Source organism: Pseudonocardia sp. (genome assembly GCF_050246655.1).
GTDB lineage: Bacteria > Actinomycetota > Actinomycetes > Mycobacteriales > Pseudonocardiaceae > Pseudonocardia.
Genome location: NZ_JBFWVQ010000041.1, coordinates 1 through 48,405 on the forward strand (window position 1 = coordinate 1; position 48,405 = coordinate 48,405).

Below are 48,405 nucleotides of genomic sequence, written 5' to 3' on the forward strand. Positions count from 1 at the left end.
AGGGCGACATGATCTCGATCGACGGGACGACGGGCGAGGTGTTCCTCGGCGAGGTGCCCGTCGTCGCCTCGCCGGTCGTGGAGTACTTCGAGGGCAGGCTCGACCCGATGTCGTCCGAGGCGGACGACCTGGTGCGCGCGGTGCACCGGGTGATGGAGCACGCGGACTCCCAGCGCAGGCTCCGGGTCCGCGCGAACGCCGACACCGCCGAGGACGCCGCCCGTTCCCGGCGGTTCGGCGCGGAGGGCATCGGGCTGTGCCGCACCGAGCACATGTTCCTGGGTGAGCGGCGCCGTTACGTCGAGCAGCTCGTGCTCGCGGACACCGACGAGGAGCGCGAGGCGGCGCTGGCCGAGCTGCTGCCGCTGCAGCGCACGGACTTCACCGAGATCTTCGCCGCCAAGGACGGGCTGCCGGTGACGATCCGGCTGCTGGACCCGCCGCTGCACGAGTTCCTGCCCGATCTCACCGAACTCTCGGTGCGGGTGGCGGTCGCGAAGGAACGCGGCGAGCCGAGCCCCGAGGACGAGAAGCTGCTCGCGGCGGTGCAGCGGCTGCACGAGCAGAACCCCATGCTGGGGTTGCGCGGGGTGCGGCTCGGGATCGTGGTGCCGGGCCTGTTCGCGATGCAGGTCCGCGCGATCGCCCAGGCCGCGGCGGCGCTGCGCGCGCAGGGCGTGGACGTGCAGCCCGAGATCATGGTGCCGCTCGTCGGGGCAGTGCAGGAGCTGCAGGCGATCGTCGAGGAGATCGACGTCGTCCTCGCCGACGAGTCCGAGAAGGCGGGTGTCGAGCTGGACGCGCTGGTGGGGACGATGATCGAGTTGCCACGGGCGGCGCTCACGGCGGGGCAGATCGCGGAGGCCGCGGAGTTCTTCTCCTTCGGCACCAACGACCTGACCCAGACGACGTGGGGCTTCTCCCGCGACGACGTGGAGGGCTCGTTCTTCACCAACTACCTGCAGCGCGGCGTGTTCGGGGTGTCGCCGTTCGAGTCGCTCGACGTCGACGGGGTCGGGCGGCTCATCACGATCGCCGCCGAGGAGGGCCGGGCGACCCGCCCGGACCTCAAGCTCGGCATCTGCGGCGAGCACGGCGGCGACCCCGACTCGGTGCACTTCTTCCACCACGCGGGGCTGGACTACGTGTCGTGCTCGCCGTTCCGGGTGCCGGTGGCGCGGCTGGAGGCCGGGCGCGCGGCGCTGGGGGTGGGCGAGCCGGACTGACCGCGGTCACTGACCGTCGAGAACGACGTTGCGCTGATCAACAGGGCCGATCTGGCTGCACAACGTCGTTCTCGACGGGGTCGCCGGGCCGGTCAGTTCCCGCCGGGGTTCAGCGTGACCGTCTGCGGCGCGTACGACGCGCCGACCACGTCCACGCCCTCGGCCTTGAGCATCTCGACGGCCTTCGTGACGTAGTCGTTCGAGTACGCCTGCGCGTCCGGGTCCTTCGTGAGCACCGTCTGGCCGTCGGCGTTCACGGCGGTGCGCGCGACGCTCACGGTCTGCGCCCACAGGGCCGGGTCGATCGTGCCGGCACCGGCGGCGGGCGAGGGCCAGATCAGCTTGTTGACCTCGTTGACCTGCCACAGCTGGTGGCTCGCGCCGAGCTTCGAGCCCGCCCGCACGACGATGTCGCGGCAGGCCTCGACATTGTCGCGGCAGTACGCCCAGCCCTTGAGCGACGCGGCGATGAACCGGACCGTCTGGTCGGCGTAGGCGGGGTCGGAGAGCTTCTCGGTGTTGGCCCAGATGGCGTCCTGCAGCATCGCGGTGCCGTCGGTGTTCCAGTCCACGACGGAGAAGTCCGACGGCTGGTAGAGCTGCCCGGTCGCCGGGTTGGTCGCCTCCAGGACCTGCGCGTACTCGTTGTAGGACATCGCCTGCGCGGCGTCGATCTCGCCGGAGAGCAGCGCCTGCATGTCGAACTGCTGCTGCACCAGCGTGACGTCGGCGGGCGTGAGACCCGCCTTGGTCATGCCCGCGAACAGCTCGAACTCGTTGCCGAAGCCCCAGTTGCCGATCTTCTTGCCGGCGAACTGCGCCGGCGAGGTGATGCCCTTGTCGGCGAAGGACACCTGCCGGGTGCCGGAGCGCTGGAAGACCTGCGCGACGTCGGTGATCCCCGCGCCCTGCTCGCGCGACGCGAGTGCCTTGGGCACCCACGCGATCGCGTAGTCGGCCTGGCCCTGGGCCAGCACCGTCTGCGGGACGATGTCGACGCCACCCTCCTTGATGGTGACGTCGAGCCCCTTCTCGGAGTAGTAGCCCTGGTCGATCGCGGCGAAGTAGCCGGCGAACTGGCCCTGGGTGAACCACTGCAGCTGCAGCGTCACCTTCTGCGGCGCACCGGGGGCGGCCGACGTGGCGCCGCCGGAGGCCTGCTGGCCTGCGGGCGTGGTCGAGCAGGCAGCAAGGAGGGCGCCTGCCCCGATCGCCGCGGCGATCGCTCTACCGATCCGACAACTCATCAGCCACCTCCGGGGCGGTTGCGCGTCACGAGCCGCTCGGCGAGCAGCCCGGCGAGGAAGAACAACAGCCCCAGCACGATCGAGGCTGCGACGAATGCCCACGCGCGGGCGTAGGCGGTGTTGGCCGCGGCGGCGGTGATGCGGCTGCCGAGCCCGTTCTGCAGGCCGCCGAAGTACTCGGCGACGATCGCGGCGACGACGGCGGCGGGTGCGGCCAGCCGCAGCCCCGTCATGACGAAGGGGACGGCGCCGGGCAGCCGCACGAACCGCGTGTACTGGCGGCGGGTGGCGGCGAGCGACACCATCAACTCGTCGTGCACGGGCCGGACCTGACGCAGCCCGCGCGCCGTCGAGACGAACACCGGCACCACCACGACGACGGCCACGACGAGCCGGCGCGGGATCTCGGTGGTCGAGCCGAACATCGTGGTGAACACCGGGGCGAGCGCGACGATAGGGACCGCGCTCGCCGCGAGCACCACCGGGGTGACCAGGTCGGACACCACCCGGAAGCCCGCCGCGAGGATCGCGAGCAGCACCCCGGCGACGAACCCCACGACGAGCCCCACCAGGGCGTTCCCGCCGGTGACGGCGGCGGTCTGCAGGATCACCGGGAACTGGGCGACGATCTGCTCCGCGATCGCCGACGGAGTCGGCAGCAGGAACGTGGGCACGTCGCCGAACCGCACGACCAGCTCCCACACGACGAGCAGGCCGAGCCCGAACACGATCGGAGCGACGACCGCAGAGGCCCCCCGGGAGCGGCGCGCCGGCCCGGGCACCGCCCCGATCCCGCCCGCCGCGATCTCCACGGAGCCCGGGCTGCTCACCGGCCCGACCCGCCGTCCGTGCCGTCGGGTGCGCCCTCGGATCCACCGTCGGGTGCGCCGTCGGGTGCGCCCTCGGGTCCGACGTCGGGTGCGGCTCCCTTGCGCAGTGCCTCCCGCACGGCCGTCACCGCCTCGAAGAACGCCGGGGTCTCGCGGACGTCCTCGACCGTGTCGACGACCCTGTCCACAGCCCTGTCGACGGCCCTGTCCACGGCCCTCTCGACGGCCCTGTCCGGGTCCGCCCCCACGGCACGGGGCCGCCGCCCCTCGATGATCGCCGTGATCCGCCCCGGCCGCGGCGACATCACGACGACCCGGTCGGAGAGCACCACCGCCTCGGGGATGGAGTGGGTCACGAACAGCACCGCGGCGCCGGTCTCCCCGGCGATCCGCAGCAGCTCGGCCTGCATCCGCTCGCGCGTCATCTCGTCCAGCGCCCCGAACGGCTCGTCCATGAGCAGCAGGCCTGGCCGCGGCGCGAGCGCCCGCGCGATCGCGACCCGCTGCTGCATGCCCCCGGAGAGCCCGGCCGGGCGGGCGTCGGCGAAGTCGGCGAGCCCGACCATCGCGAGGAGCTCCTCCGCGCGCCTGCGCCGCTGCGCCTTGCCGACACCGTGGATCTGCAGCGGCAGCTCGACGTTCTGCGCGACCGTCCGCCAGTCCAGCAGCCCGGCCTGCTGGAAGGCGATGCCGTACTCCTGGTCCAGGCGGGCCTGCCGCGCGCTCCTGCCCGCGACCTCCACGACCCCGGCAGTGGGCTGCTCGAGGTCCGCGACCACCCGCAGGAGCGTCGACTTGCCGCAGCCCGACGGTCCGATCAGCGAGACGAACTCCCCCGGCGCGACCGAGAGGTCGATCCCGTCCAGCGCGTGGACCGCGCCGAAGCGCTTGTCGACCCCGTCGAGGTGGACCGCCGGGGCGCTCACGCCGTGCTCCCCCGGTAGCGGCGCAGCCCGACCTCGGCGATCCCGACGAGGCCTGCTGCCACGAGGCCCAGGGCGGCGGCGCCGAGGATCGCGGCGTACATCTGCGACGGATCGCCGGTGGCGGACTGCGCGTACTCGATGATCAGCCGGCCGATCCCGCCGCGGGTGCCGGTGGAGATCTCCGCGACGATCGCGCCGACGACCGCGGCGGCCGCCGCCAGGCGTACGGCCGGGAGCAGGTGCGGGACGGACGCCGGCAGGCGCAGCCGCAGGAGCGTCGTCCACCAGCCGGCCGCGAGGCTCTCGAACAGCTCGACGTCGGCAGGCTGCGGCGAGGTGAGACCGCGCAGCATCCCGACAGCGATCGGGAAGAACGCGAGGTAGGACGAGATCACCATGACGCTGGCCCACGGCTCCCACGCCCATCCCCCGATGGCGATCTTGCCGCCCCAGCCCACGACCAGCGGCGCGATCGCGATCAGCGGGACGGTCTGCGACGCGACCACGTAGGGCAGCATCGCCTTCTCGGCGACGGAGAACCGCACCATGACCAGGGCGAGCAGCACCCCGCCGATCCCGCCGAGCACGAGCCCACCCAGCGCGAGACCGAGGGTGAACAGCGCTCCGGAGGCGACCGCGGCACCGACCGTGCGCGGGTCCGCCGCGCCCGCGACCTCGGGCTGGAAGAGCTGGGCGAGCACCGTCCAGACGTGCGGCATCGCGGCGTCGTCCGTGCGCGGGAGGACCCGGACGCCGCCGACGGTCACGCCGCCGTCGGGGAGCACGAGCTTCGTGAGCTCCCACGCCGCGACGAGCAGGGCGAACGCGGCCACGGCCCATCCGACCGAGCGCAGGGTCGAGGGGCGCGTCGACGGGCGGGTCGAGCTCCGCCGCCGGCTCGTCCCCATCCGCTCCCCCTCTCCCGCCCGGTCCTTGCGCCGGGCGATCGACGATCCTGAGAGGCTGGCATGGCGGTGGCGTGTCCGACAGGTGTCCCGGGCGTCACCTTGCGCTGAGCGGGTCACGACTCGGCAACGGCGTCACGGCTCCGATACGCCCCGTACACCCCACGTGAGCGGCCCCGGGGTCCCGATCATCCGACCCCTTGCGCGGTACGGCCTCCCGAGACGAAGGTGGTCCGCTCGGACGTGAACGAAGGGGGTGGCGCATGACCGGCTCACCGGCGCGGACCGTGCGGGCCGCGATCCTGCAGGCGAAGTGGACCGGCGACACCGCGTCCATGATCGAGGTGCATGAGTCCCATGCCCGCGCGGCCGCGGAGCAGGGCGCACAGATCATGGGGTTCCAGGAGGTCTTCAACTCGCCGTACTTCTGCCAGGTGCAGGACGCCGAGCACTACGCCTGGGCCGAGCCCGTCCCGGACGGGCCGACCGTGCAGCGCATGCGCGCGCTCGCCCGCGAGACCGGCATGGTCCTGGTCGTCCCGGTCTTCGAGATCGAGAGCGCGGGCAACTACTACAACACGGCCGCGGTGATCGACGCGGACGGCACGGTGCTCGGCAAGTACCGCAAGCACCACATCCCGCAGGTCAAGGGCTTCTGGGAGAAGTTCTACTTCCGTCCGGGCAATCTCGGCTGGCCGGTGTTCGAGACGGCGGTGGGCACGATCGGCGTCTACATCTGCTACGACCGGCACTTCCCGGAGGGCTGGCGCGCGCTGGGCCTCGCGGGCGCGGAGATCGTGTTCAACCCGAGCGCGACGAGCCGCGGGCTCTCGTCCTACCTGTGGAAGCTGGAGCAGCCGGCCGCCGCCGTCGCGAACGAGTACTTCATCGCGGCGATCAACCGCGTCGGCGTGGAGGAGTACGGCGACGACGACTTCTACGGCACCAGCTACTTCGTCGATCCGCGCGGGCAGTTCGTCGGCGAGGTGGGCTCGGCCCACGACGAGGAGCTGATCGTCCGCGACCTGGATCTCGGGATGATCGAGGAGGTCCGCCAGCAGTGGGCCTTCTACCGGGACCGGCGCCCGGACGCGTACGGGCCACTGGTGGAGCGCTGATGAACCTCTACGAACGCACGCAGGCCGTCCTGCCGAGCTGGCTCGCGATCTACTACGACGAGCCGATCGAGCTCACCCACGGCACCGGCCGCCATGTGTGGGACGCCGACGGCAACCGCTACCTGGATTTCTTCGGCGGCATCCTCACCACGATGACCGAGCACGCGCTGCCCGCGGTCACCGAGGCAGTCGCGGCGCAGGCCGCGAAGATCATCCACTCGTCCACGCTGTACCTGAACCGGCCGATGGTGGACCTGTGCGAAGAAATCGCAGCGATCGCGGCGATACCGGACGCCAAGGTCTTCCTCACCACCAGCGGCACCGAGGCCAACGACGCGGCGCTGCTGCTCGCGAGCGCCCGCAACGGCGCGAACCAGGTGCTGGCGATGCGCAACAGCTACCACGGCCGCTCGTTCTCGACGGTCGGGATCACGGGCAACAGCGCCTGGTCGCCGACGTCGCTCTCGCCGTTCCAGACCTTCTACGTCCACGGTGGGCAGCGCTACCGCTCGCCGTTCGCGCACCTGCCGGACGACGAGTTCGTCGCCGCCTGCGTCGCGGACCTGCGCGACGTGCTCGACCAGACCGGCGGCCCGATCGCGGCGCTGATCGCCGAGCCGATCCAGGGCGTCGGCGGGTTCACCTCCGGGCCGGACGGGCTGCTCGGCGCGTTCGCGGAGGTGCTGCGGGAGCGCGACATCCTGTGGATCTCCGACGAGGTGCAGACGGGCTGGGGGCGCACCGGTGAGCACTTCTGGGGCTGGCAGGCCCACTGTGCCGATCATCCCGGCGTGACCCCCGACATCGTCACGTTCGCCAAGGGCGTCGGCAACGGGCTCTCGATGGGCGGGGTGATCGCGCCCGCGTCGATCATGGACAACCTGCCCGCCAACTCCATCTCGACCTTCGGCGGCAGCCCCATCACCTCGGCCGGGGCCCTGGCGAACCTGCGCCACCTGCGCGAGCACGACCTGCAGGGCAACGTCGCGAAGGTCGGGCCGATCCTCCTGGACGGGCTCAGGGCGCTCCGGGACGACGGCACCGCACCCGCGGTCGGCGACGTCCGGGGCAAGGGCCTGATGATCGGCGTCGAGCTCGTCGAGCCCGCGTCGGGAACGCCGGGACGCCCGGCGCCGAAGACCGCCAACGCCGCGCTGGAGGGCTGCCGCGAACGCCGGCTGCTCATCGGCAAGGGCGGCCTGCACGGCAACGTCCTGCGCATCGCCCCGCCGCTCTCGCTCACCACCGACGAGGCCCACGAGGGGCTCGCGGTCCTCTCCGACGTTCTCCGGGAGGTCTCATGACCAGGCTCGCCATCCGGGGCGGCACCGTCATCACCGCGGCGGACGAGGTCGTTGCCGACGTTCTCGTCGACGGCGAGCGGGTCGTCGCGGTCGCCACACCGGGCTCGGTCCCGTTCGCCGCGGACACCGAGATCGACGCGACGGGCCGCTACGTCATCCCCGGCGGCGTCGACGCGCACACGCACATGGAGCTCCCCTTCGGGGGCACGTTCGCCTCGGACACGTTCGAGACCGGCACCCGCGCCGCGGCCTGGGGCGGCACGACGACGATCATCGACTTCGGCGTCCAGCAGATGGGCGGCTCACTGCGCGCGGGGCTCGACGCCTGGCAGGAGAAGGCCGCCGGGCAGTGCGCGATCGACTACGGGTTCCACATGATCGTCGCCGACGTCAACGACGGCACGCTCAAGGAGATGGAGGCGCTGACCGGCGAGGGTGTCACGAGCTTCAAGATGTTCATGGCCTATCCGGGGGTCTTCTACTCCGACGACGGCCAGATCCTGCGCGCGATGCAGAAGGCGGGCGACACCGGCGCGCTGATCATGATGCACGCGGAGAACGGCATCGCGATCGACGTGCTCATCGCGCAGTCGCTCGCCCGCGGCCGGACGGACCCCCGCTACCACGGCGAGGTGCGCCACGCCCTCCTGGAGGCCGAGGCCACCCACCGCGCGATCCAGCTGGCCCGGGTGGCGGGCGCGCCGCTCTACATCGTGCACCTGTCCGCGCAGGAGGCCCTGGCGGAGGTCGCGAAGGCCCGCGAGATGGGCCTCAACGCGTTCGCCGAGACCTGCCCGCAGTATCTGTTCCTCACCGTCGAGGACCTGGCGAGGCCGGACTTCGAGGGCGCCAAGTACGTCTGCTCGACGCCGCTGCGCCCGCTCGAACACCAGGCGGCGCTGTGGCGGGGGCTGCGCAACGACGATCTCTCGGTGATCTCCACCGACCACTGCCCGTTCTGCTTCAAGGGACAGAAGGAGCTGGGGCTCGGCGACTTCTCCAAGATCCCCAACGGCCTGCCGGGCGTCGAGACCCGGATGGACCTGCTGCACCAGGCCGTCGTGGACGGGCACATCTCGCGCCGGCGCTGGATCGAGATCGCCTGCGCCACCCCGGCCCGGATGTTCGGGCTCTACCCGCGCAAGGGCACGATCGCGCCGGGTTCCGACGCCGACATCGTGATCTACGACCCGGCCGCCACCCAGGTGCACTCGGCGGCCACGCACCACATGAACGTCGACTACTCCTGCTACGAGGGGCGCACCACCACCGGCAAGGTGCGCACCGTGCTTTCCCGCGGGCGGATCGTCGTGGACGGCGACGGCTACCTCGGCTCGGCCGGGCACGGGCGGTACCTGACCCGTGACACGTGCCAGTACCTGCGGTGACCGGGAGCTGACCGACAGTGATCGACCAGTGATCGACATGGACATCGGGCTCGTCCTGCAGACCGACCCGCCCGCACAGACGGTCGTCGACCTCATGGTGCGCGCGGAGGAGCTGGGGTTCAGCCACGGCTGGACCTTCGACTCCCACGTCCTGTGGCAGGAGCCGTTCGTCATCTACAGCCGCATCCTGGAGCGGACGTCGCGGCTGGTCGTCGGCCCGATGGTGACCAACCCCGGCACCCGGGACTGGACGGTGCTCGCGTCGCTGTTCGCGACCCTGGACGACATGTTCGGGCCGCGGACGGTCTGCGGCATCGGGCGCGGGGACTCGGCGATGCGGGTGCAGGGCCGGCCGCCGACGACGCTCGCGCGGATGGAGTCCGCGATCGACGTCATCCGCGGGCTGACGGCGGGTCGCGCGGTCGACCTCGGGGGCACCGAGGTGCGGATCCCGTGGATCCGGGAGGGCACGCCGGCCGTCCCGATCTGGGTGGCGGGGTACGGGCCGAAGGCGCTCGCGCTGGCCGGGCGGTGCGCGGACGGGTTCGTGCTGCAGCTCGCCGACCCGTACCTGGTCGAGTGGACGGTCAAGACCGTCCGTGCCGCCGCGGCGGAGGCGGGCCGGGACCCCGACGCGATCACGATGTGCGTGGCCGCGCCCGCGTACGTCACGCAGGACCTGCCCCACGCCCGGGAGCAGACGCGCTGGTTCGGCGGCATGGTCGGCAACCACGTCGCCGATCTCGTCACGCGCTACGGCGAGTCCTCCGCCGCGGTACCCGCCGAGCTCACCGGCTACATCAGGGATCGCGAGGGCTACGACTACTCCCACCACGGCAAGGCCGGGAACCGCTCCACGGACTTCGTCCCGGACGAGGTCGTGGACCGGTTCTGCCTGCTCGGACCGCCCGCGGCGCAGCGGGACCGGCTCGCGGAGCTCGCGTCGCTCGGGGTGGACCAGTTCGCGATCTACGCGATGCACGACGGCCGGGAGGCGACGATCGAGGCGTACGGGGCGGAGATCATCGGCGAGGTCACCGGGCGGGCGTGATCACCGGTCACCCCGGCCCCCCGAACCGACGTGATCACTGGTCACCCCGGCCCCGCGAGTTCCGCATCTCACCGCCGCGAGTTGCGCATCTCATCAGGCCGGGATGCGGGTCCCGTCAGGTTCGGGTCAGCTCGCTGATCCGGGCTTCCGCCGCCGGATAGGCGGCGGTCAGGGTGGCGCGGTCGCCGAGGGTGAACATCGCCCAGTCGAACGGCGGCGCGACCGTCGTACTCACGAGCGTCCAGGCGCCGTCCGGGGACGAGCCCTGCCAGGTCCCGGCCGGGACGGCGACCTGCGGCCGCTGCCCAGCCTCGACGTCCGGGCCGAGCACGACCTCCTCGAGCCTGCCACCGGTCGCGCGAGCGTGCACTCCGTCATGTTCTGACCTGCCGGGGTGCACGCTCGGCGCGGGATCCGGGTGCAGGAGCAGGAGCAGGAGCGGGCTCCCGGCGTGCCAGTGGTAGAGCTCGGCCGACGTCAGCCGGTGCAGCGCGGAGAACTCCGGGGCCACGAGCAGGTAGTGGATCGCCGAGGAGTGGGCGTCGGCGAAGGTACGGCGGAAGCGGCCGCCTTCCCGGGGCAGTGGCTCCAGGCCGAGCAGGACGGCGAGACGTTCGGGGTCGGTCACCGGCCCACCCTGCCCGCAGCGAGCGACACCCCCGTCCGCGAGGTGTGGACGAGGGCCGCTCGTACCGATCGAGACGCAGCGGCGCCCGGCGGAGGGCGGCGGCGCGGTCAGAACGGCAGCGCCGCGCCGAAGAGCCCCGCGACCTCGTCGGCCCAGCCGAGGATCTCCAGCCCGGACGTCACGTTGCGCGGCGGCGTCATGAGCAGGGTGTCGCGGCGGACCAGCCGCGCCATGTCCACCCGCACCGGCGCCGGCCGCACGGACCCGTCCACGTGGTGGAACTCCACCCCGGCGCGCTCCATCACCGTGATCAGCTCCTGGGCCAGCAACCCGTAGCCGACGGTCGTCGGGTGCACGCCGTCGAGGGAGAACAGCCCGCCGGTGGCGCGCCGCCCGTCCGCGGTCGTGGTGAGGAACCGGACGTCCGGGGGCGGTTTCAGCGCGGCCAGCTCGGGCGGCAGCGCGTAGGGCGTCCACCATGCCGGGCGCGCGGCCGGGTCCTCCACGTAGCGGCGCACGGCGAGCCGATCCAGCAGCGTGGCGACGTCACAGACGTACCAGTCCAGGCCGTCGGTACGGGCGGCGGCGACGGTGGCGACGATGTCGTCGTTGTAGGCGTCGACCGCGGCGTCGACGTCGTGGGCCTCGGCCCCGGTGAGATGGCGGTGGCGGTGGGGGTCGAACTCGTCGTCGGCGATCCAGGGGCGGGCGTAGTGCTCGAAGTACCGCGAGCCCGCCGGCTTGACGCCGACGCCGCGGGCGAACGGGGCGATCGTCACGTGCGGCACGGTGCACCACACGACATGGCGCGCCCGCACCCGGCGCACCTGCGCCGCCACCAGCGCGAGCTCGGCGCGGAAGTGCTCCGGGCGCCACACCGTGTAGCCCGCCTTCCCCGTGAGGGAGTCGTGGCTCTCACCGCTCCACGCGACGCGCAGGTTGGTGACCGCACCGAGGGCGTTGTTCGACCCGAGGGCGACGACGAGCGTCTCCACGCCGTGGGACGCGTTCCCCTCCGCTCCCAGGGCGGCTGCCGTGTCGAACACCGTCCCCGCCCGTTGGACGGCCGTCGAGTTGGGCAGCACCCGCAGCGCGGCCCGTGCCCCGTGGTCCGAGACGAGCTGGTTGACGAGGTCGTCGCGCGGCGGCCGCACGGCGGCGAGCTCGGTGTCCGCGGTCCGCTCCAGCGCGTCGCGCAGATCCCAGCCGTAGACGGCGAGCAGGTGCCGCGGCGGCGCCACCACCGGGTGCCCGGAGCCGTGCCCGCGCTCCCAGTAGTCCTCGACCTCGTCCATGCACTGGCGCAGGGTGAACAGCGCCTGCGGGACCTCCCACCAGTCCACCCGCACGCCGTAGCGCTCGTCGAGGGTGCGCAGGAGGCGCTCGATGTTGAGCGGAATGCCGCCGACTCCGGGGTAGCTCGGCACGTGCAGGCCGTCCCAACCCAGCTCGTGGGCCACGATCGCGGGGTAGGAGAGCGTGGTCTGGAAGACGGCGCCGCTGGCGAACCCCTGGGTGACGGAGTCGCCGATCGCGACGAGGCGGTGCGGCGGGGAGCCGGTGCGGTCGACATCCACCGCGATGCCGAGGGTCGGGTCGGTGACGGGCTGGGTGGCCACGGCCGCCGATCGTGGCAGAAGCACCGGCCGCCGCGGTGGGCGGGGAACCGGGCGCGGGCCGAGGCGGGCCCCGCCCCTGGGGGGTGGGACGCGTGCACCGCCTCGGCCCGCTGGACGCGCGCGCCCGGAGGGGGTCCGGCGGGCACGTCCTGTCCTGACCTCGCCTTGGAGACCTGCGGCGTTACGCCGTAGATCCAGACGGAACGAGGGCGTCCACTTGCGACGGATCGGGATCTGGTCGCGGAGGGTACACCGGTGACGACAACGGGTACCAACGACCGCGACCGAACCGTGCACCGTGCGGCGGGTCACCGTGCGATCCGTGGCGCGGGTCGCGCGCCTCACCGGACGGACCGCACGTCCGAACTGGTCCGGGCCGCCGCGGTCCGGGGCCCGCACGCCCGGCCCCGGACCGGCGGAGCCGCCGCGTGCGGCCCGGGGGTGGCACGGCGCCCCCCGCGTGTGACGCAACTCTCGAACGGGTACCTGCCAGCCGTCCGCGTCCGTCCACCGTCAGATACCTCAGAGGCATCCGTGTTCTCCCAGCAGCTCGCCCCGCTCGGCAGCCTGACCCTCTCCGCGCTCGTGGGTCTCCTTCCGCTGGTCGCGATCTTCGTGACCCTGGGGGTGCTGCGCTGGAGGGCCCACTGGGCGGGGCTCGCCTCGCTCGGCGTCGCGATCGTCGTCGCGGTACTGGCGTTCGGGATGCCGATGCCGCTCGCGCTGCTCTCGGCCACCGAGGGCGCGTGGTTCGGCCTGTTCCCGATCATGTGGATCGTCTTCGCCGCGATCTGGCTCTACCAGCTCACGGTGGTGAGCGGCCGGTTCGAGGACCTGCGGGCGGCGTTCGGCCTCATCTCGGACGACCCGCGGGTGCAGGCGATCATCATCGCGTTCTGCTTCGGCGGCCTGCTGGAGGCGCTCGCCGGGTTCGGTGCCCCCGTGGCGATCACCGGCGTCATGCTCATGGCACTGGGGTTCTCCGCGATCCGGGCCGCCGTCGTCGTGCTGCTGGCCAACACCGCACCGGTCGCGTTCGGCGCCATCGCCACCCCGATCATCACAGCGGGGACACTGACGGGGATCCCGTACCAGGAGATCGGCGCGTACGTCGGGCGCCAGACCCCGCTGCTCGCGTTCCTCGTCCCGCTGCTGCTGGTGCTGCTCGTCGACGGGTGGCGCGGGGTGCGCCAGACCTGGCCGGTGGCGATCACGGTCGGGATCGTGTTCGCGGTCGCGCAGTTCGTCTCCGCCAACTACCTGTCCGTGGAGCTGACCGACATCGTCGCCGCGCTCGCCGGCCTCGCCGCGGCCGTCGTCGTGCTGAAGGTGTGGACCCCCAGCGGCGGCGAGGAGGCCCAGGAGCGACTGCGCGGCGAGCACGAGGCGGAGGTCCGGCGCTCGGCTCCGGCACCCCGGAACGGCCCGGACGGCCCAGACGGCCCGGACGGCGCGAAGCGCGCGGACGCCCCGATGGGCTCCGGCCGCACCGCGACCGGCACCCTCACCGAGCGCGAGCTCACCCGCGGGCGGCTCGTCATGGCGTTCCTGCCGTACCTGATCGTCATCGTCGTGTTCTCGCTGGCGAAGCTGGTCCCGCCGCTGTCGGCCGCGCTCACCGCGAGCGACGTGAAGATCCCGTGGCCCGGCCTGGACGGCAACGTCCTGTCGCCGTCGGGTGAGCCCATCTCGTCCACCGTCTACAACTTCCAGTGGCTCTCCTCCCCCGGCACCCTGCTCCTGATCTGCGGCTTCCTGGTGGCCCTCGTCTACCGCGTACCGCTCACGCGAGCGGTGCGGGAGCTGGGTGCGACGGCGTACCGGCTGCGGTTCGCGTTCTTCACCGTCGCGGCGGTGCTCGCGCTCGCCTACGTGATGAACCAGTCCGGCCAGACCACCACCATCGGCACCTGGATCGCCGGCACCGGCGCGGTGTTCGCGCTGTTCTCCCCGCTCCTCGGGTGGCTCGGCACCGCCGTCACGGGCTCGGACACCTCGGCCAACGCGCTCTTCGCGACCCTGCAGCAGACGGCCGCGGAGAAGGCGGGACTCGACCCGACGCTGCTCGTCGCCGCCAACACCTCCGGCGGCGTGGTCGGCAAGATGATCAGCCCGCAGAACCTGACGATCGCCGCCACCGCCGTCGGCCTGGCCGGCAGCGAGGGCGACCTCTTCCGCCGGACGATCGGCTGGAGCATCGGGTTGATCGTCGTGCTGTGCCTGCTCGTGTACCTGCAGTCGACGCCGGTCCTGGGGTGGATGCTGCCCTGACGGTGGCCTACCGGGTCGGCACCGGCTGGCTCAGCCGCAGGAACTCCCGGTAGCGCTCGTACTGGTCGAGCACGTCACCGATGATCTGGCCGGAGCTGTAGCCCATGATGTCGTAGCCCTGCCCGCCGCTGCTCAGATGCACCTCGAGCCGTCCGTAGTAGTCGTCGCCGCGGCGGGCCCGGCCCGCATAGGTGGGCACCGCCACGGCCTCGCGGTGCACCGCGTAGGTGAACGGCGGGGTGGCGCCGTCGGTCCCGGCGTCGTCTCCGTCGTCACCGCCGATCGTCAGCGTCACGCACGGCGCGCCGCTCTCCTCGTCGACCGACTCGACGACGGCGACCTCGCCCACGCCGATCTCGGCGCCGCCGGACCGGACCTCCTCCGCCACCTCCTCCAGGGCGGCCCGCACCGTCCCGCGCAGGTACTCGTCGGCCTGGGCGAGCGTCGGGAACGCGAGTGCCCGGCTCAGCCGCGCGCGCCAGGTGTTCGCGTTGTGGGCCTCGCTGCGGCTGGAGAGCGTCGCGGGAAGCGCCGCGAGCGCGCCGTCGGTGCGCGCCCCCTCCGTCCGCAGCGAGCGAAGCAGCCCGAACATCACCGCCACCATGACGAACGCGAACGGCAGGCCCATGATGACCGTCGCGCTCTGCAGCGCGGGGATGCCGCCCACCCCGAGCACCGCGACGGTCAGCGCACCGGTGGCCACCGCCCAGAACACCCGCGGGGCGCTCGCCGCGTCCTGGCGGGGGTCGGGCAGGCGCGAGGTCAGGTTCGCCATCACCAGCGCCGCGGAGTCCGCCGAGGTGATGTAGAACAGCAGCGCCGTCGCCGTCGCCAGGATCGCGACGGGCACGAACGCCGGGTACTGCTGCAGGAGCACGTAGAAGCCCCGCTCCGGCTCGTCGATCGTGGCCAGGCCGAACCCCTCGTCGCCGCCGCGGATGAGTTCGAGCGCGGCGTTGCCGTAGATCGTGATCCACATCAGGATGTAGGTGAACGGGATGATGAGCACCCCGGCGACGAACTGCCGCAGCGTCCGGCCCCGTGAGATCCGCGCGAGGAAGAGCCCCACGAACGACGCCCAGGCGATCCACCACGCCCAGAAGAAGAGCGTCCAGTCGCTCATCCAGGTCCCGGTGTCCTCGTAGGGGAACGTCTGCAGCACCATCTCCGGGAACAGCCTCAGGAAGTCGCCGATGTTGAGCACGAGGGCGTTGAGCAGGTACTCGGTCTTTCCGGCGACCAGCACCCAGATCGACAGGGCCACGGCCAGCAGGACGTTCAGCTCGGAGAGCAGCTTGATGCCCTTGTCGACGCCGGAGACCGCCGACAGCGTCGCCACCGTGACCCCGACGACGATCAGGGCGATCTGGGCGGCGGTACCCGTCGGGATGCCGAGGGTGACCTCGAGGCCGACGTTGATCATCACGACCCCGATGCCCAGCGAGGTCGCGACCCCGAAGATCGTGCCCAGCACGGCGGCCAGGTCCACCGCATCGCCCACCGGCCCCTCGATGCGCCGGCCCAGGAGCGGGTAGAGCGCGGACCGGATGGCCAGCGGCAGCCGCATGCGGTAGGCGAAGTAGCCCAGCGCCATCCCCATCAGCGCGTACATCGCCCAGCCGCTGATGCCGTAGTGGAACAGCGACCACGCGATCGCCTCCCGCGCCGCGTCGACCGTCTGCGGATCGCCGCTCGGTGGCGCCATGTAGTGGGTGACCGGCTCGGCGACGGCGAAGAACATCAGGTCCGTCCCGATGCCCGCGGCGAAGAGCATCGACGCCCAGGCCATCGTGCTGAACTCCGGGCGCGCGTGGTCCGGCCCGATCCGGATGTTGCCGTAGCGGGACAGCGCGATGCCGACGACGAAGACGAGAGCCGCGGCCGCGAGCAGGACGTAGAACCAGCCGAACCACCGCGACGTCCAGCCGACGACGACGCCCAGCACCCCCGAGGCCTGGTCGGGGAAGATCATGGCCCACAGCGCGACCAGCACCGTGCCCGCGGCCGACCCGACGAACACGACCTTGTTGAGCTTCGGCTTCGGCAGGCCGGTGACCGCGAAGTCGGAGGCGGGGCCGCTGTGCGGCTGTGTCATCGATGCACCCTTCGTCCGTCACCGGACGACATCGGCCGGTGGTGGCTCCTCACCCGGGGCCCGCGCCCGCCGCTGCTGCGGGGTGCGGATGACCATGGTGATTGCACCATAACGGCTACGCGGCGTGACCGATACGCTCGCGAGTTCCCCTGGCGGACGCCCGGCTGGCCGGATCATCGACACGATGTCGATGCGGCGAGCGCCCGAACCCGGCAGGATCACCTGCGTGCGCACGCTGCTCAACATCATCTGGCTGGTGCTGTCCGGGTTCTGGCTCGCGCTGGGTTACGCCGCCGCGGGCATCGTCGCGTTCATTCTGATCATCACGATCCCGTTCGGGATCGCGGCGTTCCGGATCGCCGGGTACGCCCTGTGGCCCTTCGGGCGCTCGGTCGTGCGCGAGCCGACCGCCGGGGTCGCGTCCCTGATCGGCAACGTCCTGTGGATCATCCTGTTCGGCTGGTGGCTCGCGCTGGCGCACCTGACGACGGGGATCGCGCTGTGCCTGACCATCATCGGGATCCCGCTCGGCCTCGCGAACTTCAAGCTCATCCCCGTGTCGCTGCTCCCGCTCGGCGCGCGCATCGTGGACAGCGACCAGGTCGCGCCCGGGGACCGCCTGTTCTCGTCCTGACCCGTCTCAATCCGGGACGGCCGCTCCCCCCACGCCCGGGGGAGGATGGGACGCGACGGGGAGGTCGGTCATGAGCCTGGATCGCGGCGTGGTCGCGGAGCTGGAAGCGATCGTCGGCGCCGAGCACGTGCGGACCGCCCCCGGTGACGTCGAGCCGTACACCCGCGACGCCACCCCGGTGTTCCGGGGCGTTCCGGAGGCGGTCGTGTTCCCGCGCACGGCCGAGGAGGTGGCGGCCGTCCTGCGGCTGGCGACCCGGCACCACATCCCGGTGACCCCGCGCGGGGCGGGCTCGAACCTGTGCGCCGCAACGGTCGCCGAGCACGGCGGCATCGTCCTCGTCCTCACCCGGATGGACACGATCCTGGAGATCTCCCCGGACGAGCTGCTCGCCCGGGTCGAGGCCGGGGTGTCGACGGCCGCGCTCGCGGAGGCGGCGGCGGCGCAGGGGCTGCTCTACGCCCCGGACCCGGGCAGCCGCACGGTCTCGACCGTCGGCGGCAACGTCGCCACCTGCGCGGGCGGGCTGCGCGGGCTCAAGTACGGCGTCACCCGCAACTACGTCCTCGGCGCCACGGCCGTGCTCCCCACCGGCGAGGTGATCCGCACGGGCGGGCGCCTGTGGAAGGACGTCGCGGGCTACGACCTCACCCGCCTGCTCACCGGCTCCGAGGGCACGCTCGGCGTGCTCACCGAGCTGACGGTGGCGCTGCTGCCGATGCCCGCAACCACCGGCACCGGCGTGGCGTACTTCGGCGGCCTCGCGGACGCAGGGCGCGCCGTTTCGGCGATCATCTCCGACGGCATCGTCCCGGCCACGCTGGAGTTCCTGGACGCCAAGTGCATCGGCGCGGTCGAGGAGTACGCGCACCTGGGCCTGCGCAGCGACGCAGGCGCCCTGCTGCTCTTCGGCGACGACGGTCCACCGGACGTCGTCGAACGCAACCTGGAGAGGATCGGCGAGCGCGCCAGCGCGACGGGCGCCCTGGAGGTCACCCTCGCCGAGAGCATCGCCCGCTCCGAGGCCCTGCTCGCCGCCCGCCGCTGCGCGCTGCCCGCACTCTCCCGCCTCGGCACGCTCACCGTGCTGGAGGACGCGACGGTCCCGCGGCCGCGGATCGCGGAGATGGTGGACCGCATCGACGAGATCGCCGAGCGCCACGACGTCCCGATGGCCACGTTCGGGCACGCCGGGGATGGCAACCTGCACCCCACGTCGGTGGTGGACCAGCGCGACGAGGCCGCGATCGGGCGCGTCCACAAGGCCTTCGGCGACATCTTCGCCGCCGCGATCCAGCTGGACGGCACCATCACCGGCGAGCACGGGGTGGGTGCGGCGAAGCGCGATTACCTCGAAGCCCGCCTGGGATCGGACCAGCTCGCACTCCTGCGCCGGATCAAGGCCGCGTTCGACCCGGCCGGGATCCTCAACCCGGGAAAGCTGGGCTCGTGACGGATCGGGAGATCTTCGACCACGACCTGCTGGACCGCTGCATCTCCTGCGGCTTCTGCCTGCCCGCCTGCCCCACCTACGCCCTCACCCGGGACGAGGCGTCGTCCCCGCGCGGGCGGATCACGCTCATGCGCGCGCTGGAGACCGGCACGCTCGACGCCGACGACGACCGGTTGCGCGCCGAGTCGTCGTTCTGCCTGGGCTGCCGGGCGTGCGAGCCGGTGTGCCCGGCGGGCGTGCAGTACGGGCAGCTCCTGGAGCAGTGGCGCGACCACCAGTGGCGCGGCAGGCGCCGTCCCCCGCTGGTGCAGGTGCTGCTGCGGGTCGCCGAGCGCACGCCGCTGCTGCGACTGATGGGGGCGGTCCGCCGCCCCGCGCGCACCCCGGCGTCCCCGGGGGGCCCGTCGCTCATGCTCGGCTGCTTCGAGCGCGCCCTCTACCCCGGGGTGAGCCGGTCGGTGCGGCGGGTGCTGCCGGACGTCGCGGTGCCCGCGGACCAGGGGTGCTGCGGGGCGCTGCACGCGCACAACGGCGAGTCGGCGCGGGGCCACGCCCTCGCGGAGCGGCTCGGCGAGGAGCTCCCCGGGGTGATCGTCACGACGGCCGGGGGCTGCGCCGCGCACCTCGCGTCGGTGCTGGGGACCGAGCGGGTGCAGGAGCTCTCGGACCACCTCGTGCGCAGGGGAGCCGTCCCCCGCGGCGAGGTCAGGGTGGACGGCCGCCGTGCCCGCGTCGCGATCCAGGACTCCTGCCACCTGCGCAACGGCCTCGGCGTCTCCGCCCAGCCGCGGGAGCTGATCGCGGCCGTTGCCGAGTTCGTCGCCGTCCCCGGGGACGGCGGCTGCTGCGGCTCCGCGGGCACCTACTCGCTGCTGCGGCCCCGCGACGCCCGCCGCGTCGTCACGCCCAAGCTGGACGCGCTGGAGGCGGCCGGGGTGGACTACGTCGTCGCGGTGAACCCGGGTTGCCTGCGCCAGCTCCAGGCCGGGCTCGCCCGGCGCGGCAGCGCGATCCGCGCGGTGCACCTGGCGGACCTGCTCGCCGCCGCGGCGGGCGGGAAGCGCCTGCCGCGGGGGGTGCCGCTCACCGCCCGCGCGGCGGGCCGGGCCCGGCGGCTGGTGGCCGGGACGGTCGCGGCGGCCGGTCGGAACCCGGATCGTCCCCACCGGCCGAGCCCGTGATCACCGTGGCCGCGAACGGCCCATGTGGGCAAGCCGCGAACGGCCCATTCGGGCAATAGGTCTTCCCGTACGGGCCGTTCGCTCGGGTGGGGGCGGCGGGTGACGCAGCGCCGGCGCCCCCGGACAGGTATGCGAACGGGTAGTTCGGCCGTCTCGCCACGACGGGTCCGTTGCGAGTCTCGATCGCGGGTTCGCCGCGGTGCCCGCACCTTCAACGACGAGACGGTTGGGACGACGACCATGCCGAACGAGACGCCGAACACACCGAACGACATCACCCGCTTCCGCGCAGCAGGCGTGCCCGCCGGGCCGCTGCCCGGCGCCGTCCGGGTCGACACCGAGGCCCTGAAGTGGACCGACTTCCCGGAGGGCAACGCCCGCTTCGTCCTGCTCAGCATCGACCCGACCAGCGGCGGTTGGACGGGCATCCTCAAGTTCCCGCCCGGGCAGAAGATCCAGATGCACCATCACGCCGGCGGCGTCGAGGTCTACAACATCAGCGGTGACTGGTCCTACACCGAGGGCGGGATGGGCCCCGGCTACTACATGTACGAGCCGGCGGGGGTCATCCACGAGCCGCAGATCGAGTCCGAGGTGACCATGTTCGTCGTCGTCCGCGGCTCGATCGTCTACTTCGACGACGACGGCAACTTCGAGAGCTTCATGGACGCGCACATGCTCTACACGCTGGTGAAGAACAACGGTGCCGCCGACCACCTCAAGCACTTCGACGCGCTGATGGTCGAGCGGCCGCTCGCCGCCGTGCAGCACACGTCCTAGATCCCCTCCGGCCACGCCCGGCCCGGGAGTGGCGTGACCCGGACGAGCGGGGCGAGCACCGACAGTGCCGCCCCGCTCGCCGCAGTGCATTCCCGCAGTGCCTTTCCCACTGCCTTCCGCAGTGCCACGAGGATCAACCCAGGAGGACTCCGTGACGACCGATACGCGCACGGAAGGAACCGGCGAACCGCCACCCACCTCGGCAGGCGGAGGTGGGGCCAGGGTCGGTGTCATCACCGCCCTGGTCACGTTCGGCGGTCTCGTCTTCGGCTACGACACCGGCATCATCTCCGGCGCGCTGCTGTTCATCCAGCCGGAGTTCGACCTGACGGCGCTCGCCCAGGGCGTCGTCGTGAGCTCGCTCTTCGCCGGCGCCATGGTCGGCGCCGCGTCGTCGGGCTACCTGACCGACCGGTGGGGCAGGCGCCCGATGATGGGCGTCGGCTCGGTGGTCTTCATCGCGTCGTCCCTGCTGGGGGCGGTCGCGGGCAGCGCGACCACGCTGACGGCCAGCCGCGTCGTGCTGGGCCTCGCGGTCGGCGTCATGTGCATGACGGTTCCGGTCTACCTCTCCGAGATCGCCCCGGCCCGCCGCCGCGGGGCGCTCGGCGTGCTGTTCCAGGTCGCGATCACCGCCGGGATCGTGCTGGCCTATGTGGTCACTACCTGCTCTCCGGCTCGGGCAACTGGCGGCTGATGATCGCGCTGGGCGCCGTGCCCGCCCTGATCCTCGGCATCGGCCTGTTCGGCATGCCGGAGAGCCCGCGCTGGCTGGTCGGGAGGGGCAGGGTCGACGACGCCCGGCGCGTGCTGCGGCAGCTGCGGCCCACCGCCGAGGCGGACGCGGAGCTGGAGTCGATCCGGGCGACGGTCTCCCTGCGCAGCCTCGGGCTGCGCGGCCTGTTCCAGCCCGCGCTGCGGCCCGCCCTCGTGATCGGCGTCGGACTGGCGCTCTTCGGCCAGTTCACCGGCGTGACGACGGTGGTCTACTTCGCGCCGACGACCTTCACCGCGGCCGGGTTCGAGACCGGAGCGGCGCTGGTCGGGACGTTCGGCATCGGCATCCTGCTCCTGCTCGCGACGATCCTCGGCGTGTTCCTGGTGGACCGGGTCGGCCGCAGGCCGCTGCTCCTGGTCGGCCTGCCGGGGATGGCGATCAGCCTCGCCGTGATCGGCGCGATGTACCTGCTGCCCGACCTCTCGGGTGCGCCGGCGCTGACGATCGTGCTGATGACCGCGACCTACATCATGTTCTTCGCGGTCAGCCTCGGCGTGGTCGCGTGGGTGGTGCCGCCGGAGATCTTCCCGCTGGCCGCCCGCGGCGCCGCGAACGGCATGTGCACGATGGTCCTGTGGGCGGGCAACTTCACGGTCACACTCACCTTCCTGCCCATGGTCGAGGCGTTCGGCGCCGCGGTGACGTTCGGGATCCTCGCTGCGATCACCGTGATCGCGTTCGTGTTCGTCGTGGCCCTCGTGCCGGAGACCAAGGGCAAGTCGCTGGAGCAGCTCGAACGCGACCTGGTGATGGACCGGTGAGCGGGATCGTGTTCGCGACGCGGGAGATCGGCTCACCGCCGGACTTCGTGTGGGATGTGCTGCGGCGCGTCGACGACATCGCCGCGTGGATCCCCGTGGTCGCCTCCGCGCGGCTGGACGGCGACATCCGCCGGGTCGACTTCCACGACGGCGGCGGGGCCACCGAGCGGATCGTGGAGATCGACGACGATCAGCGCCGCTACACCTACGAGTACCTCGACGGCGTGCTACCGCTGGCGTTCTACCGCTCGACGCTCGCGGTGTCGACCGGCGACGGCGGGTCGACGGTGACCTGGCACGCGGAGTTCCGGGGCCGCACCGAGGACGACGAGGCCGCCCTGCAGGAGCAGCTCGGCGAGATCTACGCCGAGTCCCTGGACCGGCTCGCGCAGACGTGCGAAGGCAGACCGCCGGGCTGACCGGCACGCCCCCTCCGGGCCCCGACGGCGGAGCCGGTCACGACGACCGGCCCGCCGCCGGGGCCTTCGGCGTGTCACGGGACATCCGATGGCCCAGTCCCGCGGATCCGTTCGGACGACCGGTTCGGCCGGGACGGCCGGGTATGTTCGCCGGATTGGTGGGCGCGCGGCCGTCGCGGCGGCGCGGGTGGCCGGGACAACGAGGACACACGATGGTCGATGCCGATCCCGCGGACACCGTCGACGCGCGCAGTGGCACTCCCCGGCTCCCCCTGGAGCTCACGAGCTTCGTCGGCAGGCGTGCCGAGCTCCTGGAGGCCAAGGGGATGCTGTCGTCGCGGCGGCTCGTCACCCTCACCGGGATCGGCGGCGTCGGCAAGACCAGGCTCGCCCTGCGCATCGCCGGTGACGCCCGGAACCGGGGCGGCCCGGTGTGGATGGTCGAGCTCGGCGAGCTGCGCGACGGATCGCTGATCGTCGAGGTGGTGGCCGCGGCGCTGGGGCTGCGCCACCGCGCCCGCTCGCCGTTGGCGGGCCTCGCCGACCACATCGCCGAACAGCAGGCGCTCGTGGTCCTCGACAACTGCGAGCAGGTGATCGACGCGGTCGCCGCCCTGTCCCGCTACCTGCTGCGCCATTGCCCCGGCCTGCGCATCCTCGCCACCAGCCGCGAGGCCCTCGGCGTCGGCGGCGAGGCGGTGCTGCGGGTGGCCCCGCTGGAGCCGCCCGACCCGGAATCCCGGCTACGGGAGCTGCGCCGCTGCGACGCGATGACGCTCTTCGTGGACCGGGCCGCGGGGGTCGTGCCGCGGTTCGAGCTCACCGAGACGAACGCCTCGACCGTCGCCCGGATCTGCGCCCGGCTCGACGGCCTCCCGCTGGCGCTGGAGCTCGCCGCGGCGACGCTGCGGGTGATGTCACCCGAGCAGCTCCTGCAGCGGCTGTCGGACCGGTTCCGCCTGCTCACCCGCGGTGAGCGCGACGCGCCGACCCGTCAGCGGACGCTGCGCCTGTGCGTGGACTGGAGCCACACGCTGTGCACCCCGGTGGAGCAGCGTGCATGGGCTCGGCTCTCGACGTTCCCCGGGTCCTTCGACCTGGACGCGGCCGAACACGTCTGCGGCGGGGACGTCCCGGCGCACGAGCTGATCGACACGCTCGCCTCGCTGGTCGACAAGTCGATCCTGGTCCGCGAGCAGGTCGGGACCGTGGTGCGGTTCCGCCTGCTGGAGACCCTGCGCGTCTACGGCCGTGAGCGCGCCCGGGAGGCAGGCACCGCCGACGCGCAGCGACAGCGGCACCGGGACTGGTACGAGCAGCTCACGCTGCAGGCCGAGGCCGAGTGGATCGGGCCGTGCCAGCTGGACTGGATCGAGCGACTGGAGCGGGACCAGCCGAACCTGCGCGAGGCGCTCGAGTACGGCATGGCCCGCCACGAGCCGGGTTCCGATGCCGTGGTGCGCCTGGCCGCCGCGCTCTACCCGTTCTGGCTCTCGCGCGGCCGTCTCGGCGAGGGCAGGCGCTGGCTCGATCGGGCCCTCGACGCGGAGCCCGGCACCTCCACGGCACTGCGCGCGCGGGCGCTGTACCGGACGTGCGCGCTCGCCGGTCTGCAGGGCGACCAGCGGGCCCGGGCCGCGCACGCGGAGGCCGCGCTCGCTCTCGCCGCGCAGACCACGGACGCGCGGACGCAGGCATTCGCCGCCTACGCCGACGGTCTGCACGCCCTCTTCAGTGGCGACCTCCCCCGCGCGTGCACCCGGCTGGAGAGCGCGCACGGCGTGCTCGCCGAGCACGAGGACCGGTTCGACCAGGTGGGCGCGTTGATCACCCTCGGCTGGGCCTACGAGCTGCGCGGCGCGAGCGCGCAGGCCCTGACCTGCCACGAGCAGGCACTGGAGATCACCCGGGCCCGCGACGAGCTGCTGTACCGCTCCCACGGGCTGTGGGGCGCGGCGGTCGCGGTGTGGCGGCTCGGAGACGGCGCGCGGGCGACGCAGCTCATCCACGAGGCCCTGCGGCTCGTGTCGCGCCGGCAGGACCCGTTCGTCGCCGCGGTGTGCCTGGAGGCGCTCGGGTGGATCGCCGGTGCGGAAGGCGATCCGCGCCGCGCCGCCGTCCTGCTGGGGGCCGCCGAGGGACTCGGCAAGGGGATGGGCAGCTCCGCCGTGGTGTTCCCCGACATGCTCGTGTTGCACCGGCAGTGCGAGCAGCGCGCGCGCCGGGAACTGGGCGAGCGCGCCTTCGCCGCGGCGCTGACCGCCGGGCGTGGGATGGACGTCGGCGGGTCGGTGGACTACGCCCTCGGCACGAAGCCGGTGCCACGCACCCGCGGCTCGGGGCCCGCCTCGACCGAGCTCACCGAGCGGGAGGGCGAGGTCGCGGCCCTTGTCGCCGAGGGCCTCACCAACAAAGCCATCGCGGCCCGCCTCGTGATCTCGCAGCGCACGGCCCAGGGGCACGTCGAACGGATCCTGATCAAGCTCGGCTTCACCAGGCGCACCCAGATCGCGACGTGGGTCGTGGAGAGCCGCCACGAGCGGACGTGATCACCCGGCCCGCGGCTACCCGCTCGTGCGCTGTGCCCGCTGCCGCATGACGGTGCTCGTGTAGATCCCCGCCGCCGCGGCGGTGAGCGCGAGCAGCAGGTAGCCGGGGGTGTAGTCGCCGACCGTGCCGTAGACCGCGCCCATCACCAGCGGCGGGAAGAACCCCCCGAGGCCGCCCGCGGCGCCGACCACCCCGGTGACAGCACCGACCCGCTGCGGCGGGACGAGCAGGGCGACGAACGCGAACACCGCACCGGTCCCCGCGCCGAGCGCAGCGGCCATGCCGAGGAACGCGATGGTGTCCACCGGGATCAGGGGTGGTTCGAACGCCGCCACCACGGCGAGCACGGTCAGCGCGCCGTAGGCGACCACGAGGACCCGCACCGGCCCCACCCGGTCGGAGAGCCACCCGCCGACCGGGCGCATCGCCACCGCGAGCAGGACGAACCCTGCCGTCCGCAGCGCCGCGTCGGATCGGTCGAGGCCGTAGGCGGTGACCAGGTAGGTGGGCAGGTAGACGCTGAACGCGACGAACCCGCCGAAGGCGACCGCGTAGAGCAGCGAGAGCTCCCAGGTCTCGCGCAGCCGCAGGGTCGCGGCGAGCCTGCCGAGCATCGTCCCGGAGGGGACCGGCCGGTCCGGACGGTCGCGCAGCATCAGGTACGCGAGCACCGCGTAGATCACGAGCACGACCGCAACGAGGTCGAACGGGAACGACGGCCCGAACGCCTGGCTGAGCTGGACGGTGGAGAACGACGAGATCGCGGTGCCGCCCATGCCGGCGCCGAAGATCCCGAGCGCGAGGCCGCGCCGCTGCGGCGGGTACCAGGCGTTGACGAACGGGACCCCGATCGCGAAGGTCGTGCCCCCGAGGCCGAGGAAGAAGCCGCCCACCAGGTAGTCGGCCAGCGAGTCGGCGACGTGGCCGAGGTAGAGCACCGGCAGCACGGTGAGCAGGGCGACCGCGGGGAACATCCGCCGGGCACCGAGCCGGTCGGTCAGCGCGCCGACCGGGATCCGGCCGAGCGACCCGACGATGACCGGCACGGCCACCAGCAGCGACTGCTCGAACGAGGTCAGGGCGAGCTGCTCGCGCAGGCTCGCCCCCAGCGGGGACAGGAGTGCCCACGCCCAGAACGTCACGGTGAACCCGACGGTGGCCAGCGCCAGCATCGCTCCCGGCGAGCCCTGCCGCGTGACAGCCGCGACCCCACCTTCCGAGCGCGTCCCCATCGGCGTCCCTCCTCGGATCGCGTCGAGGGTGACCGGCGGCTGGCGGGTGCGGATAGGGGCGATACGCCGCGCGGGCCCGGGACCTTCGGCCGTACATCCCCACCGGCGGGCGGCGGCATCATGACGCCCGTCACCTCTGGGAAGGGGACGGATGACCGACCTCGGCACATCCCCGCAGGCCGGCACCGACGGACCGGTCGCCGACGCGCTGCTTCGGACCGGCCGGTTCTTCACCCGGCGCAGCACCTCGCCGGACCTCAGATCGGTGCACCTGCGGGGCGGCCGCGAGGGCGACGTGTTCTACCGGGACCGGTGGAGCCACGACAAGGTCGTCCGCTCGACGCACGGGGTCAACTGCACGGGCTCGTGCTCGTGGAAGGTCTACGTCAAGGACGGGATCATCACCTGGGAGAGCCAGCAGACCGACTACCCGTCGGTGGGCGCGGACTCCCCGGAGTACGAGCCGCGCGGCTGCCCGCGCGGCGCCGCCTTCTCCTGGTACACCTACTCCCCCACCCGGGTGCGCTACCCGTACGCCCGCGGCGTGCTGCTGGACATGTACCGGGAGGCGAAGGCCCGCCTCGGCGACCCGGTGCTCGCCTGGGCGGAGATCACCGGCGACCCGGAGCGCCGCCGTCGCTACCAGCGCGCCCGCGGCAAGGGCGGGCACGTCCGCGTCGGCTGGGACGAGGCGGTGGAGATCGTCGCGGCCGCGCACGTGCACACCGCGAAGACCTACGGGCCGGACCGGATCGCCGGGTTCTCCCCGATCCCGGCGATGTCGATGGTCAGCCACGCCGTGGGCTCGCGGTTCATCGAGCTGGTCGGCGGATGCATGACGTCGTTCTACGACTGGTACGCCGACCTGCCCGTCGCCTCCCCGCAGGTCTTCGGCGACCAGACCGACGTGCCCGAGTCCGGCGACTGGTGGAACGCCACGTACCTGGTCATGTGGGGCTCGAACGTGCCGGTCACCCGCACCCCGGACGCGCACTGGATGGCCGAGGCGCGCTACAAGGGCCAGAAGGTCGTCGTCGTCTCCCCGGACTACGCCGACAACACGAAGTTCGCCGACACGTGGCTGCCCGCGCAACCCGGCACCGACGGGGCCCTCGCCATGGCGATGGGCCACGTGATCCTCACGGAGTTCTTCGTGCAGCGGCGGGTGCCGTTCTTCGTCGACTACGTGCAGCGCTTCACCGACCTGCCGTTCCTCGTGACGCTGACCGAGCGGGACGGTGCGCACGTCCCGGGCAAGTTCCTCACCGCGGCCGATCTCGGTGACGAGCACGCGGCGGGCGAGGGCGCGGCCTGGAAGACGGTGCTGATCGACGGGCGCACCGGCGAGCCGGTGGTGCCGGGCGGGTCGCTCGGGTTCCGCTACACGCCGTCGGGCGCGGGCCGGTGGAACCTCGACCTCGGCGACGTGGCCCCGCAGCTCACCCTGCTCGACCCGGAACACGGCGAGACGGCCGAGGTGCTGCTGCCCCGGTTCGACGCGCCGGACGGCGGCGGCGCGGTGCTGCGCCGCGGGGTGCCGGTGCGCCGCATCGGCGAGCGCCTCGTCACCACGGTGTTCGACCTGATGCTCGCCCAGTACGGGGTGCCCCGGCCGGGGCTGCCGGGCGAGTGGCCCACCGGCTACGACGACCCCGCGCAGCCCTGCACCCCCGCCTGGCAGGAGCCGATCACCTCGGTGCCGGCGGCGCAGATGATCCGCATCGCCAGGGAGCTGGCCCGCAACGCCGAGGAGTCGCAGGGCCGCAGCATGATCATCATGGGGGCGGGGATCTGCCAGTGGTTCCACGGCGACGCCACCTACCGCGCCGTGCTCGCGCTGCTGATGCTCACCGGCTCGATGGGCCGAAACGGTGGCGGCTGGGCGCACTACGTCGGCCAGGAGAAGTGCCGCCCCGTCACCGGTTGGGCGACCATGGCGATGGCCACCGACTGGTCACGCCCGCCGCGCCAGATGATCGGCACGGCGTACTGGTACACCCACACCGACCAGTGGCGCTACGACGGCTACCGCGCGGACGCGCTCGCCTCGCCGCTGGGCACCGGCCTGCTCTCCGGCATGCACACGATCGACACGATCGCGCTGTCCGCGCGGCTGGGCTGGATGCCGTCCTACCCGCAGTTCGACCGCAACCCGCTCGACCTCGCCGACGAGATCCCCGAGGGCGCAGACGGCCCAGCCGCGGGCTCGTACGTGGCGGGCGAGCTGGCGGCAGGGCGGTTGAAGTTCGCGATCGACGATCCGGACGCACCGGAGAACTGGCCGCGCTGCCTCACGCTGTGGCGGGCGAACCTGCTCGGCTCGTCGGCGAAGGGCGACGAGTACTTCCTGCGCCACCTGCTCGGCACGCACCACAACCTGCTGGCCGACGAGACCCCGCCGGACCGGCGCCCGCGCGACGTCGTCTGGCGCGACGGCGACCCGCCCGAGGGCAAGCTGGACCTGCTCGTGTCGCTGGACTTCCGGATGACCAGCTCGACGCTGCTCTCCGACGTCGTGCTCCCGGCCGCCACCTGGTACGAGAAGCACGACCTGAGCAGCACCGACATGCACCCGTTCGTGCACGCCTTCACCCCGGCCATCGACCCGCCGTTCGAGACGCGCACCGACTTCGACGCCTTCCACGCGATCGCCCGCCGTTTCTCCGAGCTCGCGCGCGTCCACCTCGGCGTGCGCCGCGACGTCGTCGCCGTCCCGCTGCAGCACGACACGCCCGGCGAGACCATGCAGCCGGGCGGGCGGGTGCTGGACTGGCGGGCCGGACAGGTCGAGGCGGTCCCGGGGCGCACGATGCCGTCGTTCGCGGTGGTGGAGCGCGACTATCCGGCGGTCGCGGACAGGATGGCGAGCATCGGGCCGCTGGTGGACCGGCTCGGCCTGACCACCAAGGCCGTCACCGTCCATCCCGACGAGGAGGTCGCCGACCTGGCCGGGCGCAACGGCGTGATGCTCGGCGGGGCGGGCGACGGGCGCCCGGCGATCGACACCGACGCCAAGATGGCCGAGGCCATCCTCGCGTTCTCCGGAACCACCAACGGCCGCCTCGCGGTGGAGGGCTTCCGCGAGCTGGAGCGGCGCACCGGGGTGCGGCTGGCCGATCTCGCCGAGGGCAGCGAGGAGCGGCGCATCAGCTTCGCCGACACCCAGGCCAGGCCGGTCCCGGTGATCACCAGCCCCGAGTGGTCGGGCAGCGAGACGGGCGGGCGCCGCTACGCGCCGTTCACCGTCAACCTGGAGCGGGGCAAGCCATGGCACACCCTCACCGGCCGGATGCACTTCCTGCTCGACCACGACTGGATGCACGAGCTGGGTGAGACCCTGCCGGTCTACCGCGCGCCGCTGGACATGCACCGGCTGTTCGGCGAGCCGTCCCCCGGCGCCGCCGCCGACGGGGCCTCGGTGACGGTGCGCTACCTCACGCCGCACTCGAAGTGGTCGATCCACTCCGAGTACCAGGACAACCTGCTGATGCTCTCGCTCTCGCGCGGCGGGCCGGTGGTCTGGATGAGCACGGCCGACGCCACCGCGATCGGGGTGCGCGACAACGACTGGGTCGAGGCGGTCAACCGCAACGGCGTGCTCGTCGCGCGCGCGATCGTCACCCACCGGATGCCGGCCGGGACGGCGTTCGTCTACCACGCCCAGGAGCGGGTGGTGAACGTCCCGAAGTCGGAGGCGACCGGGCGGCGCGGCGGGATCCACAACTCGCTCACCCGCATCCTGGTCAAGCCCACGCACCTGATCGGCGGTTACGCCCAGCTGTCGTTCGCGTTCAACTACCTCGGCCCGACGGGCAACCAGCGCGACGAGGTCACGGTGATCCGCAGGCGCGGCCAGGAGGTGACCTACTGAGATGCGCGTGATGGCACAGCTGGCCATGGTGATGAACCTCGACAAGTGCATCGGCTGCCACACCTGCTCGGTGACCTGCAAGCAGGCCTGGACCAACCGCAGCGGCGTCGAGTACGTCTGGTTCAACAACGTCGAGACCCGCCCCGGCCAGGGCTACCCGCGCCGCTTCTCCGACCAGGAGCAGTGGAAGGGAGGCTGGGTGCGCAACCGTCGGGGGCGGCTCACGCTCAAGGCGGGCGGGCGCTGGCGCAAGCTCGCGACGATCTTCGCGAACCCGGTGCTGCCGAACATCCGCGACTACTACGAGCCGTGGACCTACGACTACGAGAACCTCACCGACGCCCCGCTGGGCGACGACTTCCCCGTCGCCCGGCCGAAGTCGCTGATCTCGGGCGAGCCGATGGCCGTCGAGTGGAGCGCGAACTGGGACGACGACCTGGGCGGCGCGCCCGAGCACGGGCCGCAGGACCCCATCGTCGAGCGCATCCGCCGCGAGGCCGAGGAGAAGGTCCGCTTCGACTACGAGCGCGCGTTCATGTTCTTCCTGCCCCGCATCTGCGAGCACTGCCTCAACCCGTCGTGCGTGGCCTCCTGCCCGTCCGGGGCGATGTACAAGCGCACCGAGGACGGCATCGTGCTGGTCGACCAGGACCGCTGCCGCGGGTGGCGGATGTGCGTGACCGGCTGCCCGTACAAGAAGGTCTACTTCAACCACCGCACCGGCAAGGCCGAGAAGTGCACGTTCTGCTACCCGCGGGTGGAGGTCGGGCTGCCGACGGTGTGCAGTGAGACCTGCGTGGGGCGGCTGCGCTACATCGGGCTCGTGCTCTACGACGTCGACCGCGTCGCGCAGGCGGCCGCGGTCGCCGACGAGCGCGACCTGTACGAGGCCCAGCTCGACCTGCTGCTCGACCCGAACGACCCCGAGGTGGTCGTGGCGGCCCGCCGGGAGGGCATCGCGCAGGACTGGATCGACGCCGCGCAACGTTCGCCGGTGTACCGGCTGATCAAGGACTACCGGGTGGCGCTGCCCCTGCACCCGGAGTTCCGCACGATGCCGATGGTCTGGTACGTCCCGCCGCTCTCGCCGGTCGTGGAACGGCTCACCGAGACCGGGCACGACGGCGAGGACGTGGACAACCTGTTCGGCGCGATCGACGCGCTGCGCATCCCCGTGGAGTACCTCGCGGAGCTGTTCACCGCGGGTGATCCCGTCCCCGTCACCGCGGTGCTGCGCAAGCTCGCCGCGATGCGCAGCTACATGCGCGACGTGACGCTGGACCGACCGCGCGATGAGGCGGTCGCGCAGGCGGCCGGGATGACCGGTGCGGCGATCGTCGAGATGTACCGGCTGCTGGCGGTGGCGAAGTACGAGGAGCGCTACGTCATCCCCACGGCGTACGAGGGGGAGGCCCACGACCTGGAGGAGATCGGCTGCAGCCTCGACGTCCCGGGCGGGCCCGGGATGGGCGGCAGCGGCCCGTTCGGTGAGGCGTCCGGGCGCCCGCTGCCGGTCTCCGTCGAGACGTTCCACGCCCTGCGCAACCGCCAGACCAGCGACGCGGTCGCCGATCCGGGCGAGCCGGGAGCCCGGGTCAACCTGCTCAACTGGGACGGCAAGGGGCGCCCGCCGGGGCTGTTCCCACCGCAGCGCAGCGCGGCCGGGAGCCGACCGTCGGACAGCGGGGACGAGCGGCGATGAGGGCGGGCGACACGCGGATCGTCCTGCAGGCCGCTTCGGTGTGCCTGCAGTACCCCGACGACCACGTCCGCGCGACGCTGCCGCTCGTGCGGGCGGCCGTCGCGGAGCTGCCCGACGGCCGCCCCCGGGAGCGGCTCACGGCCTTCCTCGACGCCACCGGGGACGCTGCCGGCGACACCGCCGGGATGGGGGCGCTCGCCGAGCACTACGTGGGCCTCTTCGACCGCAGCCGCCGCTGCTGCCTCTACCTGACCTGGTGGACCGACGGGGAGACCCGCCGCCGCGGCGGCGCCCTGGCCGCGCTCAAGGCGCGCTACCGGGCCGCCGGGGTGGAGCCGGCGGGCCGCGAGCTGCCCGACTTCCTGCCCGCCGTCCTGGAGTACGCCGCCACCGCCGATCTCGCCGACGGGCTCGCCCTGCTCCAGGAGCACCGGGCCGGCGTGGAGCTGCTGCGGCTGGCCCTGCTGGAGGCCGGGTCCCCGTACGCGGCGCCGGTGGAGGCGGTGTGCGCGCTGCTGCCGGGGCCGTCGCCCGAGGACGCGGCTGCGGCCCGGGCGCTCGCCCGCAGCGGCCCGCCCCGCGAGCAGGTGGGACTCGATCTGCCACCGTTCGCCGCCGCCCCGTCCGGAGGCCCGCGATGAGCGCGCCCCCGAGCGGACCATCGACACTGAGCTTGCTCGACATCCTGCTGTGGGCCGTGCTGCCCTACGTCATGGTCGCGGTGCTGGTCGGGGGCACGATCTGGCGCTACCGCTACGACAAGTTCGGCTGGACGACCCGCTCGTCGGAGCTCTACGAGTCCCGCCTCCTGCGCATCGGGAGCCCGCTGTTCCACTTCGGGCTGCTCGTCGTGATCATCGGACACGTCATCGGGCTGGTGATCCCGAAGTCCTGGACCGACGCGCTCGGCCTGTCCCAGGAGGCCTACCACCTGCAGGCACTCGTGCTGGGGGCGATCGCCGGGTTCTGCACGCTGGTCGGCGTCGGGATCCTGGTCTACCGGCGGCGCACCACCGGCCCGGTGTTCATGGCGACCACCCGCAACGACAAGCTGATGTACGTGGTGCTCGTCGCGGCGATCGTCGCGGGGCTCGCCACCACGCTGCTCGGCGCCGCGGGCGGCGAGGAGCACAACTACCGGCTGACGGTCGCGCCGTGGTTCCGGTCGCTGTTCGTCCTGCAACCGGACGTGGCGTCGATGAGCGCGGCCGGGTTCGCCTTCCAGCTGCACACCCTGGTCGGCATGGCGCTGTTCGCGATCTGGCCGTTCACCCGGCTCGTGCACGCGTTCACCGCGCCGGTCGGCTACCTGTTCCGGCCCTACGTCGTCTACCGGTCGCGCACCGCAGGCCTCGCCACGCGGGCGTCCCGGCGGGGCTGGGAGCGCGCCGCTCCCCCGGCGCACCGACGCCGCTGACCGACGCCGCTGACCGGCGCACCGACCGGCACCGACCAGCGCCGGCAGGAAGGGGAACACCGTGGAGAAGCTGTCCCTGGACGCGCTCGCCCGCGAGCAGCTCGAGACGGCCCGGCGGGCGTCGTCGGGCCGGGCCGCGCACACCCCCGTCGGAGGGCACGACCACGTCCTGCGCCAGGCGGTCATCGCCCTGTGCGCGGGCCGGGAGCTCGCCGAGCACGAGAACCCCGGCGAGGCGACGCTGCAGGTGCTGCGCGGGCGTGTCCGCCTGGTCGCCGGGGAGACCTCGTGGGACGGGCGCCAGGGCGACCTGCTGGTCGTGCCGCAGCGGCCGCACAAGCTGGAGGCGATCGAGGACGCAGCGGTGCTGCTCACCGTCGCGAAGCTGCGCTGATCACCGTCCTGCCGTCACACTCGGGTCACGAGGTCTGGGTGAACGAGTGGTGCTCGTGCGCCACGAGCCACCGCCCGTCCTCGCGGCGCAGGCCGAGCGTGAGCCGCAGCCGCCGGTCCGGCTCGGCGGCCAGTTCATCGGGCGTCCCGCAGCGCAGCAGCGCCGTGGCGTAGGCGACGTCCGCACCCGCCGTGACGTCCAGCTCGTCGATCTCGAAGCACGCGCCGCGCTGCCAGGCCAGGAACGGCGGCCACGTGGCGCGGTAGGCCTCGGTGCCGCGGGCGCCGCGCTCGGGCGGCGGGACGTCGAACATGAGGATGTCGGCGGTGCGGTCGGCGACGGCGCCGTCGAGGTCGCCCGCGTCCACCGCGGCGGCCCAGCGCTCGATCAGTTCCTTGATGGTGGTCTCCATACCGGTACAACCCCGGGCGCCGCGCCGATTCGTCGCGCGGCACGCTGGCACCCGTGACCGACCGACCCGAGCCCGACGAGGCGTTCGAGGAGCTGGTGGGCCCGCACCGCGCCGCGCTGCTCGCGCACTGCTACCGGATGCTCGGCTCGCTGCAGGACGCGGAGGACGCCGTCCAGGAGACCCTGCTGCGGGCCTGGCGCGCCCTTCCGCGCCTGGAGGGGCACGAGCACGTCCGGGCCTGGCTCTACCGGATCGCCACGAACCGCTGCCTCACCGCGGCGACCCGGCGCCGCGACCTGCCCGTCGATCTCACGCCGGGCACGCCGCTCGGCGAGATCGCCTGGCTGGAGCCGTTCCCGTCGGCCGAGCTGGCCGCCGAGGAGCGCGAGGGCGTCGAGCTGGCCTACGTCGCGGCGCTGCAGCACCTGCCGCCGGCACAGCGGGCGGTCCTGCTGCTGCGCGACGTGCTGGGGTTCTCCGCGGCGGAGGTCGCGCGCCAGCTCGACTCGACACCCGCGGCCGTGCACAGCGCGCTGGCCCGGGCCCGCCGGGCACTCGCCGACGCCGCACCCGCCCGCGACGCCGTGCGCCGCGACCCGCCCGGCACCGCGGCCGCCGACCTGGTCGCGGCCTGGGCGCGGGCGTGGGAGGACGGCGACGCGGACGCGGTGGTCGCCCTGCTCACCGAGGACGCCCGCTACTCGATGCCGCCGCTGCCCGCCTGGTACGCCGGCCCCGCGGCGATCGGTGCGTGGCTGCGCACCGGGCCGATCCGGCAGAGCTGGCGGTTCCTCCCCACGGCCGCGAACGGGCGGCCCGCGTTCGCCACGTACCTGCGCGAGGGACCCGCCTTCCGCCCGTGCGGGCTGGACGTGCTCGTCACCCGGGACGGCCGGGTCACCGAGGTGGTGTCGTTCCTCGACGCCGACCCCACCTGGTTCGGGTTGCCGGCGTCCCTGGACGCGTGAGGCGCACCGATGAGTTCGGGAGCCGCCAGGCGTCCACAGGGCATGACGACGCACACCCTCCCCGTGCCCGGCGCCGAGATCGTCTACGACGTGCACGGCCCGCTGCCCACCGCCGACGGCCGGCCGCCGCTGGTCGCGATCGGCCAGCCCATGACGGCCGACGGCTTCGCCACGCTGGCCTCGCACCTGCCGGACCGCACGGTCGTCGCCTACGACCCTCGCGGGCTCGGGCGCAGCACCCGCTCGGACGGGCGCACCGACAACGACCCCGTGACGCAGGCCGAGGACGTGCACGCCCTGATCGAGGCACTGGGCGGGGGCCCGGTGGACCTGTTCGCCAGCAGCGGCGGCGCGGTCACCGCGCTCGCCCTCGTCGCGGCGCATCCCGGCGACGTGCGCACGCTCGTGGCGCACGAGCCGCCGATCGACTGCGTGCTGCCCGACATCGACGCCGTGCGGCGCGCCCGCGCCGGCTACAGCGAGGCATACGCGACCAAGGGCTGGGGCGCGGGCATGGCGGGGTTCATCGCGATGACGTCGTGGCAGGGCGAGTACACCGACGACTACTTCGCCCAGTCCCTCCCCGACGCAGCCGCCTTCGGAATGCCCACCGAGGACGACGGCTCCCGCGACGACCCGCTGCTGTCCGACCGCAGCGCCGCCGTCACGGCCTACCGCCCGGACGTGGCGGCGCTGCGGGCCGCCCCGACGCGGATCGTCCTCGCCGTGGGCGAGGAGACCGGCGACGCCTACACCGGGCGCACCGCCCGCGGGACGGCGGCGCTACTCGGCCAGGAGGCGACGGTGTTCCCGAGCCATCACGGCGGCTTCGCGGGCGGCGAGTTCGGCTACCCGGGCAAGCCCGCGGAGTTCGCGGCGCGCCTGCAGGAGGTGCTCGACGGCGGCTGAAGCCGCCGATCTCGTACCGGTCAGTTCAGCTGTGCCCGGCACAGAACCGCAGCTCAGCGACCGGCCGTGCTCCCTCTCACAGTCGCCGTTCGCCCACTGTGAGACCTGTGGAACACAGTGAAATCGGTACGCAACACTCTGAATATGCGGCGGCAACGGCGTCCCGGAACGGTGTGGCGCGCACCACCCGGACCGCAGATCGGAGCTGTCATGTCCATCAACTTCACGATGTCCGACGAGCAGAAGAAGCTGCAGTACGACGTCCGCGCGTTCGCCGAGAACGTCCTCACGCCCGTCGTCACGGCGGCCGACGCCGAGCCCGATCCCCTCACGGGCTTCCAGATGACCAAGCCCGCCTACGTCGAGGCGTACAAGGCCGGGATCGCGATGTGCATGCTGCCCGCCGAGTACGGGGGCGGCGGCATCTCGTGCGTGGACCTGGTGATCGCGGCCGAGGAGATCTGCACGGTCGATCCGGGCTTCGCCTGCACCGTGCTCTGCAACGGCCTGGGCCTCATGCCGATCGCGTGGTACGGCTCGCCGGAGCAGAAGGAGAAGTACCTGCGCGCCGCCACGTCGGACCCGACCGGCGAGTATCTCGGCGGCTGGACGGCGAGCGAGCCGCCCGGCAACCCGTCCGGCACCGCGAACTTCGACATCCCGCTGCCCCGGCCCGCCGGCGTCGGGCTCACCGCGGTGCGCGACGGCGACGACTACGTCGTCAACGGCCGCAAGTACTGGCCCTCCTCGGCGGGCTGGGACGAGCGCGGCGTCAACGCCGGCACGCTGATCGTGCGCACCGACTCCGAGAAGGGCGGCACCGAGGGCCTCTCCGCCCTCGTCCTGGAGCGCGACACCCCGGGCGTCACCTACACGCACCTGGACAAGACCGGCCACCGGCTCGCGTCCAACGCGGAGATCGTCTTCACCGATGCCCGCATCCCGGCCGCCAACCTGCTGCCGGGCGCGGTCGGCAACGGCGACCTCGTCATCAACCGCAACTTCGCCTGGTCCGGGCCGGTCGCCGCGATCGCCGCCGTCGGCATGGCCCGCGCGGCCTACGAGATGGCGCTGGACTTCGCGAAGGGCAACACCGCGGGCGCGCTCACGCCGATCATGCAGTTCCAGAACGTCGGCTACGTGCTCGGCGATGTCGCGGCGAAGATCGAGATGGGCCGCTACTTCTCCTGGCGCGCCGCGGACTACCTGGACAAGCACGACCAGCACGCGGAGCTCGTCGGCGCGATGAACAAGATCCAGGTGACCGAGCTGATGTTCGACTGCGTGTTCAAGTGCATGCAGATCGTCGGGGTCAACAGCCTGGAGACCAAGAACGGGTTCGGCAAGATCCTGCGCGAGGCGTCCGTGCTGCCGATCTACGACGGCGGCAACATGGGTATGCAGCGCCGCCGCGTGCACGGCATCCTCGCCGACCCGCTGTTCAACCCGCGGGCGATCATGGAGGACGAGTACGTCCGGTTCGAGAAGCACCACGAGTCGATCGGCACCATCGCCGGCTGACCCACCGACCCTGGCCCGGCTCCCCCGTGGCGCGGCGGGGGCCGGGCCGGGCCCCACCTGGTTGGTCGCGCCACGCGCGACCACGTACGGTTCGTGTCGGTCCCGGATCGAGACGAGCCGAACATGAAGCACACGAGTCACGCGGACTACGCGCTGCGCGTCCTGATGTACCTGCGCGTCGCGCCCGGCCGCCGCGGTTCCGTCGCCGGGATCGCCGACGCGCACCACGTGTCGCGCCACCACCTGGACAAGGTCGTCCAGCACCTGGCGAGCGCAGGCATCGTCGAGACCTCCCGCGGTCGCGGCGGTGGGGTCCGGCTGGTCCGCGACCCGTCGACGATCACCGTCGGCGACGTCATGCGGGCCATGGAGAACGACTACGCCGTCGTCGAGTGCCTGGGGCCTGCCCGCTACTGTCGCATCGCCGGTGTCTGCGGGGCACGCAACGTCTTCGCCCGGGCCCTGGACGCCTACTTCGCGGTACTCGACGAGGCCACGCTCGAGGACATCGCCGCCAACGACGAGGGCCTGCGCGGCGCGCTCGGGATGATCCGGGGCATCGCCGGGCAGTGACCCGGGCGTGTGGGAGGGCAGTGCGGACGAGGGCAGTGAGGAGAGCTGGGTGCCCGTCGACTTCGACCTGACGCCCGCGCAGCGGGCGCTCAAGCGGACGGCGCGCGAGTTCGCCCGCGAGATCCTGCGGCCCGCCGCGGAGGCGGCCGACGCGCTGCCCGACCCGCAGGCCGCGTTCCGGGCGATGAAGCCGATCTACGCGCAGGCCGCGAAGCTCGGGTTCACCACGATGTTCCTCCCGGAACGCTACGGCGGCGGTGGCGCCTCGAGCGTCGACTTCCTCGTCGCCATCGAGGAGCTCTGCGCGGTCGACCCCGGCTTCCCCACGATCCTGCTCGTCAACGGCCTGGGGCTGATGCCGCTGCTGTGGTTCGGCACGGAGGAGCAGCGTGAGCGATGGATCGGCGGGTTCACCGCCGACACCGGTGGCGAGTTCCTCGCCGGCTGGGCGGTCAGCGAGCGCGGCGGCACCGCGAACTTCGACCACCCGAGCCCGAGCGCGGGCGTCCAGCTGCTCGCCGAGCACGACCGCGCCCACGGTGAGTACGTGCTCAACGGCGAGAAGCACTGGCCGTGCAACTCCGGCGGCTGGGACCTGAAGGGCGCCGACGTCAGCCTCTGCGTGGTCCGGACGGACCGGCGGCGCGGCGGGAAGGAGGCGCTCGCCGCGCTGCTGGTCGAGCGCGGCACGCCCGGCATCACCTACGAGGTGATCGACAAACTCGCCCACCGCACCTGCCAGAACGTGACGATGACCTTCCGCGACGCCCGCGTGCCCGAGGAGAACCTCGTCGCCCCCGGCGACGGTGACCTGCTGATCAACCGCACCTTCACCTGGTCCGGGCCCGTCGCCGCGATCGCCGCCGTGGGGGTGGCCCGCGCCGCCTACGACTTCGCCCTCAAGTGGGCGCGCACGTACACCGGGGGCGGCACGCACCCGATCATCCACCACCAGGCCGTCGGGAACCTGCTCACCGAGATCGCCGGGCGGATCGAGGCGGGCCGCTACCTCTGCTGGAAGGCCGCGCACTACATGGACACCCACGACGGTGGGGCCCACGCGCTCGGCGCCATGAACAAGACGTTCTGCGCCGACCTCATGCAGTCGGTCGTGTTCGACTGCATGCGCGTCGTCGGCGTGAACGCGCTGGACCGCCGCTTCCCGCTGGCCAAGCTCTACCGCGAGGCCGCGGTCTTCTCCCTCTACGACGCCGGCAACCTCGGCATGCAGCGCCGCCGCGCGTGGGGGGTCATGGCGGGCGACCGTGCGTTCACCCCGGACACGTTCGTCGACGGCGAGCCGCTGACGTTCACCAAGGAGATGGAGGGCTACGGGGTGCTGACCGAGCGGGGGTGACCGTCACGCCCCGCCGGTGAGCGCCGCCAGCTCAGGCCGGAACAGCGCCAGCGCCGCCGCCGGCTCGTCCCAGAACACCATGTGCCCCGCGCCCGGCACCGTGACGATCCGCGCGGCGGGGTTGGCCGCGGCCGCCTCGCGGGCGCCGTCGTCGGTGACGACGGGGCTCGCGCCGCCGCGGACCAGCACCGTGGGCGCGGGGACGGACGGCCAGGCGTCGAGGAAGTCCTCGGTCTCGAAGCCCTCGTGGGTGGCGCGGATCGCCTCGGCGTCGCAGCTGGAGAGCCAGCGGGCCCGCAGCTCCTGTTCGCGGCGCGGCCAGCGCGGCCAGGAGCGCGCGACCTCGTCGGCGTCCGTGCCGCGGCGGGCCTGCGCGAGCTGGTCGAGGAAGGCGTCCGACGTGGTCGGGTACGGGCCGCGGCCCGGCCCGCTCATCGGCGGGTCCACCAGCAGCGACCCGCGTGCGGGCAGCCCGGCCGCGACGGCGGCGGCGACGACCCGCGCACCCATCGAATGGCCGGCGAGCACGGGCCGTTCCAGGCCCAGCCCGGCCACGACGGCACCGAGATCGGCGGCGTAGTCGTCGAGCGTGTAGGACGGCCCGGCGTCGGAGAGGCCGCGCCCGCGGACGTCCAGCACGACGGGGCGGGCGAGGTCGCGGAGCTCCCTGGCGACGAAGTCCATCGTCACGGCGGGGCTCGTGATGCCGGGGACGACCACGAGCGGAACGCCCGCTCCCCCGTAGTCGAGCACGTGCAGCCGCAGGTCCCCGGAACGGACCCAGCGGGAGGTGGCGGGGACGTCGGCGAGGTCGGCGAGCGCGTCCTGGCGCACGGCCCTGATGCCGGTCAGCGTGGCGGTCACGAGCATCCCTTCAGGTAGGCGAGCGCGTCGTCGAGGCCGATCACGTCGCCGTACTTCGCGTCGATGTCGAACAGGTTGGCCTCGTGCGCCGCGGGGGCCCGGTCGCCGACGCACTCGCGCGGGACGAGCACGCCGAACCCGGACTGCACCGCGTCCACGGCCGTGGCGCGCACGCAGCCGCTGGTGGTGGCGCCGCAGACCAGGACGGTGTCGACGCGCAGCCCGGTGAGCAGCGCCGCGAGGCCGGTGCCGAAGAACGCCGAGGCGCCCTTCTTGACGATCAGGTGGTCGCCGGGGGTGTAGGGCAGCCGGGCGTCGATCCCGACGGCCGGGGTGCCCTCGCGAAGTGCGGCCATCCCCGTGGCCTTGCGCAGCCACACGACGGAGTCGACCTCGGCCGCGGTGTAGGCGATCGTCGTGTAGACGACGGGGACGGCCGGGCTCGCGGCGACGAGCCGCGCGGTGGCGTCGACGACGTCCGTCAGGTCCGCACCGGACGGGTAGGACGGATCGGTGAACCCCACGGTGAGGTCCACGACGACGATCGCGGGGCGCTCGCCGCGCGGCGTGCGGGCACCGAAGCCGGCCCTGTCGTTGGCCGCCCGGTCGGTCGGGTCGCTCATGCGGGGCTCCCCTGGGTGCGGGTCTCGGTGCTGGTCCGGGTGCGGCCGTCGAGCCGTTCCTGCAGCGCCGCCCGGCGCCGCGTCGCGCAGTCCTCGATCGCGTCGACGATCGTCTGGTAGCCCGTGCACCGGCAGAGGTTGGAGGCGACGACCTCGCGGATCTCCTCGCGGTTCGCGTCGGGCCGCTCGGCGAGGTAGCCCTCGGCGAGCATGAGGAACCCGGGGGTGCAGAACCCGCACTGCAGGCCGTGGTGCTCGGAGAAGCAGCGCTGCAGGTCGCCCGGCTCGCCGCCGGGCCCGCCGAGCGACTCGACGGTGCGGATCTCGCTGTTCTCCACCTGCGCCGGGAAGAGCAGGCACGCCCGCGCGGGCGCGCCGTCGACGAGCACCGTGCACGCCCCGCAGACGCCGTGCTCGCACCCGACGTGGGTGCCGGTGAGGCCGACGTCGTGGCGCAGCACGTCCGCGAGCGTGCGGCGGGGCTCGATCGCGAGATCGTGACACTCGCCGTTCACGCGCAGCTCGATCAGCTGGATCATCGGGTCACCTCCGGTGCGGTGTTCAGGGCACGATAGATCGCCTCCCGGGCGATCGGGGTGTCGTCGAGCTCCACGCGGGTGTGGCGCAGCGCGTCGTTGACGGCGTTGAGCACGGCCGCGGGGGCGCCGATCGTGCCACCCTCCCCCGCCCCCTTGGCGCCGTCCGAGGTGAACGCGCAGGGCGTCTCGAGGTGCTCGATGCGCACGTCGGGGATCTCCGCGGCGGTGGGCACCTTGTACTCCATGAAGCTCGGGGCGAGCGGCTGCCCGGTGGCGTCGTAGCGGACCTGCTCGAACAGCGCCCCGGCGATGCCCTGCGCGATGCCGCCGCGGGCCTGACCCTCCACCACCTGCGGGTGGATCGCGACGCCGCAGTCCTCCACGCACACGTAGCGCAGGATCTCCACGCCGCCCGTGCCCGGGTCCAGCTCGACGACGACGCCGTGGGTGGCGTTGGAGAACGTCCCGTCCCCGCCGACGTCGAAGCTCTCGGTGGCACGCAGCCCGGGCTCGGTGCCCTTCGGCAGCAGGTGCGAGCGGAGGTAGGCGACCTCGGCCAGCTCGGCGAACGACAGCCGCCCTTCCCCGCCGCGCACGCCGCCGTCGCCGTCGAGCTCGGTCGAGTCGACGTCGACCTCCAGCAGGTGCGCGGCGATCTCGCGCAGCTTCTCGGCCAGCTTCAGGGACGCCGCCGAGACGGCGCTGCCGCCGATCGTGATCGACCGGGACGCGAACGAGCCCCAGCCGTAGGTGATCCGGTCGGTGTCCCCCTGGACGATCTTGACGCGCTCGTAGGGCAGGCCGAGGCGGTCGGCCACGATCTGCGCCATCGTCGTCTCGTGGCTCTGCCCGTGCGAGAGCGTGCCGGTGGTGACGACGACGCTCCCTGCGGTGTCCATGGTGATCTCGGCGATGTCGAACCCGGGGACCACGCGCATCTTCCGCTGGGCGAACGCGCCCGACCCGTAGCCGGTGCGCTCGGAGAAGCACGCGAAGCCGATGCCGCGCACGCGGCCGTCCGTCGCGGCGCGGTCGTACCAGCCCTCCTCGCGCAGGGTGGCCTCGCAGAGGTCGAGTGACTCGCGGTAGGAGCCGGGGTCGTAGGTGATGCCGTTGACGCCCGTGTAGGGGAAGACGGTGATGAGGTTGCGGCGGCGCACGTCGAGGGCGCCCATGCCCAGCTCGCGGGCGGCGCGCTCCATGAGCCGCTCGACGACCATCACGTACTGCGGCCTGCTCACCCCCCGGTACGGCGCGGTGGGCGCCTTGTTCGTGCAGACCGCCCGCCCGCGCACCCGGTAGGCGGGCACGCGGTACACGCTCGGCATCTCCGCCGACGCCATCAGCGGCTCGATGCCCGCCGTGAACGGGTAGCAGGAGTAGGCGCCCATGTCGCAGACGATGTCGGCGTCCAGGGCGAGGATCTCGCCGTCCTCGGCGAACGCCGCGCGCGCCGTGTAGTGCTGCTCGCGGGCGAGGAACGACGCGGTCAACGCGTCGCGGCGGTCCTCGATCCACTTCACCGGCCGGCGCAGGCGCAGCGCCGCCGCCGCGGTGGCGATCTCCTCGCGGCCGACCACGCACTTCTGGCCGAACCCGCCGCCCATGTCCGGGACCGTCACCCGCACCTGCTTCTCGTCCAGGCCGACGCAGCCGGCGAGGACGGTGCGCACCTGGTGGGGCACCTGCGAGCAGGTCTGCACGTGCAGCTGCTCGTCGCGGTCGACCCACTCGGCGACGGCCCCGCGCGTCTCCAGGGGCAGCGCGTTCTGCCGGCCCGTCCGGGTGCGGACCTCGACGACGGTGTGCGCGCGGGCGAACACGTCGTCGATGCCCTCGGTGGCGAAGAGTGAGACGTCGACGAGGGTGTTGCGCGGTGCCGCCGGGTGCACGAGCACGGCACCCTCGGCGAGCGCGTCGGTGTCGGAGAGGACCGGCGGCAGCGGGTCGTACTCGACGATCGCCGCCTCCAGCCCGTCCTCCGCCGCGTAGGGGTCGGTGGCGACGACGATCGCGACCGGCTCGCCGACGTAGCGCACGCGGTCGCGCGCCAGCACCGGCATGGCGGTGGGCACGAACTCGTGCGGCGGGCGGTCCAGCAGGGCGGTGACGTCGCCGAGGACGAGATCGGCCGCGTCGAACGCGGCGACGACGCCGGGCACCGCGCGCACCGCGTCGAGGTCGACGGAGACGACGCGGGCGTGCGCCTCCGTCGAGCGCACGAACTGGGCGTGCAGCATCCGCGGCAGCGTCACGTCGTCGACGAAGCGCCCCCGGCCGGTGAGCAGGCGCGGGTCCTCGCGGCGCGGGACGGACGCCCCGATCCACCGCCCGTCGCGGCGCAGTGTGGGTTTCCTCGTGGGGTTCCTCATCGCGATCCGGCCTCCTTCCGGGCGCGGGCCACGAGCGTGCGGACCAGCCCGCGGCGGTAGTGGGTGGAGACACCGGGCTCGTCGCGCAGGTCCAGGCCGTCCGCGGCCTGGTCGGGTGTGGTCGTGTCCAGGCGGACGGGGACGGCGCCGACCCCGCCGAGCACGACCCGGTCGGTGTCGAGGTCGACGACCGCCGCGGCGATCGCGAAGTCCCCGCGCCGGTCCGCGTACTCGACGAGCGCGGTGCGCGGAGCGGGCCGCGGGAACACGACCTCGACGATCACCTCGTCCGGCTCGAGGGCGGTCCAGAACGGGCCGTGGAAGAAGTCCGCGGCGGCGATCTCCCGGCGCCCGGCCGGGCCCTGCGCCACGATCAGCGCGTCGAGCAGGACGGCGAGCAGGCACCATTCCGCCGTGGCGTCCGCGTGGGCGATGCTGCCCCCGACGGTGCCGCGGGTGCGGATCGGCAGGTGCCCGACGTGGGCCATCGCGTCGGAGAGGATCCGGAAGTCCGGGCCGAGGTCGGCGCGCTCCACCGCGTGGTGGGTGGTGAGCGCGCCGACGTGCAGGGCGTCGCCCCGGCGCTCGATCCCGGCCAGGGCGCCGTCGTCGGTGACGTGGGTGATGTCGACGAGGTGCTCGGGCCGGGCGAGCCGGAAGTTCATCATCGCGACGAGGCTCTGCCCGCCCGCGAGCACCTTGGCGTCGTCCCCGAGCTCGGTGAGGAGTTCCACCGCGCCCGCGACCGAACGGGCGCGGTGGTACTCGAAGGCGGCGGGCTTCACGACCGGGCCACCCCGACCGCGGCGGTCGCGCCGGCGTCGAGGAGCTGCTGCTCCTCCTCGCCGGTGATCCGGTCGAGCTCGCGCCCACGGGTCTCCGGAGCGCCGAACGCCATGAACACCACCGCGCCGACCACGAACAGGCCCATCAGCGCGAACGTGAGCGGCAGGCCGAGGATCGGCCACAGCAGTGTCCCGAAGATCACCGGCACGAACCCGGTGACGGCCCGCGAGCTCGACGACGCCCAGCCGAAGCCGCTCGCGCGCAGCTCGGTCGGGTAGAGCTCGGAGACGTAGGCGTACATCACGGGGATGACGACGAGGGCGAAGAACCCGAACACCGCGATCATGACGATGGCCGCCGACGGGACGGTCAGGACCAGCGAGAACACCAGCAGCGACAGCGCGGCCAGGGGTGCTGCGACCCCGATGACCCACTTGCGGCCGACGACCTCGACCAGCAGGACGGCCGTGATCACGCCGAGGATGCCGACGGCGTTCATGACTGTGGTGGAGCCGAACGCGGCGATCTCCCCCATGCCCTGCGCACGCAGGATCGACGGCATCCAGGCCAGCGCCGCGTAGTAGACGACCATGACGGAGATGAAGAGCGACCACGCGACGCCGGTGATGCGCGGGCTGTAGGCCCACACCAGGCGCAGCTGCTCGAAGGCGGCGACGACGCCGCGGCGCCTGCCGGTGGTGGCCACCGGGGCGGGGATGGCGTACGGCTCCGGGGTCGCGCCGGTGCGGGCGACCATGTCGTCGATGACCGCGCGGGCCTCGGCCTCGCGACCGGTGCGCGCGAGGTACAGCGGGGACTCCGGCACGCCGCGGCGCACCCAGAACAGCAGCAGGGCGGGCAGCACCATCAGGGCGAGCATCCAGCGCCAGTTACCGGTCGTGGGCAGCAGGAGCGTGGCCGAGACCCCGGCCAGCGTGGTGCCGATCGGCCACCAGCCGTCCATCGCGGCGAGTACCTTGCCGCGTTGCTTCCTCGGTGAGAACTCGCTCACGATCGCGTAGTCCACGGGGATGCACCCGCCGAGGCCCACCCCGGCGAGGAAGCGCAGCACGAGGAAGATCTCCCAGCTCGGCGACAGGGCGCCCAGCACGGAGAACAGCGCGAAGATCATCAGCGTGATGCTGAAGGCGCGCTTGCGGCCCACGCGGTCCGCGATGGTGCCCCACGCCACCGCGCCGACGGCCATGCCGACCAGGTTGGCGGTGGCCACCAGGCCGCGCTGGCCGGTGGTCAGGGCGAACTCGTCGGCGAGCAGCGGGGTGAGGAAGCCGTTGAGGGCGACGTCCCAGGCGTCGAACATGTAGCCGAGACCGCCGATGATGAAGATCCGCCCCTGCACCCCCCACTTCCACGGGAGGTCTTGGACGACCTGGTCGCCTGTGCGCATTGTCTGCTCCGGTTCGGTGGTGGGGTCAGCGGGCGAAGGGGTAGGAGTGCGACTCGGTCTCGTGCTGAGCCAGAGGCGTGCCGTTCCAGAGCCAGTCGTAGGAGACGTCGGACTCGCCGCGGAAGTCGCGCAGCAGGCGGTCGCGCTCCTCCTGCTCCGGTCCGTCGGGCAGGTGGTAGAGCCGCATGTTCTGCAGCGAGGCGTCCTGCACCATGCCGGCGTGGGTGGCACGCCGGTTGACGTAGCGGATGAGCGCCCCGTCGATGCCGTCGCGCGTCACCGCGCCCAGCTCCTCGGCGAGGACGGCGGCGTCCTCCATCGCCTGCGAGGCGCCCTGGGCCTGGTAGGGCAGCATGGCGTGGCAGGCGTCGCCGAGCAGGGCCACCCGGCCGTCGACCCAGACGGGGTCGCGGCGACGGCGGAAGAGCGCCCACTTCGAGGCGTCGCCCTCGGCCTTGGACAGCATCGCGGCCACCCGGTCGTCCCAGCCCGGGAAGGACTCGACGAGCTCGCTCGCGGTGGCGGGCAGGACCCAGGACAGGTCGGTGTCGATCGTGCTCGGGACGACGGCGACCACGTTGAGGTATTCCCCGCCGCGGATGCAGTAGTGCACGAGATGGCGGTCCGGGCCGTACCAGATCGTGGAGTGGTAGCGGTCCAGCAGGAAGCGCGTGGCCGGGTCGGCGGCGAGCTTGTCGCCGGGGATCAGCGCGCGGAAGCACATCTCCCCGGAGAAGACGAGGGTGTCGGTGAAGCCCGCGGCGTCGCGGACGGCCGAGCGGATGCCGTCGGCGCCGATCAGGACGTCGCCGGCGAAGCGCCTGCCGTCGCGGGTGACCGCGACCGGGCGCTGCGGGTCCGTGCGGTCGATGTCGACGACGGCCGCGGAGGTGTACAGCTCGGTGACCGGGCCGGGCCCCTCCGGGTCGGCGCAGGCGTCGAGCAGCACGCGGTGCAGGTCCGCGCGGTGGTAGTGCCAGTACGGGGCGCCGAACTCGCCGACGACCCGGTCGGCCAGCGGGAGCTGGGCGATGATCTTGCCGTCGCGCCAGCGGCGGCGCACCTGGTCCGAGGGCTCGGTGCGGATGGCCTCCAGCTGGCGGCGCAAGCCCAGCCCGAACAGGATCCGGCTGGCGTTGGGCGCTGTCTGGATCCCCGCGCCCACCTCGCCCAGCGCGTCGGCCTGCTCCAGCACGACGGTGTGCAGCCCGCGCCAGCGCAGGGCGAGTGCGGTGGTGAGGCCCCCGAGCCCGCCACCGGCGATGACGACCGTGAACGACTGGCTGGCCACGACTGCCTCCCTACGTCGGGAATGTGATCGGTCTGCGATCGGTGTGCGATCGGTCGCCGCCCGGCTGCGGGCTCTCGCGGACCGCTGTCCGCGCTGCGACGGAATTAATCCGAACACTGACTATCTCGTGATCGCAAGGGTTGGCCGCATCTTTAACGAATCAGAGACCTGGGCCGCGCGCTGAGGGCGTGATCGTCACCGCAGTGGGGTGGCTTCACTCCGGCTGGATCGCAGTAAAGCCACCCCACTGCGGTCGCACGGCGCTCACTCGACGGCCAGGGTCTCCCAGTGCTCCGAGAGCGCCGAGAGCCGCCGCAGGAGCTCCGCCACCTCGGCCGCGTCGTAGCCCGCCATGAGATCGCGATCCAGGGCCCGCGCCTGGCGGTCGGTCTCGGTGAGCACGGCCCGGCCCTCCTCGGTGAGGTGCAGCAACCGCTTCCGCCCGTCCTCCGCCGGGCGCTCGCGGGTGATGAGCCCCCGCTCCTCCAGGCGACGCACGATGCTCGCCATCGTCGAGCGGTCCAGCGCGACCGACGCCGCGAGCGAGCCCTGCTCGGCCCCCGGATAGGCGTTCACCGCGGTGAGCACGGCGAACTGCGGGCCGGTCAGGCCGACGTCCACGCGGCGCACCCAGGTGGCGGCGTAGGCCTGGTAAAGCCGGCGCGCGACGTAGCCCGGCGCGGCCAGCAGCTCCGGCGGCGCCGGCAGGCCCTTCGCCGGATCGATCCCCGCCCGCGCGGCCGCTCCCCAACTTCCCACGAGGCCAGCTTGGCACGCGCGCCACGGAGGTCGCGTGGCCCACTCCCCCTTGACGAGCGGCGCATCCCGCGGGATCGTCAGTGTTCGGATTATCTGAACGCGAGTGGAGAGGACCCATGGACCAGAGCCTGTTCAACGACATCTGCCGCCGGCAGCTGGAGCTGTCCGGTGTGCACGAGGGCGAGACGGTCGCGGTGCTGACCCGCGGCGAGGACCGCGCCGCCTACGCCTCGGCGTTCATGT

General features: G+C 72.9%; 41 protein-coding genes and 1 pseudogene. 25 read left to right on the top strand and 17 right to left on the bottom strand.

Annotated elements, in window-relative coordinates; translation table 11 throughout:
* Window positions 1-1,226: putative PEP-binding protein (locus AB7J25_RS15110; RefSeq protein WP_428509388.1), on the top strand; the 1,226-nt coding region annotated here is incomplete at its 5' end.
* 92 nt (window positions 1,227-1,318) lie between these two features.
* Here AB7J25_RS15110 and AB7J25_RS15115 read toward each other — a convergent pair.
* Genes AB7J25_RS15115 through AB7J25_RS15130 form a run of 4 tightly spaced genes read right to left on the bottom strand, consistent with a single transcriptional unit; the run spans window position 1,319 to window position 5,062 of the window.
* Window positions 1,319-2,473 carry an ABC transporter substrate-binding protein gene (locus AB7J25_RS15115; protein ID WP_428509390.1) on the bottom strand — a complete coding sequence of 385 codons (1,155 nt, stop codon included), beginning with the start codon at window positions 2,471-2,473 and terminating at the stop codon, window positions 1,319-1,321.
* On the bottom strand, window positions 2,473-3,303 hold the full coding sequence (locus AB7J25_RS15120) for an ABC transporter permease (RefSeq protein ID WP_428509392.1): 831 nt from the start codon (window positions 3,301-3,303) through the stop codon (window positions 2,473-2,475). The genes AB7J25_RS15115 and AB7J25_RS15120 overlap by 1 nt, the downstream gene beginning before the upstream one ends.
* Window positions 3,300-4,229 carry an ABC transporter ATP-binding protein gene (locus AB7J25_RS15125; RefSeq protein ID WP_428509394.1) on the bottom strand — a complete coding sequence of 310 codons (930 nt, stop codon included), beginning with the start codon at window positions 4,227-4,229 and terminating at the stop codon, window positions 3,300-3,302. Before AB7J25_RS15125 ends, AB7J25_RS15120 begins: the two co-directional genes overlap by 4 nt.
* Window positions 4,226-5,062, bottom strand: coding sequence for an ABC transporter permease (locus AB7J25_RS15130; protein ID WP_428509396.1), 837 nt, complete (start codon window positions 5,060-5,062; stop codon window positions 4,226-4,228). Before AB7J25_RS15130 ends, AB7J25_RS15125 begins: the two co-directional genes overlap by 4 nt.
* Before the next feature lie 335 nt (window positions 5,063-5,397).
* Between AB7J25_RS15130 and AB7J25_RS15135 the strand changes: the two genes are divergently transcribed.
* The 4 genes from AB7J25_RS15135 to AB7J25_RS15150 are packed head-to-tail and all read left to right on the top strand — an operon-like array spanning window position 5,398 to window position 9,995.
* Window positions 5,398-6,252, top strand: a complete 855-nt coding sequence (locus AB7J25_RS15135; RefSeq protein ID WP_428509398.1) for a nitrilase-related carbon-nitrogen hydrolase — start codon at window positions 5,398-5,400, stop codon at window positions 6,250-6,252.
* The gene (locus AB7J25_RS15140) at window positions 6,252-7,556 is read left to right on the top strand and encodes an aspartate aminotransferase family protein (protein WP_428509400.1); all 1,305 of its coding nucleotides are present in this window, start codon (window positions 6,252-6,254) and stop codon (window positions 7,554-7,556) included. The genes AB7J25_RS15135 and AB7J25_RS15140 overlap by 1 nt, the downstream gene beginning before the upstream one ends.
* On the top strand, window positions 7,553-8,944 hold the full coding sequence (gene hydA, locus AB7J25_RS15145) for a dihydropyrimidinase (RefSeq protein WP_428509402.1): 1,392 nt from the start codon (window positions 7,553-7,555) through the stop codon (window positions 8,942-8,944). Before AB7J25_RS15140 ends, hydA begins: the two co-directional genes overlap by 4 nt.
* 37 nt (window positions 8,945-8,981) lie before the next feature.
* The gene (locus AB7J25_RS15150) at window positions 8,982-9,995 is read left to right on the top strand and encodes a TIGR03842 family LLM class F420-dependent oxidoreductase (RefSeq protein ID WP_428509466.1); all 1,014 of its coding nucleotides are present in this window, start codon (window positions 8,982-8,984) and stop codon (window positions 9,993-9,995) included.
* Window positions 9,996-10,110: 115 nt separating this feature from the next.
* On the opposite strand, the gene AB7J25_RS15155 is transcribed toward AB7J25_RS15150, so the two are convergent.
* Together AB7J25_RS15155 and AB7J25_RS15160 are read right to left on the bottom strand one after the other, a co-directional pair.
* The gene (locus tag AB7J25_RS15155; RefSeq protein ID WP_428509404.1) at window positions 10,111-10,623 is read right to left on the bottom strand and encodes a cupin domain-containing protein; all 513 of its coding nucleotides are present in this window, start codon (window positions 10,621-10,623) and stop codon (window positions 10,111-10,113) included.
* A 107-nt stretch (window positions 10,624-10,730) separates the two neighbouring features.
* Window positions 10,731-12,242, bottom strand: a complete 1,512-nt coding sequence (locus AB7J25_RS15160; RefSeq protein ID WP_428509406.1) for a hypothetical protein — start codon at window positions 12,240-12,242, stop codon at window positions 10,731-10,733.
* A gap of 534 nt (window positions 12,243-12,776) precedes the next feature.
* Here AB7J25_RS15160 and AB7J25_RS15165 point away from each other — a divergent pair.
* The gene (locus tag AB7J25_RS15165) at window positions 12,777-14,513 is read left to right on the top strand and encodes an L-lactate permease (protein ID WP_428509408.1); all 1,737 of its coding nucleotides are present in this window, start codon (window positions 12,777-12,779) and stop codon (window positions 14,511-14,513) included.
* A 7-nt stretch (window positions 14,514-14,520) separates the two neighbouring features.
* Here the strand turns inward: AB7J25_RS15165 and betT are convergent, their stop codons facing one another.
* A complete protein-coding gene (gene betT, locus AB7J25_RS15170) occupies window positions 14,521-16,608 on the bottom strand; it encodes a choline BCCT transporter BetT (RefSeq protein ID WP_428509410.1) in 2,088 nt (695 codons plus the stop codon).
* Between the two features lie 226 nt (window positions 16,609-16,834).
* Here betT and AB7J25_RS15175 point away from each other — a divergent pair, with 226 nt between their 5' ends.
* The 8 genes from AB7J25_RS15175 to AB7J25_RS15210 all read left to right on the top strand — a co-directional run bounded on the left by AB7J25_RS15175 (window position 16,835) and on the right by AB7J25_RS15210 (window position 25,163).
* The gene (locus AB7J25_RS15175; protein ID WP_428509468.1) at window positions 16,835-17,242 is read left to right on the top strand and encodes a YccF domain-containing protein; all 408 of its coding nucleotides are present in this window, start codon (window positions 16,835-16,837) and stop codon (window positions 17,240-17,242) included.
* 70 nt (window positions 17,243-17,312) lie between these two features.
* Window positions 17,313-18,695: an FAD-binding oxidoreductase gene (locus AB7J25_RS15180; protein ID WP_428509412.1), complete on the top strand. Its 1,383-nt coding sequence runs from the start codon at window positions 17,313-17,315 to the stop codon at window positions 18,693-18,695.
* Window positions 18,692-19,876, top strand: coding sequence for a (Fe-S)-binding protein (locus AB7J25_RS15185; protein WP_428509414.1), 1,185 nt, complete (start codon window positions 18,692-18,694; stop codon window positions 19,874-19,876). The genes AB7J25_RS15180 and AB7J25_RS15185 overlap by 4 nt, the downstream gene beginning before the upstream one ends.
* 240 nt (window positions 19,877-20,116) lie before the next feature.
* On the top strand, window positions 20,117-20,656 hold the full coding sequence (locus AB7J25_RS15190) for a 2,4'-dihydroxyacetophenone dioxygenase family protein (protein ID WP_428509416.1): 540 nt from the start codon (window positions 20,117-20,119) through the stop codon (window positions 20,654-20,656).
* Between the two features lie 151 nt (window positions 20,657-20,807).
* The gene (locus tag AB7J25_RS15195; protein WP_428509418.1) at window positions 20,808-21,353 is read left to right on the top strand and encodes an MFS transporter; all 546 of its coding nucleotides are present in this window, start codon (window positions 20,808-20,810) and stop codon (window positions 21,351-21,353) included.
* Window positions 21,353-22,195, top strand: coding sequence for an MFS transporter (locus AB7J25_RS15200; RefSeq protein WP_428509420.1), 843 nt, complete (start codon window positions 21,353-21,355; stop codon window positions 22,193-22,195). Before AB7J25_RS15195 ends, AB7J25_RS15200 begins: the two co-directional genes overlap by 1 nt.
* The gene (locus AB7J25_RS15205) at window positions 22,192-22,614 is read left to right on the top strand and encodes an SRPBCC family protein (RefSeq protein ID WP_428509422.1); all 423 of its coding nucleotides are present in this window, start codon (window positions 22,192-22,194) and stop codon (window positions 22,612-22,614) included. The genes AB7J25_RS15200 and AB7J25_RS15205 overlap by 4 nt, the downstream gene beginning before the upstream one ends.
* A 212-nt stretch (window positions 22,615-22,826) precedes the next feature.
* Window positions 22,827-25,163, top strand: a complete 2,337-nt coding sequence (locus AB7J25_RS15210; protein WP_428509424.1) for an ATP-binding protein — start codon at window positions 22,827-22,829, stop codon at window positions 25,161-25,163.
* A gap of 15 nt (window positions 25,164-25,178) precedes the next feature.
* Here AB7J25_RS15210 and AB7J25_RS15215 read toward each other — a convergent pair whose 3' ends face one another.
* The gene (locus tag AB7J25_RS15215; protein ID WP_428509426.1) at window positions 25,179-26,396 is read right to left on the bottom strand and encodes an MFS transporter; all 1,218 of its coding nucleotides are present in this window, start codon (window positions 26,394-26,396) and stop codon (window positions 25,179-25,181) included.
* Window positions 26,397-26,547: 151 nt separating this feature from the next.
* Between AB7J25_RS15215 and AB7J25_RS15220 the strand changes: the two genes are divergently transcribed.
* The 5 genes from AB7J25_RS15220 to AB7J25_RS15240 all read left to right on the top strand — a co-directional run bounded on the left by AB7J25_RS15220 (window position 26,548) and on the right by AB7J25_RS15240 (window position 33,780).
* Window positions 26,548-30,267 (top strand): nitrate reductase subunit alpha, encoded by a 3,720-nt coding sequence (locus tag AB7J25_RS15220; RefSeq protein ID WP_428509428.1) that lies wholly within the window; start codon window positions 26,548-26,550, stop codon window positions 30,265-30,267.
* Window position 30,268: 1 nt separating this feature from the next.
* Entirely contained in the window at window positions 30,269-31,969 is a 1,701-nt protein-coding gene (gene narH, locus AB7J25_RS15225) for a nitrate reductase subunit beta (protein WP_428509430.1), read from the top strand.
* On the top strand, window positions 31,966-32,610 hold the full coding sequence (narJ, locus tag AB7J25_RS15230; protein ID WP_428509432.1) for a nitrate reductase molybdenum cofactor assembly chaperone: 645 nt from the start codon (window positions 31,966-31,968) through the stop codon (window positions 32,608-32,610). The genes narH and narJ overlap by 4 nt, the downstream gene beginning before the upstream one ends.
* Window positions 32,607-33,386: a respiratory nitrate reductase subunit gamma gene (narI, locus tag AB7J25_RS15235; protein ID WP_428509434.1), complete on the top strand. Its 780-nt coding sequence runs from the start codon at window positions 32,607-32,609 to the stop codon at window positions 33,384-33,386. The genes narJ and narI overlap by 4 nt, the downstream gene beginning before the upstream one ends.
* A 61-nt stretch (window positions 33,387-33,447) precedes the next feature.
* The gene (locus tag AB7J25_RS15240) at window positions 33,448-33,780 is read left to right on the top strand and encodes a cupin domain-containing protein (protein WP_428509436.1); all 333 of its coding nucleotides are present in this window, start codon (window positions 33,448-33,450) and stop codon (window positions 33,778-33,780) included.
* A 25-nt stretch (window positions 33,781-33,805) separates the two neighbouring features.
* Here the strand turns inward: AB7J25_RS15240 and AB7J25_RS15245 are convergent, their stop codons facing one another.
* Window positions 33,806-34,192: a YybH family protein gene (locus AB7J25_RS15245; RefSeq protein ID WP_428509438.1), complete on the bottom strand. Its 387-nt coding sequence runs from the start codon at window positions 34,190-34,192 to the stop codon at window positions 33,806-33,808.
* A 53-nt stretch (window positions 34,193-34,245) separates the two neighbouring features.
* Here AB7J25_RS15245 and AB7J25_RS15250 point away from each other — a divergent pair, with 53 nt between their 5' ends.
* The 5 genes from AB7J25_RS15250 to AB7J25_RS15270 all read left to right on the top strand — a co-directional run bounded on the left by AB7J25_RS15250 (window position 34,246) and on the right by AB7J25_RS15270 (window position 39,520).
* On the top strand, window positions 34,246-35,160 hold the full coding sequence (locus AB7J25_RS15250; RefSeq protein ID WP_428509440.1) for an RNA polymerase subunit sigma-70: 915 nt from the start codon (window positions 34,246-34,248) through the stop codon (window positions 35,158-35,160).
* 42 nt (window positions 35,161-35,202) lie between these two features.
* Complete coding sequence (locus AB7J25_RS15255) at window positions 35,203-36,069, top strand: alpha/beta fold hydrolase (RefSeq protein WP_428509442.1); 867 nt, start codon at window positions 35,203-35,205, stop codon at window positions 36,067-36,069.
* 210 nt (window positions 36,070-36,279) lie between these two features.
* Window positions 36,280-37,590: an acyl-CoA dehydrogenase family protein gene (locus tag AB7J25_RS15260; RefSeq protein WP_428509444.1), complete on the top strand. Its 1,311-nt coding sequence runs from the start codon at window positions 36,280-36,282 to the stop codon at window positions 37,588-37,590.
* A gap of 123 nt (window positions 37,591-37,713) precedes the next feature.
* Window positions 37,714-38,163 carry an RrF2 family transcriptional regulator gene (locus tag AB7J25_RS15265; RefSeq protein WP_428509446.1) on the top strand — a complete coding sequence of 150 codons (450 nt, stop codon included), beginning with the start codon at window positions 37,714-37,716 and terminating at the stop codon, window positions 38,161-38,163.
* Between the two features lie 49 nt (window positions 38,164-38,212).
* The gene (locus AB7J25_RS15270; RefSeq protein ID WP_428509448.1) at window positions 38,213-39,520 is read left to right on the top strand and encodes an acyl-CoA dehydrogenase family protein; all 1,308 of its coding nucleotides are present in this window, start codon (window positions 38,213-38,215) and stop codon (window positions 39,518-39,520) included.
* 3 nt (window positions 39,521-39,523) lie between these two features.
* On the opposite strand, the gene AB7J25_RS15275 is transcribed toward AB7J25_RS15270, so the two are convergent.
* The 8 genes from AB7J25_RS15275 to AB7J25_RS15310 all read right to left on the bottom strand — a co-directional run bounded on the left by AB7J25_RS15275 (window position 39,524) and on the right by AB7J25_RS15310 (window position 48,162).
* On the bottom strand, window positions 39,524-40,390 hold the full coding sequence (locus tag AB7J25_RS15275; protein ID WP_428509450.1) for an alpha/beta fold hydrolase: 867 nt from the start codon (window positions 40,388-40,390) through the stop codon (window positions 39,524-39,526).
* The gene (locus tag AB7J25_RS15280; protein WP_428509452.1) at window positions 40,381-41,007 is read right to left on the bottom strand and encodes an isochorismatase family protein; all 627 of its coding nucleotides are present in this window, start codon (window positions 41,005-41,007) and stop codon (window positions 40,381-40,383) included. Before AB7J25_RS15280 ends, AB7J25_RS15275 begins: the two co-directional genes overlap by 10 nt.
* Window positions 41,004-41,546: a (2Fe-2S)-binding protein gene (locus AB7J25_RS15285; protein WP_428509454.1), complete on the bottom strand. Its 543-nt coding sequence runs from the start codon at window positions 41,544-41,546 to the stop codon at window positions 41,004-41,006. The genes AB7J25_RS15280 and AB7J25_RS15285 overlap by 4 nt, the downstream gene beginning before the upstream one ends.
* Window positions 41,543-43,918: a xanthine dehydrogenase family protein molybdopterin-binding subunit gene (locus AB7J25_RS15290; protein WP_428509456.1), complete on the bottom strand. Its 2,376-nt coding sequence runs from the start codon at window positions 43,916-43,918 to the stop codon at window positions 41,543-41,545. The genes AB7J25_RS15285 and AB7J25_RS15290 overlap by 4 nt, the downstream gene beginning before the upstream one ends.
* Window positions 43,915-44,703: an FAD binding domain-containing protein gene (locus tag AB7J25_RS15295; RefSeq protein ID WP_428509458.1), complete on the bottom strand. Its 789-nt coding sequence runs from the start codon at window positions 44,701-44,703 to the stop codon at window positions 43,915-43,917. The genes AB7J25_RS15290 and AB7J25_RS15295 overlap by 4 nt, the downstream gene beginning before the upstream one ends.
* Complete coding sequence (locus AB7J25_RS15300) at window positions 44,700-46,112, bottom strand: MFS transporter (protein WP_428509460.1); 1,413 nt, start codon at window positions 46,110-46,112, stop codon at window positions 44,700-44,702. The genes AB7J25_RS15295 and AB7J25_RS15300 overlap by 4 nt, the downstream gene beginning before the upstream one ends.
* Before the next feature lie 25 nt (window positions 46,113-46,137).
* Complete coding sequence (locus AB7J25_RS15305) at window positions 46,138-47,403, bottom strand: FAD-dependent monooxygenase (protein ID WP_428509462.1); 1,266 nt, start codon at window positions 47,401-47,403, stop codon at window positions 46,138-46,140.
* Between the two features lie 264 nt (window positions 47,404-47,667).
* Window positions 47,668-48,162, bottom strand: coding sequence for a MarR family winged helix-turn-helix transcriptional regulator (locus AB7J25_RS15310; protein ID WP_428509464.1), 495 nt, complete (start codon window positions 48,160-48,162; stop codon window positions 47,668-47,670).
* A gap of 116 nt (window positions 48,163-48,278) precedes the next feature.
* Between AB7J25_RS15310 and AB7J25_RS15315 the strand changes: the two are divergent.
* A pseudogene (locus AB7J25_RS15315) lies at window positions 48,279-48,405 on the top strand (leucyl aminopeptidase); the annotation flags it as partial.

What these genes read in the sequence shown, in the direction of transcription:
- AB7J25_RS15115 (WP_428509390.1), bottom strand. Translation starts at nt 2,473, where the DNA reads ATGAGTTGTCGGATCGGTAGAGCGATCGCCGCGGCGATCGGGGCAGGC.
- AB7J25_RS15135 (WP_428509398.1), top strand. Translation starts at nt 5,398, where the DNA reads ATGACCGGCTCACCGGCGCGGACCGTGCGGGCCGCGATCCTGCAGGCG.
- AB7J25_RS15140 (WP_428509400.1), top strand. Translation starts at nt 6,252, where the DNA reads ATGAACCTCTACGAACGCACGCAGGCCGTCCTGCCGAGCTGGCTCGCG.
- hydA (WP_428509402.1), top strand. Translation starts at nt 7,553, where the DNA reads ATGACCAGGCTCGCCATCCGGGGCGGCACCGTCATCACCGCGGCGGAC.
- AB7J25_RS15150 (WP_428509466.1), top strand. Translation starts at nt 8,982, where the DNA reads ATGGACATCGGGCTCGTCCTGCAGACCGACCCGCCCGCACAGACGGTC.
- betT (WP_428509410.1), bottom strand. Translation starts at nt 16,608, where the DNA reads ATGACACAGCCGCACAGCGGCCCCGCCTCCGACTTCGCGGTCACCGGC.
- AB7J25_RS15180 (WP_428509412.1), top strand. Translation starts at nt 17,313, where the DNA reads ATGAGCCTGGATCGCGGCGTGGTCGCGGAGCTGGAAGCGATCGTCGGC.
- AB7J25_RS15190 (WP_428509416.1), top strand. Translation starts at nt 20,117, where the DNA reads ATGCCGAACGAGACGCCGAACACACCGAACGACATCACCCGCTTCCGC.
- AB7J25_RS15200 (WP_428509420.1), top strand. Translation starts at nt 21,353, where the DNA reads ATGATCGCGCTGGGCGCCGTGCCCGCCCTGATCCTCGGCATCGGCCTG.
- AB7J25_RS15210 (WP_428509424.1), top strand. Translation starts at nt 22,827, where the DNA reads ATGGTCGATGCCGATCCCGCGGACACCGTCGACGCGCGCAGTGGCACT.
- AB7J25_RS15215 (WP_428509426.1), bottom strand. Translation starts at nt 26,396, where the DNA reads ATGGGGACGCGCTCGGAAGGTGGGGTCGCGGCTGTCACGCGGCAGGGC.
- AB7J25_RS15220 (WP_428509428.1), top strand. Translation starts at nt 26,548, where the DNA reads ATGACCGACCTCGGCACATCCCCGCAGGCCGGCACCGACGGACCGGTC.
- narH (WP_428509430.1), top strand. Translation starts at nt 30,269, where the DNA reads ATGCGCGTGATGGCACAGCTGGCCATGGTGATGAACCTCGACAAGTGC.
- narJ (WP_428509432.1), top strand. Translation starts at nt 31,966, where the DNA reads ATGAGGGCGGGCGACACGCGGATCGTCCTGCAGGCCGCTTCGGTGTGC.
- narI (WP_428509434.1), top strand. Translation starts at nt 32,607, where the DNA reads ATGAGCGCGCCCCCGAGCGGACCATCGACACTGAGCTTGCTCGACATC.
- AB7J25_RS15245 (WP_428509438.1), bottom strand. Translation starts at nt 34,192, where the DNA reads ATGGAGACCACCATCAAGGAACTGATCGAGCGCTGGGCCGCCGCGGTG.
- AB7J25_RS15255 (WP_428509442.1), top strand. Translation starts at nt 35,203, where the DNA reads ATGACGACGCACACCCTCCCCGTGCCCGGCGCCGAGATCGTCTACGAC.
- AB7J25_RS15260 (WP_428509444.1), top strand. Translation starts at nt 36,280, where the DNA reads ATGTCCATCAACTTCACGATGTCCGACGAGCAGAAGAAGCTGCAGTAC.
- AB7J25_RS15265 (WP_428509446.1), top strand. Translation starts at nt 37,714, where the DNA reads ATGAAGCACACGAGTCACGCGGACTACGCGCTGCGCGTCCTGATGTAC.
- AB7J25_RS15275 (WP_428509450.1), bottom strand. Translation starts at nt 40,390, where the DNA reads ATGCTCGTGACCGCCACGCTGACCGGCATCAGGGCCGTGCGCCAGGAC.
- AB7J25_RS15280 (WP_428509452.1), bottom strand. Translation starts at nt 41,007, where the DNA reads ATGAGCGACCCGACCGACCGGGCGGCCAACGACAGGGCCGGCTTCGGT.
- AB7J25_RS15285 (WP_428509454.1), bottom strand. Translation starts at nt 41,546, where the DNA reads ATGATCCAGCTGATCGAGCTGCGCGTGAACGGCGAGTGTCACGATCTC.
- AB7J25_RS15290 (WP_428509456.1), bottom strand. Translation starts at nt 43,918, where the DNA reads ATGAGGAACCCCACGAGGAAACCCACACTGCGCCGCGACGGGCGGTGG.
- AB7J25_RS15300 (WP_428509460.1), bottom strand. Translation starts at nt 46,112, where the DNA reads ATGCGCACAGGCGACCAGGTCGTCCAAGACCTCCCGTGGAAGTGGGGG.